The sequence below is a fragment of the Novosphingobium sp. SG720 genome (assembly GCF_012275365.1).
GTDB classification, from domain to species: Bacteria; Pseudomonadota; Alphaproteobacteria; order Sphingomonadales; family Sphingomonadaceae; genus Novosphingobium; species Novosphingobium rhizosphaerae.
The window spans coordinates 1-57,671 of record NZ_JAAZQN010000006.1 but is presented as its reverse complement, the minus strand read 5'-3'; the positions used below and the strand labels follow the sequence as shown (position 1 = coordinate 57,671).

Here is a 57,671-nt window from a genome sequence, read left to right as displayed (position 1 = left end):
CTCGGGTCCATGCCGATCCTGGCCTGGCCCGCGCGGCCTTCGACGAAGGCCTGCGCTATCGCGCGCCTAGTCCCTATATCGGCCGCACCACGACGCGCGCGGTCGAGATCGGCGGTGTGCCGATCGGCGCGGAGGAAAAGGTCATCCTGTTCATCGCTGCTGCCAATCGCGATCCACGCCAGTGGGCCGATCCGCACCGCTTCGATCTCGATCGCAAGACATCGGGCCACCTCGCGTTCGGCTTTGGCATCCACGCCTGCGTCGGGCAGATGATGGCGCGCATGGAAGCCGATATCCTGATCTCCACCCTCGCCCGCAAGGTCGCGCGGCTGAGCGTGGCGGGCGAGCCTGAATACCAGCGCATCAATTGGCTGCGCGGCCTCGCCAGCCTGCCTGTCACGCTGGAGCGCGCCTGATGCGTCGCTCCGCTGTGCCAGGCCTTGGCGCCGATGGCTATCCCGTGCCCTGGCGGGCCTGGCTGGTCATCGCGGTGCTGCTGCTCGCCTATACGGTGGCGTTCGTCGATCGCCAGATATTGAGCCTGATGGTGCAGCCGATCCGCGCCGACCTGGGCCTTTCCGACACTGCCGTCAGCTTGCTTCACGGTTTTGCCTTCGCCATCTTCTACACCTTCCTGGGCATGGCGCTGGGCCGCTGGGCCGATCGCGGTAGCCGCAAGGCACTGATGGTGGGCGGGATGGTGCTGTGGTGCCTGGCGACCGTTGCCTGCGGTTTCGCCACCAGCTTTGGCACGCTGTTCGCCGCGCGCATTCTGGTGGGCGTGGGCGAGGCGACGCTTTCGCCCGCGGCCTATTCGCTGATTTCCGATACGTTTGCCCCCGCCCGGCGTGGCCGCGCGATGAGCACCTATACCATGGGGATCTTCGTCGGTTCGGGCGTGGCACTGATCCTGGGCGGCATGGCGGTCACGGCCACGGCCAATCAGGCGGCGGTCGTGCTGCCCGTGGTCGGGTCGGTCCGCGCCTGGCAAGCGGCCTTCATGATCGTGGGCCTGCCCGGCCTGCTGGTGGCCGGGCTCATGCTAGCGTTGCGCGAACCGGCCCGCCAGGAACGGGGGGCGGCCAAGGATATGCCGGGCATGGCGGAGACTTTCGCCTTTTTCCGTGCTCGCGCGGGGACGCTGCTGGCGATCGTCATCGGCTTCGGGGTCAACGCGATCATCAGCTATGGCCTGTCGGCGTGGGTGCCCTCGCTGTTCATCCGCGTCCACCACTGGAGCGCGGGGGAAGTGGCCTTTGCCTATGGCGTGATCCTGCTGACGGCGGGCTGCGCGGGCATTCTCGCCGGCGGCTGGCTGGCAGATCGCTGGACCGCGGCGGGCCATGCCGACGGTGCCTTGCGCGCGTCGCTGGTGGGCATGGCGGCGGTGATCCCTGTCGTTCCTTTCATCGGCCTGGCGCCTACGCCGGCGCTCGCGCTGGCGGCGCTGGCTTGGACCAGCTTCTTCCTCGGCGTGCCGACCGGGATCGCCCCGGCGGCGCTCCACGCGATCACCCCCAATGAATTCCGGGGGCAGGTCACCGCGCTCTATCTCTTTGCCATCAACCTCATCGGGCTGGGCTTTGGCCCCACTCTCGTGGCGCTCGCCACCGACCATCTGTTCGGATCCGACCTTGCGGTGGGCCATGCCCTGGCGCTCGTCACCGCGCTGGCGGCGTTCGTCGCATTTGCTCTGATCGCGTGGGTTCGGCGCGGCTATGGTGCCGCGGTCACCGCCATGCGCGCGACGCCCGCACTCTGAAAGGATTTGTCATGAAGAAGCTGATCAACGATCCCGCGTGCGTCGTCGAAGAGATGGTGGAAGGGCTGGTTCTGGCTGACAGCCGCCTGGTGCGCCTGCCCGACGAGACCGTGGTGCTGCGCGCCGACCATGCCGCACTGCGCGGGCGTGGCCAGGTGGCGATCATCTCGGGCGGCGGGTCGGGCCACGAGCCGGCCCATGCCGGCTATGTCGGGCCAGGCATGCTCACGGCCGCCGTCGCGGGGCCGGTTTTCACCTCGCCCAGCGTCGACGCCGTGCTCAAGGCGATCCTTGCCGTGGGCGGCCCGGCCGGCGTGCTGCTGATCGTCAAGAACTACACCGGCGACAAGCTCAACTTCGGTCTCGCTGCGGAGATCGCGCGCAGCCACGGGGTGCCGGTGGCCGTGGTGCTGGTGGGTGACGACGTGGCGTTGGGGGACAGCAACGCCGCTGTTGGGCGACGCGGCATCGCCGGCACGATCCTGGTTCACAAGATCGCCGGCGCTGCCGCCGAGGCGGGGTTGTCGCTCGACCAGGTGCATGCCGAGGCGCAAGCCGCCGCTGACAACCTCGCCTCGATGGGCCTCGGGCTTTCGGCCTGCATCGTGCCGGCCGCCGGGCATCCCGGGTTCGAACTGGGTGACGACGAAGTGGAGTTCGGCCTTGGTATCCACGGCGAAAGCGGCGTGCGCCGTGCCAAGATCGGTGCTGCCGACGCCATGCTCGAAGACCTGGTGGAGCGCATTTTGCGTTATGGCGGGTTCGTTGCGGGTGATGAAGTGGCGCTGATGGTCAACGGCCTGGGCGGCACCCCCGCGCTGGAACTGGCAATTGCCACGCGCTTTGCACTCCAACGGCTGACCGGGGCTGGGCTGGTGGTTCGTGCGGTCCAGGCCGGCACGTTCCTCAGTGCGCTGGAAATGGCGGGCTGCTCGCTGTCGGTCATGCGGCTCGACGCGTTGCGCGCGCAACGCCTGCTGGCAGCGACGCAGGCGCCGGCCTGGAATGCGCCCACGATTCCCGCCACGCAGGTTGCCCTGGCCGATCCCGTGACCCTTGCCGAAGAAGACGCGGTGACCGGTCCGGCCTGGGCCAATGCGGCGCAGGCAGCGGGCCTCGCCGCTGCGATCCGTGCCGTGATCGCGCTGCTGCGCGAGGCCGAGCCCGAACTGACGCGGCTTGACAGTGCGGTGGGCGACGGCGACCTGGGCATCAGCCTGGCGCGTGGCGCCGATAGTCTCGACGCCGCCTTTGCCACGCTTGATTGCGCCCATCCCGCCCGCGCCTTGGCGCAAGTCTCCGCCCTGCTGCGCCGCTCGCTGGGCGGAACGTCAGGGCCGCTTTATGCCATGGCCGTGCTGCGCGCGGCCCGCGCGCTGGAACAGGAAGCCGATCCCGCCGATCCGGCTGCATGGGCGCGGGCGCTCGACGCGGGTTGCCAGGGCATGATGGCGCTCGGCGGCGCTGCCCCCGGAGATCGTACCATGCTCGACGCTCTGGTTCCCGCCACGGCGGCGCTGGCGCAGTCAGATGGGATCTGGACCCAGCGCGTGGCAGCGATGCATGCCGCTGCCCAGGCCGGGGCGGACGCAACAAGGGCCATGATCCCACGCAAGGGGCGATCCAGCTATATCGGGGACCGCGCCGCCGGCCATCCCGATCCCGGTGCTGTCGGTGTTGCCTTGTGGATGGGCGCGATCAACGATTGGGCGCAAGCCGAAGCGTCAAGGAAGGGCTGATCGCGGCGCCATCAAGGCAATCGCAACGCGCAGACTGCCAATCGGGTCCGTTCGCTTCTCGACGCCGAGTGGATGGCGCTAGCCGGTCAGCGCTGCACCCCAAATATGGGTTCGGTTGGCCCTGCCCGAAGGAGGATCAATCCACCCGCGTCAGGATCGCCCTTGCTTGTTTGAGGTGGGGGCGGTCGATCATGCGGCCGTCCAGTTGGACCACGCCCAGCGTGGGATCGGCTTCGAACAGCGCGACGATGCGGCGGGCATTGGCCACTTCGGCCGGGGTGGGGGTGAAGGCCTGGTTGATCACCGGCACTTGCGCGGGGTGCAGCGCCATCATGCCGGTGAACCCGTCGCGCCGCCCGCGGGCGGCGTAGGCAGCAAGGCCGGCCATGTCCGACAAGGCGGGATAGACCGTTTCGATCGCCGCAACGCCGGCCTTGTGCGCGGCAAACAGGGTGAGGCTGCGCACCAGTTCATAAGGTGGCGTATAGCGGCCATCGTCCTCGCGCGCGGTGGCAGCGCCGATGGCGGCGGGCAGGTCTTCCGCACCCCAGGTGAGGCCGCAGAGCGCGGCGCGCACATCGCCATAGCTGCCCAGTTCGAACACGGCGGCCGGCGTTTCGGTGGCGATGGGCAGGATCGGCACGGCTTGCGGCCCCATCATGGCCAGCAAAGTGCCCACGGTTTCAGCCCCTTCGGCCTTGGGCAGCACGATGGCATCGGGCCGGCCGGGCAGCACGGCGGCAAGATCGGCGGCGGCGAGATCGCCATCGACCGGGTTGATCCGCACGAAGACGGGGCAGGGCCGCTGGGTTGCCAGATAGTCTGCCACGGCGGCGCGGGCCGTTTCCTTGGCGGCAAGGGCAACCGAATCCTCAAGATCGAGAATGATCGCGTCTGCCCCGCTGGCGGCCGCCTTGGCAAAGCGATCGGGCCGGTCGCCCGGAACGAACAGGAGCGAGCGCAGCTTCATGCCGGGCTGCCCGCGATCAGCGCGCTGCGCCTGCATTTGCAAACCACCTGGCCGCGCTGGTTGATCAGCTCGTGCGCGAACGTGACGATGCCGGCGCCGGGGCGCGAGCGTGAGGGGCGCAGTTCCACCACTTCGCTGGTGGCGTGGAGCGTATCGCCGATAAACACCGGGCTGGGCATGGTGACGGCATCATAGCCCAGATTGGCCACCAGCGTGCCCAGCGTGGTTTCCCCCACCGAAAGGCCGACCATCAGCGCGAATGTATAAGTGCCGTTGACCAGGATCTGGCCAAATTCGCTGGCGCGCGCGGCTTCGGCATCGAGGTGCAGCGGCTGGGGATTGTGCGTCATGCACGAGAACAGCAGGTTGTCGGTCTCGGTCACGGTGCGGCGGATCGGGTGTTCGATCCGGTCGCCCACGTGCCAGGCATCGAAGAAACGTCCGCTCATGCCGTCAGTCTTCCTTTTGCACGATGCGCGCGAGCAGGGCATCCACCTGCACTTGCGCGCCGGCCTGCGTTTCCAGCGCCGCCACCACGCCATCGAACGGGGCCAGCAGGGTGTGTTCCATCTTCATCGCTTCCAGCGTCAAGAGCTTTTGCCCCTTGGCGACCACTTCCCCCTGCGCCACCGATACGGCGATGACGCGGCCGGGCATGGGCGCCAGAATGGCGCCGTCGCCCGCGCTGGCGGCATCGCTGGCCGTGTGGTGCCAGGGTTCGAGCAGCCAGGTCTGACCGCCTTCGCACACCAGGCTGGACTGTGCCGGGCCACTGGCCGGACGATCGAGCGCCACGTCTATCGCCGCGCCATCGAGCAGGAAGCGCGCGGTGCGCCGGGGCGGGCTGTTCAGGCGCAGGCCCGGCGCCAGGCTCGGTGCCACCAGCCGCGCGGCGGCGCGGGCGAGCGCGGCGGGCGAGGGGGCAACCGCCTGTGCCATCATCACGCCATCGCGGCCGATCACGCCGGTATCGACCGTGCCGGCCACGAATTGCGGATGGGCCAGCGCGCGGGTGAGGAACGCGGCATTGGTGCGCACCGGCCACACGGCGGTCTGGTCCAGCATCGCGGAGAGGCGGCGGCGCGCGTCATCGCGGGTGGGGCCGTGGGCGATGACCTTGGCGATCATCGGATCGTAGAACGGGGTGATCGTGTCTCCCTGCGTCACGCCGGTATCGATGCGGCCGCCTTCACCCATGCCGAAATGCAGATGGTCCAGCCGTCCGATCGAAGGGAGAAAGCCCTTGGCCGGGTCTTCGGCATAGAGGCGCGCTTCCATTGCCCAGCCCTGGATCGACAGGTCTTGCTGGGTGCGCGGCAGCGGCTCTCCGCTCGCCACGCGGATCTGCCACTCGACCAGATCGACGCCGGTGATCGCCTCGGTCACCGGGTGTTCCACCTGGAGCCGGGTGTTCATTTCCATGAACCAGATGCGGTCGGCGCGCAGCCCTTCCGAGCCATCGGCGATGAATTCCACCGTGCCCGCGCCCTGATAGCCCACCGCTTGCGCCGCGCGCACGGCGGCCTGGCAGACGGCGGCGCGGGTCGCTTCGTCCATGCCGGGGGCGGGAGCTTCCTCGATCACCTTTTGATGGCGGCGCTGCAGCGAGCAATCGCGCTCGAACAGGTGGACGACATTCCCGTGCGCGTCGCCGAACACCTGCACTTCGATATGGCGGGGCGAAAGGATATACTTCTCGATCAGCACATGGGCATTGCCGAACGCGGCCGCAGCCTCACGCTGGCACGAGGCGAGCGCATCGGCAAAGTCTGCCGCCTGCTCCACCAGCCGCATGCCCTTGCCGCCGCCACCGGCCACGGCCTTGATCAGCACGGGATAGCCGACTTTGGCGGCTTCCTGCGCCAGCCAATCGGCATCCTGGTTTTCACCCAGATAGCCCGGCGTGGTGGGCACGCCCGCCTGCTGCATCAGCGCCTTGGCCGCGTCTTTCAGGCCCATGGCGGAAATCGCCGAGGGCGGCGGGCCGATCCACACCAGCCCGGCATCGATCACCGCCTGGGCAAACTCAGCGTTTTCCGACAGGAAACCATAGCCGGGGTGGACGGCCTGCGCGCCGGTTTCCAGTGCGGCGGCGATGATCCGCTCTCCCACCAGATAGGATTCGCGCGGCGGCGCGGCGCCGATGGCCACGGCCTGGTCGGCTTGTGCCACGTGCATGGCTTGCGCGTCGGCTTCGGAATAGACGGCCACGGTGCGCAGGCCCAGGCGCTTGGCCGTGCGGATGATCCGGCAGGCGATTTCGCCGCGATTGGCGATGAGGATGGATTCAAGCATCGGCATCACATCCTGAACACGCCGAACGACGCACGCTCGGCAATCGGGGCCTGGAGGCAGGCTTCCAGCGCAAGGCCGACGACATCGCGGGTCTGCACCGGATCGATCACGCCATCGTCCCACAGGCGGGCGGTGGCGTAATAGGGATTGCCTTCATCCTCGTATTTCTGGCGGATCGGCGCCTTGAAGGCTTCTGCTTCCTCGCTCGTCCAGGTGGCGGCATCGCGGTGCACGGTGGCTAGCACGCTGGCCGCCTGTTCCCCGCCCATCACCGAAATGCGCGCATTGGGCCAGGTGAACAGGAAGCGCGGGGAATAGGCGCGCCCGCACATGCCATAGTTGCCCGCGCCGAAACTGCCGCCGATCAGCACGGTGATCTTGGGCACTTGCGCGGTGGCCACGGCCGTCACCAGCTTGGCCCCGTGCTTGGCGATCCCTTCGGCCTCATACTTGCCGCCGACCATGAAGCCCGAGATGTTCTGCAGGAACAGCAGCGGAATGCGGCGCTGGCAGGCGAGTTCGATGAAATGCGCGCCCTTTTGCGCGGATTGCGAGAACAGCACGCCGTTGTTGGCCAGGATCGCCACCGGCATTCCGTGGATATGGGCAAAGCCGCAGACCAGCGTGGTGCCGAACAAGGCCTTGAATTCGTGGAATTCGCTGCCATCCACGATCCGCGCGATCACTTCGCGCACATCGTAGGGCGCGCGCACGTCTTGCGGGATCACGCTATAGAGGTCTTGCGGATCGTGAAGCGGCGGGCGGCTTTCGCGCCGCTCCACCCCGGCATCGCCGGGCGCGCCCAGGTGCGAGACGATGTCGCGCACGATGGACAGGGCGTGTTCGTCGTTTTCGACCAGGTGATCGACCACGCCCGATTGGCGCGCGTGGAGATCGCCGCCGCCCAGGTCTTCGGCGGAGATTTCCTCGCCCGTGGCGGCCTTGACCAGCGGCGGACCGGCGAGGAAGATCGTGCCTTGCTCTTTCACGATCACCGTCTCGTCGCTCATCGCCGGAACATAGGCGCCGCCGGCGGTGCACGAACCCATCACGGCGGCGATCTGGGCGATGCCCGCGCCGCTCATCCGCGCCTGGTTGAAGAAGAAGCGGCCGAAGTGATCGCGATCGGGGAAAACCTCTGCCTGGTTGGGCAGGTTGGCGCCGCCCGAATCCACCAGATAGAGGCAGGGCAGGCGATTTTCCTGCGCGATTTCCTGGGCGCGCAGATGCTTCTTCACCGTCATCGGGAAATAGGTGCCGCCCTTGACGGTCGCATCGTTGGCAAAGACCATGCATTGCTGACCCGAAACCCGGCCCACCCCGGCGATGATCCCCGCGCCGGGCACCTCATCGTTGTAGAGGCCGTTGGCGGCCAGTTGGCCAATTTCCAGGAATGGCGATCCGGGATCGAGCAGGCGCTCCACCCGCTCGCGCGGCAAGAGCTTGCCCCGCGCGGTGTGGCGGGCGCGGGCGCGTTCGTCGCCACCCAGCGCGGCCTTGGCCACGCGGGCGTGCAGCTCTTCTGCCAGCGCACGGTTGTGCGCGGCGCGGGCCTTGGCTTCGGGGCTGGCCGGATCGAGCGCGGTGGGCAGGACTGGCGCGCTCATCCCTTGATGCCGATCAGTTCGCGGCCGATCAGCATGCGGCGGATTTCGTTGGTACCCGCGCCGATGTCGAGCAGCTTGGCATCGCGCAGATAGCGTTCCACCGGCCAATCCTTGGTATAGCCGGCGCCGCCCAGCGCCTGGATCGCCTCGCCCGCCACGCGGAACGCGCTTTCGCTGGCCAGCAGGATGGCGCCCGCCGCATCGAACCGGGTGGTCTGCCCCGCGTCGCAGGCGCGCGCCACGGTATAGACATAGGCGCGCGCCGATTGCAGCGACACGTACATGTCCGCCACTTTGGCCTGCATCAGCTGGAACGTGCCGATCGGCTTGCCGAATTGCTGGCGCTCGCGGACATAGGGGATCACGGTATCGAGACAGGCCTGCATAATGCCGATCTGCATACCCGCAAGCACCACGCGCTCGTAATCCAGCCCGCTCATCAGCACGCCCACGCCACCGTTGACCGGGCCCATCACGTTTTCGGACGGCACGAAGCAATCCTCGAACACCAGTTCGCAAGTCGGGCTGCCGCGCAGGCCCATCTTGTCGATCTTCTGCCCGATGGAAAAGCCCGCCATGCCGCGCTCGATCAGGAAGGCGGTGATGCCCTTTGGCCCGGCATCCGGCGCGGTCTTGGCATAGACCACCAGGGTATCGGCATAAGTGCCGTTGGTGATCCAGAACTTGGTGCCGTTGAGGCGCCAGCCGCCCTCTACTGCATCGGCACGCAGCTTCATCGCCACCACATCGGACCCGGCGCCAACTTCGGACATGGCCAGGCTGCCTAGATGCTCGCCCGAAACCAGCTTGGGCAGGTACTTGGCCTTTTGTTCGGCATTGCCCCAGCGGTGGATCTGGTTGACGCACAAGTTGGAATGCGCGCCATAAGACAGGCCAACCGCGCCCGAGGCCCGGCTCACTTCCTCCACCGCGATGACATGGTGGAGATAGCCCAGGCCAAGTCCGCCGAACTCCTCTGCCACGGTCACCCCGTGCAGGCCCAGCGCGCCCATCGGCTGCCACAATTCGCGCGGGAAGCGATCTTCGGCATCGATCGCAGCGGCGAGCGGGGCAATCTGTTCATCGGCAAAGCGGCCTGCAGCCTCGCGGATCATCAGGGCGTTTTCATCGAGGCCGAAATCGAGATCGGGTGTGGCACGCATGGCAATGTTCTCCTCTTCCCACCCGCATCATACCGCGCCTTGCATCAAGCAGAAAATTGATTTTCACAGCGGATTTCCATAGAAAACACCTATGTTGAAGCGGAACCACCTGCGCCAGTTCCTGGCCATAGTCGAAACCGGCGGGATCACCGCGGCGGCGCGGCGCCTGAACCTTTCCCAGCCGACGCTTTCGGCCGGCCTGGCCGAGCTGGAGCGGCTGGTGGGCGCGCCGCTGCTGATGCGCGATCGCAAGCAGATCCGGCTGACCGCAGCGGGCACGCGGCTCTTGGCCCATGCCCGCACGATCGAGCGCGAGTTCCGCCTGGCGGAAATGCCGGCAGACGGCCTGGCGCCGATGGCGGCGCCGCTGCGGCTGGGGGTGCTGTCCTCCTTGCCGGCGCAAGTGCTGGTCACTCTGGCGCGCGACGTGCAGGCGGTGCGGCCGCTGGTGCTGGTGGAGGGAAGCGATGCCGATCTGCGCCGCCGGCTGGGGGAGGGGCAGCTCGATGCGATCCTCACGCTGTTGCACGGGCCGGGGCCGCAGGGCGGGGCAGGCGAAGGCGCCGTGGTGGAGGAAGGCTATGCGATGCTGCTGCCGCGCGACCATCCCCTGGCCGGGCGGGGTATGTTGAGCGCGCTCGACCTGGCGGCCGAGGTCATGGTGGCACGGCGCAGTTGCGAGATTCTGGCCGAAACCAGCCGGTTCTTCACCGCCCAAGGCGTGCGCCCGCATTTTCTGCTGCGCAGCGCCAACGAAGAACGCTGCCTGGCGCTGGTGAGGGCCGGCCTGGCGGTGACGACCGGGCCAGTCTGCCTGGCGGGTGAGGCGGCGAATGGTGGCATCGTGGCGGTGCCATTGGCCGGCTATGACTTCCGCCGCCGCCTGGGCCTGATCGGCGGAGGGCAGGCACTGGACCTGGCGCTGGTGGCCAGTTGGGCGCGCCTGGCCCAGGGTTGGAATGCCACAGGATCAGGGGCACGGGAATAGCGGCGCAGCCCCGGTCGGGGGCTGGCGATTCACCCGATCGGGGATTGCCGCGCGCGCCGCGGTCTTGCGATGTTTGGCCGGCCCTTGCGCATCGCTGCCTGCCCCCCTCTTTCGATCGGAACGTGCCATGACAGACACTCCTGCTTTGCCCACCATTGTCCTTGTCCACGGCGCCTGGGCCGATGGATCGAGCTGGCAGCGCGTGATCCCCTTGCTGCTGGCGGAAGGGCTCGCGGTGGTTGCCGTGCCAAATCCCACCACCTCCCTTGCCGATGACGTGGCGGCCACCGCCCGCGCGCTGGCCGCGATCGAGGGGCCGGTCGTGCTCGTCGGGCACAGCTGGGGTGGGGCGGTGATCACCCAGGCTGGCAACGATCCCAAGGTCAAGGCGCTCGTCTATGTCGCCGCCTTTGCGCCCAAGGCCGGCGAAACCGTGGGGGAGCAAGTGGGACGCTATGAAGCGCCGCCCGCGCTGGGCAAGATCATCAATGACGGCGCCGGTTTCCTGACGCTGAGCGAAGCGGGCTGGATCGAGGACGTGGCGCAGGACCTGCCCGAGGCAGAGGCGCGCGTGCTGTGTGTGGTGCAGCCCCCCTTGGCGGCCAGCACCTTTGCCGACAAGGTGGACCAGGCCGCGTGGGAAACGCGCCCCTGCTGGTATATCGTTTCGGCGCAGGATCGCATCGTGAGCGTGGCGCTGGAGCGCGAACTGGCCGTCGCGATGGGCGCGCAAACCACCGAGTTGGATGCCGGGCATCTCAGCCTGCTGTCGCAACCCGCGGCCGTGGCCGGCGTGATCCTGGAGGCTGCGGCGGCCTGCGCGGCCGCTCCGACAGACTGAACCAAAGGACCCTGTTGTCACCATCGGCTTCGTGAGAGGATCGCCGCGATCCGGATCGCGGCCCCGATCGCAACGACTTGTGGCCGAGCAATGGAGAAGACGATGAACGCGGTGACGACGAAGTGCCCGATGGGTGGTGGTGCAGCCAAGACGCGGCCCCTCTTGGGGCGCACCAACAAGGACTGGTGGCCCGAAGCGCTGCCACTGGCGATCCTGGCCCAGCATGGTCAGTCCGCCAGCCCCTATCCACAAGGGCTCGACTATCGTGCCGCGTTCCGCACGCTCGATTACGCGGGCGTCAAGGCCGATCTGCACGTCCTGATGACCGACAGCCAACCGTGGTGGCCGGCCGACTATGGCCACTATGGCCCGTTCTTCATCCGCATGGCCTGGCATTCGGCCGGCAGCTATCGCAGTGGCGACGGGCGCGGCGGTTCGTCATCGGGATCGCAGCGGTTCGCCCCGCTCAATTCCTGGCCGGACAACGGCAATCTCGACAAGGCGCGCCGCCTGCTCTGGCCGATCAAGCGCAAGTATGGCGCAGCGCTCAGCTGGGCTGACCTGTTCATCATGGCCGGCAACGTCGCGATCGAATCGATGGGCGGCCCGATCTTCGGCTTTGGCGGCGGGCGCGAGGATATTCACGAGCCGTCGCTCGACGTGTTCTGGGGCAGCGAAACGACCTGGGTGGGCGATCCGGAAAACCCGACGCGCATCGACGAGGCGGCCGGGCGCGCGTTGGAAGGGCCGCTGGCCGCGATCCAGATGGGGCTGATCTATGTGAACCCCGAAGGGCCCGGCAGCGTGCCCGATCCGGTTGGTTCGGCGCGCGACATCCGCGAAACCTTTGCCCGCATGGGCATGGACGATGCCGAGACCGTGGCGCTGACCGCCGGCGGCCACACGTTTGGCAAGGCCCACGGCGGCGGCGATGCATCGCTCGTCGGCCTGGCGCCCGAAGGGGCGGACATTGCCCAGATGGGCCTGGGCTGGATTTCCACCCATGGCAGCGGCATGGGCGACGACACGATCACATCGGGCATCGAAGGCGCATGGACGCCCACCCCCACGCAGTGGGACATGACCTACTTCGACATGCTGCTGGACCATGAATACGAACTGGTGCGCAGCCCGGCCGGCGCGCACCAGTGGCAGCCAGTGGGCAATCCGGAAGAAACGCTGGCACCCAAGGCGCACACGCCGGGCGTGAAAGTGCCCACGATGATGACCACGGCCGACATGGCGCTCAAAGTCGATCCCGCCTATCGCGCCGTGCTGGAACGCTTTCGCGCCGATCCGGCCCTGTTTGCCGACAGTTTCGCCCGCGCCTGGTTCAAGCTGACCCACCGCGACATGGGGCCCAAGGCTCGCTATCTTGGGCCTGATGTGCCGCATGAAGACCTGATCTGGCAGGATCCGATCCCGGCGCGCGACTACCCCTTGATCGACGCGGCCGACATTGCCGCGCTCAAGGCCGACATTGCCGCCGCGGGCCTGTCGGTGGCCGAGCTGGTCGGCACGGCCTGGGCGTCGGCTTCGACCTATCGCGGGTCGGACCGGCGCGGCGGGGCCAACGGCGCGCGCATCGCGCTGGCGCCCCAACGCGGCTGGGCAGTGAACGAGCCGGCGCGGCTCGAACGCGTGCTGGCTGCGTACGAAGGCATCAAGGCGCGTTTCGATGCCGGCCGCGGCGATGGGCGCAAAGTCTCGCTGGCCGACCTGATCGTGCTGGGCGGCGGCGTCGGCATCGAACTGGCGGCCAAGGCGGCCGGTCGCACGGTGGACGTGCCGTTCGTGCCTGGCCGCACCGACGCCGCGCAGGACCAGACCGACGCGGATAGCTTTGCCTATCTGGAGCCACGGGCCGATGGCTTCCGCAACTATCTGGAACAGCCGATGGCGGTCAGCGCGGAAGAACTGCTGATCGACCGTGCGCAATTGCTGGGCCTGGGCGCGGCGGAAATGACGGTCCTCGTTGCCGGGCTGCGCGTGCTGGGGGCCAACCACGGCGGATCGCCCCACGGCGTGCTGACCGAGCGGCCGGGCCAGTTGACCAACGATTTCGTGGTCAACCTGCTGGATATGAACACCGCATGGGCAGCGGGGGAAGAGGCCGGCACATTCGTGGGCACCGATCGCGCCAGCGGGGAACGGCGCTGGACGGCCACCCGTGTGGACCTGGTGTTCGGGGCCAATGCCCAGCTGCGCGGGCTGTGCGAGGTCTATGCCGGGCTGGACGCGCAAGACAAGTTCGTGGCCGATTTCATCGCCACCTGGACCAAAGTGATGAACGCCGACCGCTTCGACTTGCTGGTCTAGGCGGCGTGGCGATTTAGCCCATGGGGCTGCGAACGGCCGCTTTTCGCGTTTCTTGTGCCCGCGTACTAAAATTGCGCTGCGCTCCGGGTCGCGACAATCAACCGTTCTCACGCTCCCTGACCTAAATCTCCGCACACCGGGGCCGCTCGGTTCCGTCAGGCGGGATGATCTGGCGGCGGCGCCAGAGAGTCCCGCTCGACCAGGTGAAAATCGAGCATGAGCTGGCGGTCGCCGGTTTCGCCCCGATCAAGCAGCAGGCTGGCTGCGGCATAGCCCATTTCCTCGATCGGCTGGTAGATCGTGGTCAGGTAGGGCCAGACCGACTTGGCAACCCAGCTATCGTCGAATCCGCACAGCGAGATGTCGTGCGGCACGCGCAAGCCGGCGCGCGCGCAGGCCACCATCACCCCGGCCGCCGAATCGTCGTTGGTGGCAAAGATCGCGCTTGGGCGTGGTTCGTGGGCAAGCAGCGCCGTACCCGCCGCAATGCCGCCTTCGAAGGCAAAGCTGCCATTGGCCTCCGCCACGGGCAGCGTGGCACCCAGTTCCTTGAGCGCATTGAGAAAGCCGGTGCGCCGCCGCTCGCCCGCGCGATGCAGGGGCGGGCCGGTGACCACGCCCAGCTGGCGATGGCCCAGCGCCCACAAGCGGCGTGCGACAAGGGCGCCGGCGGCGCTGTCGTCGATCGCCACGCACGCCGAACGGCCCAGTTCGCTGTTGGGGGCGATGCGGGCATAGCGGATGCCGCGCCGCTCCAGAAAGGCCAGAACCTGGATGTTGTCGGTCAGCGGCGGGGTGAGGATGAAGCCGTCGCAGCGGCTGTTGCGCACGATCGCGTCAAGCTGCGCTTCCACCTGGGCATGGGGGCGATCCGAATCAATGCTGTCGATGCGCAGGTGATATTGCTGCTCCATGCACGCGCGGTAGACGCCTGACTGGATCTTGATCGTGTAGTTCGGGCTGGGGTTGTCGAACAGCAGGCCTACGATGAATGTGCGCGATCCGGCCAGCGAGCGGGCCGCGGCATCGGGCACGAAGGCCAGCGTGGTGATGGCCGCCTCCACTTTCGCGCGCAACGCGTCGGACACGTGGGGTTCGCGATTAACCACGCGGGACACGCTTTTGAGGGACACCCCGGCAAGGCGGGCAACATCCTCCATCGTGGCGCGCGGCGCGGGTGCGGCCGCTGCTGGCGGTTGCACTTGGTCCCGTTCGGGTTGCCGGCTGTCTGCGAACGGTCGCCTCTCCATGTCAACCATTATGACTATTTCTTTCGCGAGGTCACGTTGAAATCTGACAACGCAGTCTTGACAGCGCTGACTGTTTGATTTCAAAGTATGGCCAAGCAAGAGATACTACTTGCCGCCGATGGAGAGGAAATCGATTGCCGCTGCGAAGCCATGCTTCGGGCGGGTGGGGCCTTGTTGCCCGATCACTTCTCTTCATCGTCGGTGCGGCCATTGCCAGGGCAGGGCTTGCCTGCGCCGCGTGCGCAGCAAGCAAGTGCATGGCCGCGCAAGCGAATGTCACCCGCGGCAAGAACGCACGCGGGGCATGAAAGGGAGGGAAAAATGAAGCTGATCAAAACAGCATGCCTGGTTTCTGCCGTGGCTCTGGCCGCACCGGCCTATGCCCAGACCGCGCCGGCCCCTGCACCTGCGCAGGAACCGGCCAAGGCCGCCAGCGACGAAGTGGCGATGCCCGACATCATCGTGACCGCCACGCGCGACAAGACGCTGCTGTCGAAAACACCGATCGCGCTGACCGCCATCACCGGCGACGGGCTGCGTTCCAAGGGCGTGACCAACCCCACCGCGCTGGGTGACCAGGTGCCCGGCCTCTCGATCGACCGCACCAACGGCTTGCAGATCACCATTCGCGGCGTGACCAGCACCGACGGTACCGAAAAGGGCAATCCTTCGGCCGCGTTCCTGGCCGATGGCGTCTATCTGGCGCGGCCCCAGCAGGCCGACGTGAGCTTCATGGACGTGGACCATGTCGAAGTGCTGAAAGGTCCGCAGGGCACGCTCTATGGCCGCAACACCACAGCGGGCGTGATCAACGTGATCACCAAGCGCCCCAGTTTCGACCGCGTGAGCGTGGAAGCCAATGTCGGCGCAGGCAATTACAATGCCTATAACGCCGATGCCGCGTTCAACCTGCCGGTCAACGACTGGGCCGCGTTCCGCCTTTCGCTCAACTATGACACGCGCGACAATTTCGTGAAAGGCGTGGCGGGCGATCCCAACTACAACAACAAGTTCCGCACCAATATCTCGGCCCGCCTGCAGGGCCTGTTCAAGCTGGGCGACCGGGGCGACCTGCTGCTGCGCGGCAGCTATTCGCGCCTGACCGGATCGCGCGACAGCTCGGTCCCGTTCAGCAATTTCTATCAGCTGGGCACCGACAGCAGCTCGGCCGGCAATACCGCGGCCGACAAGGCGCGCGTGGCCACCTGGGCGCCGATCGGCAACACGCGCCAGTCGCTCACCACCTCGCTGCTGAGCGCCAGCTTCAACACGCCGTTCAGCTATACCAGCGGCGGCACGACGTATACCAGCCTGACCACGCACCAGTATGGCGGCGGGGACCAATCCTCGTTCAAGCCCAACGTGCACGACATCGCCTATAACCTCGATGGCGAATTCAATTACGATTTCGGCGGCATCAAGGCCACTTACCTGGGGTCGATCCGGCAATACGAAGCCAAGGAAAACAGCAACGTCCTGAGCGGGGTAAACCTGCCCGGCACGTTCAACGGTGATTACACGCAGCAAAGCCACGAGTTGCGCCTGGCGTCGAGCGGGGACGGCCCGCTCAAGATCCAGGGCGGCCTCTATTACTTCCGCGAAGAATCGCGCATCGCGTTCTATATCTACAACCTGCTGCCCCAGGTGTTCGGCAACACGTTCATCTATGGCTTCCCGCAGCACACGATCTCGTCCACCAAGGGCGCATTCACGCAAGGCACCTACAAGATCACCGACGCGGTCCGGCTGACGGCCGGTATCCGCTACACCGCCGACGATCTTTCCCGCTATGGCCACACCGTGCACCTCAACACGCTGGGCGGGCAGCCCCTGGTGGGCGGGCAATATACGCTCGATCCGGCCGCCGGCGGCGGGCGCAGCTATGTCAACGACGCCACGGTCAAGGGCCGCAAGGTGACCTGGCGCGCCGGCTTCGATGCCGATGTGGCGGGCGGGCTGCTCTATGGCTCGATTGCCACCGGCTACAAGGTCGGCGGCTTTGGCGACGGGTGCTCCACCGGCGGGGCTGGCCAGTCGCTCGTCACGTCGCAGGGCGAGCGCTGCGATTATTCGACCGTGGTCACCGGCACCACCACGCTCAAGTATGGCGACCAGCACGCGATCTATTACGAGCCCGAAACCCTGACCGACTATGAACTGGGCTTCCGCGGCCGCGTGGCGCCGTGGATGAAGATCGACACCAACCTGTTCCTGTATGATTACAAGAACCTGCAGTTGAGCGCGATCATTCCGATCAATGGCGCCAACCAGACGGTGACGACCAACGCGGGCAAGGCGCGCGTGCTGGGCTGGGAATTCGAAACCCAGTTCTATCCCACGCGCGATCTGAACCTGACGCTGGGCGTGGATCTGACCGACGGGCACTACACCCAGTTCTGCCCGAGCGGCCTGGTCAACGGCAAGTGCACCGCCAACGATCGCGGCCAGGTGGCCAACTATGCCGGGCAGAAGCTGGATCGCACGCCGTCCACCGTGCTCTATGGCAGCATCAATTACACGGTGCCGGTGGGCGAGGGCAATGTCGTCGCCTCGGTCTATTCGCGCTATTCGTCGGCCTATTCGGTGACGGTGTTCGGCGATACCGGGTCCTACTGGCTCAAGCTGTGGACGCCTTCGCAAACCCGCACCCAGGCCAGCCTGACCTATAACGCGCCGAACAGCGCGTGGTACGCCACGGCGTTCGTCAAGAACATCGAGAACAAGGTGGCGCTGGTTACCGGCAGCGCGACCAGCCTGACCATGACCGATCCGCGCACTTTCGGCGTGCGCGCCGGCGTGAAGTTCTGATGCTGAAACGGCGGGCCGCCCGCTTGGGGCGGCCCGCATTTTTCCCTTTTCTCACAAGGATTGTCCGATGAACCGCCACCTGCCTTTCGTGCTCGGCTGCGCTGCCCTGGCGCTGGGTGCCAATGCCCATGCCCATGCCCAGCAGGCGCCCGCGATCGATCTGGCAGGGGCACAGGCCCGCGCCGATGCCACGGTCAAGCAGATGACCGGCGACGAGAAAGTGATCCTCACCCACGGGATGATGCCGCTGCCGTTCCTGCCGGGTACCAAGGTTCCCGAAGGCGCGGTGCCTGGCGCGGGCTATGTGCCGGGCATTGCGCGGCTGGGCGTGCCGGCGCTTACCGAAACCGACGCCAGCCTGGGCGTGGCCTGGGTGGGCGGGCTGCGCAAGGACGGTGCCACTGCGCTGCCATCGGGCCTGGCCCAGGCGGCCAGCTGGAATCCCGAGCTGCTCTATCGCGGCGGGGCGATGATCGGGGCAGAGGCCCGGGCCAAGGGTTTCAACGTGCTGCTGGCCGGCGGCGTCAACCTGATGCGCGATCCGCGCAATGGCCGCACGTTCGAATACCTGGCGGAAGATCCGCTGCTCTCGGGTGACCTGGTCGGCGCGGCGATCGCCGGCATCCAATCGAACCATATCATTTCCACGATCAAGCATTTCGCGCTCAACGGCCAGGAAACCGGGCGCAAATATGTCGACGTCAAGATTGCCGAGGGTGCCGCGCGCGAAAGCGACCTGCTGGCTTTCCAGATCGGCATCGAAAAGGGCCAGCCCGGCGCGGTGATGTGCGCCTATAACCGCATCGGCGGGGCGCAGGCCTGCGCCAGCGACTGGGCGCTCAACAAAGTGCTCAAGGGCGCGTGGGGCTACAAGGGCTTTGTCATGTCCGACTGGGGCGCGGTGCCCGGCGTGGAGGCCGCCATCAATGGCCTGGACCAGCAATCGGGCGAACAGCTCGACAAAGGCATCTATTTTGCCGACACGCTCAAGGCCAAGGCGGCCGGCGACAAGGCCTGGGCCGCGCGGCTTGATGACATGAACCGCCGCGTGCTGACCGCGATCTATGCTGCCGGGGTGGACAAGAACCCGGCGCGGCCGGGCGGGCAGATCGACTTTGCCGCCCATGCCCAGGTGGCCGAGGAAGTGGCCCGACAAGGCATCGTGCTGCTCAAGAACAACGGCGCGCTGCCTTTGGCCAAGACGGCCAAGACAATCGCGGTGATCGGCGGCTATGCCGACAGCGGGGTGTTGGCCGGATCGGGTTCCAGCCTGGTGATGGGCGAAGGCGGCCCGGCCGCCACGCGCTCGCTGGGTGGCGATGGGCCGTTTGCCGCGCTGATGCAGCAAAGTTATCACCGCTCCAGCCCGCTCAAGGCCATCCAGGCCAGCGCGCCCCAGGCCACGATCACGTTCCGCGATGGTCGCTACATCGCCGATGCCGTGGAAAAGGCCCGCCAGGCCCAAGTGGCGATCGTGTTTGCCACCGAATGGCGCACCGAAGGGGCCGATCAGCCCGACCTGTCGCTGCCCGATGGGCAGGATGCGCTGATTGCGGCCGTCGCGGCGGCCAATCCCAATACGATCGTGGTGCTGGAAACCGGCGGGCCGGTGCTGATGCCCTGGCTCGACAAGGTGGCCGGCGTGGTGGAGGCCTGGTATCCCGGCGCCCGCGGTGGCGAAGCGATTGCCTCGGTGCTGTTTGGCGATACCAATCCCGGCGGACGCCTGCCCGTTACCTTCCCCGCAAGCCTTGATCAGTTGCCCCGGCCCAAGCTGGACGGCAGCGATTGGGTGGAGCCCAATTTCGGCGGTGATCCCGCGCCGGGCAAGGACCAGTTGCACAGCGACTATGACATCGAAGGGTCGGACGTGGGCTATCGCTGGTTTGCCCGCAAGGGGCTCAAGCCGCTGTTTCCGTTCGGCTATGGCCTGAGCTACACCAGCTTTGCGGCGCGCGATCTCAAGGTTTCGGGGCTTTCCGCCAGCTTCACCCTGGCCAACACCGGCCAGCGCGCGGGTGACGACGTGGGGCAGGTCTACCTCGTTCGCCGCAACGGCGCCCCGCTGCAACGGCTGGTCGGCTTCAAGCGGTTGAGCCTGGCCGCCGGCGCCAGCCAGAGCGCCAGCGTCACGTTCGATCCGCGCCTGCTGGCCGATTGGAAGGATGGTCGCTGGACGATGCCGGCGGGCGAATACGGCTTTGCCTTGGGGCGCAACGCGGCCGAACTCGGCCCGGTGGTGACGATCAAGCTGCCTGCCCGCGCGTGGAAGGATTGAAGGCCATGGACTCTGCGGTCAACCGGCGGGGTGCCATGGCACTGATCGGCATGGGGGCGGCTGCGGCGGGGGTGCCTGGCATCACCGCCGCAGCTCGGGGCGCCCCGGCACCGGCAGCCCTGGCACGACCCGCCATCACCGGCGCGTCGTGGGTGGCGACGGTGGCTGGTCGGCCATGGCAGGCGCGCCCGTTGCCCGCGCTGGCGCCCGTTCCCGCCGATCTGTTTGCCGTGGGCGCGCAAGTGCGGCTGGATGCACCACGCCAGACCATTGCCGGCTTTGGCGGGGCGTTTTCGGAAAAAGGGTGGGATGCCTTGCAGGCCCTGCCGCCTGCCCGGCGCGCCCAGGCCCTGGCCGCCCTGTTCGGCGATGATGGCTGCGCGTTCAACCAGTGCCGCACCCCGATCGGCGCCAACGACATTTCGCGCGGGTGGTACAGCTATGACGAAACGCCCGACGATTATGACCTCGCGCACTTTTCCATCGCCAATGATCGGGAAACGCTGATCCCGTTCATCAAGGCGGCACAAGGCCTGCGGCCCGATCTGAAAGTCTGGGCCTCGCCCTGGTCGCCGCCCACCTGGATGAAGAAAGGCGGCCATTACGCACAGGCGCCGGCCTGGCCAGGGCAGCCATCGAATGGCATCACGCCCGCGCAACTGGGCCAGGAAGGCAGCGATTCCTTCCGCCTCGATGATCGCACCCTGGCCACCTATGCCCGCTATTTCCGTCGTTACGTGGAGGAATATGCCAAGGCCGGCATCCGCATCGACACGGTGATGCCGCAGAACGAATTCAATTCGGCCCAGCCCTTTCCCAGCTGCTGCTGGACACCCGAAGGCCTCGCGCGGTTCATTCCCTTCCTCGCCCAGGAAATGGACAAGGTGGGCACGCGCGTGTTCTTCGGCACGCTCGAGCGCGGCAATGTGGAGCTGTTCGCCCGCGTCATGGCCCATCCCCAGGCCGCCGCCGCGATCAAGGGCATCGGGGTGCAATGGGCCGGCAAGGATGCGCTTGGCCCCTTGCGCGAACGCTGGCCCACGCTGGAGCTGTGGGGATCGGAGCAGGAATGCGGCGTCGGCACCAACGACTGGCGCTATGCCCGCTATGGCTGGCAGACGATCCGGCGCTATTTCGAAAATGGCGCCAGCGCCTGGACGTATTGGAACCTCGTCATGCCCGAAGGCGGGATGAGCGGGTGGGGTTGGCCACAGAACAGCTTGCTGGTGGTCGATACCAAGGCCGGTACGTTCCGCATGGGCGAGGATTACTGGCTGGTGCGCCATCTTTCCGCCCACGTGCGCGCCGGCGCGCGGATGGTGCCGGTGGAAAGTTTCCTGGGCTATGTGGACCAGCTCGCCTTCCGCAACCCCGATGGATCGCTGGTGCTGGTCGCGAGCAATCCCATCGCCCAGCCTGCCACCGTGACGTATCGCATCGGCAGCAAGGCACTGGCCTTGCCGATGGAGGCGGATTCGCTCAACACGGTGGTCCTGCCAGCCGATGCGCTGGCATGATCGGGGCGTGAACGGGGCATGACAGCGACACGGGAAGCCGGTGCGATGGGCATCGCGCAGGGCAATGCAACCACCACCGGCAAGGCGCACTTTGCCGTGCTCGATGGCTTGCGCGGCACGGCGGCCTTGATGGTCGTGCTGTTTCACATCCAGGGCATCACCGTGCTGTGGCAAGGCGACAAGGTGATCCTGCACCACGCGCCGCTGGCGGTGGATTTCTTCTTTGCCCTGTCGGGCTTTGTCATCGGCTATGCCTATGATGATCGGTGGGGGAAGATGGGCGTGGACGATTTCTTCCGCCTGCGTCTGGTGCGGCTGCACCCCTTGGTGATCCTGGGCGTGCTACTGGGCTTTGCCAGCTATCTGCTCGATCCCTGGGGCGCGCCGGAGCAGGCGATCGCGCTGTCGCGCCTGCTGGTTGCGCTGGTCATGGGCCTGGCGCTAATCCCCACCTGGCCGCTACCCAGCCGCTGGACCGATACCCACCCGCTCAACGGCCCGTGCTGGAGCCTGCTGCAGGAATATCTCGGCAACATTGCCTATGCCCTGGTGCTGCGCCACTGGTCCACCCGCGCGCTGGGCGTGTTGGCGATGGTGAGCGGCGCTGGGCTGGCGGCGAGCGGCGTGGCGCTTGGTTCGCTGGACCAGGGTTCCTATTGGGAAACCCTGTGGATGGCGCCGGTGCGGCTGTGCTTCCCGTTCGTGACGGGGCTGTGGCTCTATCGCTTGCGCGCGCGGTTGCCCCAGGTGCGATTGGGCTGGCCCACGCTTTCGGTGATCATGGTGGTGGCGATGCTGCTGCCGATCTGGCCCGAGGTGGGCGGGATCAAGCTCAACGGCGTCTATGAAGCGGCCTGCGTGATCTTGCTGTTTCCCGCGATCATCGTTGCCGGGTGCCATTCGCAGGCAGGGCCCGTGGTTGGCTGGCTGGTGCGCGCCTGCGGGCGGCTGTCCTATCCGATCTACATCACCCACTTCCCGTTCCTCTACGTGTGGATGAACTATGTGGCCAAGGCGCACCCATCGCCCACGCGCATGGCGGTGATCGGGGTGGGCCTGGTGCCGCTGCTGATCGCAGTGGCCTGGCTGGCCGACGTGGCCTGGGATCGGCCGATCCGGGGTTGGCTTGGCCGGCGCCTGGGCGGGCGCCGCTGACCACGCAGCCGGCGTGGAGACCATTAAGCCCCGCATTTTTGCGCATGCCCGCCTTAGCCGATAGCCACCGTTTTTGCCCCATGCCCCCGGCGATCAGGCAGCAGGCAGGACCGGGCATTGCATCTTCAGGTATTTCACGATCCCAGCGGGCGGCGCGGGCGCTGGGTGCGCGGCGTGGTGGCAGCGATGGCGGTGGCGCTGGTGCTTGCGCTTGCGGGGCTCGGGCTGGCGGTGGGCTGGATGGAGCGGCGGCAGGCGCCCGCCTTGGCCGTGGTGCCCGGAACTGCACCCCTGCCACGCGCCGCCGCGCTCGATCCGGGGCGTGAAAGCGGGGCAGGGGCCTGGCTCCCCGTGGCTCCATCGAGCGCCGATGGCGCTGCGTCCGGTCCCTTGCCGGCTGAGCGCATCGGGTTCCTGATGGCCGGCGATGCGCAAGGGCGCCGCGCCCTGGCCGAGCATGGCGGCGCGTTGAGCGATGTGGCGGTGGGCCTGGTTTCGGTGCGCGGGCGCGAACATGCCTGGGTGGAGCAGGACGATCCCGACCTGGCCGCCGCGCTTCGCGCGCAGCCGCGCCTGGGGCTGTTGCTGATGATCCAGAATGACGGGCTCGGCGATGCCGGCTGGGATGGGGCCAACATGGCGCGCCTGCTGGCCGATGCTGCGCAACGCGCGCAGCTGCTCGACCGGATCGAGCGTGCCATGGCGCGCTGGCACGCGCGCGGGCTGGTGCTCGATCTGGAAAACCTGCCGCCCGATGCCCACGGCGATTATCGTGCCTTCCTGGGCGAAGCGCGGGCGCGCCTGGCGCCACGGGGCCAGCGACTGATGATCGCGGCACCGGTGCTCGATCCGGCGTGGGATCTGCGCGCCTATGCTCGCGCGGTCGATCGCGTGATCCTGATGGCCTATGACCAGCACTGGCTGACCGGCCGCGCCGGGCCGATCGCCGGCCAGCCGTGGTTCGCGCGCGCGGTGGCCGATGGCGTGGCGGCGGTGGGGCCAGGCAAGGCGGTGGTGGCGCTGGGCAGCTATGCCTATGACTGGCCCGATCGCGGGGTGGCCGAACCGATCGGCCTGGCCCAGGCCTGGCAGCGCGCGCAGGCCGCCGGCACCACGCCCCGTTTCGATTCCCGCAGTGGCAACAGCGGCTTTGCCTATCGCCAGGACGGCACGCGCCATCAGGTGTGGATGATCGACGCGCTGGCGAGTTGGAACCAGTTGCAGGTTCTGCGCGCGCTGGCGCGGACGGATGCCGCGCCGGTTGGCCTGGCCCTGTGGCGCCTGGGTGGGGAAGATCCCGGCTTCTGGGCGGCGCTGGCCGGGCAGGCGCGCGATCTGGCCCTGTTGCCGGCGCCCGACGGCGTGAGCCTGGTCGGCCAGGGCGAAGTGCTGCGGATCGGTGCGGCGGCAGCACCTGGCTGGCGCGAAGCCGGCGTGGGCGCTGATGGCCTGATCCGCCAGGCGGTCTATCGCCAGTTGCCCGCTGCCAACCAGGTGCAACGCGCCGGGCTTATGCGCAAGCAAGTGGCGCTGACCTTTGACGATGGCCCCGATCCACGCTGGACCCCGCAGATCCTGGCCATTCTCAAGGCGCACGGCGTGCCGGCCACGTTTTTCGTCACCGGCAGCAATGCGCTGGGCGAGGCCGGCCTGCTGCGCGCAATCCTGGGGCAGGGATCGGAACTGGGCAACCATTCGACCACGCATCCCGATCTCGATCGCATGGGCAACCGCGCCGTGGTCCTGGAAATCAATGCCACGCAGGCGCTGGTGGAAAGCTATACTGGCCGGTCCATGCGGCTGTTTCGCGCGCCCTACCTGGGCGATGCCGATCCCGGCACGGCGGCCGAATTGCGTGTGCCGCGCATTGCCGCGGGGCTGGGCTATCTGACCGTGGGCCTCAATGTCGATCCGCTGGACTGGACCGGGGCAGACGCGGCCACGCTGGTGGCGCGCACCGTGGCGCAAGTGGAAAGCGGCGATAGCCATGAAGCGCGCCAGATCGTGTTGCTGCACGATTCGGGCGGGGATCGCAGCGCCACGGTGCGCGCGCTGCCGCAGATCATCGCGCAGTTGCAGGCGCGCGGCTATCGCTTCGTCACCGTTTCGGCGCTGGCGGGCCTTTCGCGCGATCAGGCCATGCCGCCGCTGGCCGGGCCGCGGGCGCCGGCGGCGCAGGCCGCAGGAGGGCTGTTTGCAGCGCTCGGCACGGCGCGGCGCGTGCTGGGCTGGCTGTTTGTCGGTGCGATTGTGCTGGGCATGGCGCGCGCGCTGGCCATGACCGCGCTGGCCCTGTGGCAGGCCCGCCGCCCGGCGCGCGTGCCTGGCCCGGCGCATCTGGTGCCGGGGTTCGTTTCGGTGCTGATTCCCGCATTCAACGAAGCGCGGGTGATTGCCGCCTCGCTGCGCCGGGTGCTGGAATCGCGCGGGGTGCGGCTGGAAGTGATCGTGATCGACGATGGCTCGAGCGACGAGACCGCCGCCGTGGTCGCGCGCGAGTTCGGCCATGATCCGCGCGTTGCCCTGCTGCGGCTGGACAATGGCGGCAAGGCACGGGCGCTCAATCACGGTTTGCAGTTGGCGCGGGCAGACGTGGTGATCGCCCTGGATGCCGATACCCGGTTCGAACCCGATACGATCGCGCGGCTGGCCGCGTGGTTTGCCGATCCTGCCATCGGTGCGGTGGCGGGCAACGCGCGGATCGGCAACCGCATCAACCTGCTCACGCGGTGGCAGGCGGTGGAATATGTCACGGCCCAGGCGCTGGAGCGGCGCGCGCTCGATGCGCTGGGCGCGGTCACCGTGGTGCCTGGCGCCGTGGGGGCCTGGCGGCGCCAGGCGCTGGACGAAGTGGGCGGCTATCCCACCGATACCCTGGCCGAGGATCAGGACCTGACTATCGCCATCCAGCGCGCCGGTTGGCAGGTGGCGTGCGATCCTGCCGCCGTGGCCTGGACCGAGGCGCCCGAAACCATGCGGGCGCTGTGGCGCCAGCGCTATCGCTGGGCGTTCGGCACGCTGCAATGCCTGTGGAAGCATCGCGCCGTGCTGGCGCAGGGCGCCCCCCGCGGGCTCGCCCGGTTCGGCCTGCCGCAGGCCTGGTTGTTTCAGGTGATCCTGGGGCTGCTATCACCGATGATCGATCTGGCGCTGTTGCTGGCGCTGGTCGATCTGGCCTGGCGCACGGCCAACCACGGCTTTTCCGCCTTGGAGGGCGATGTCGGGCTGATGCTGGGCTTCTGGGCGCTGTTTCTGGCCACCGAGCTGGGCTGCGGCATGGTTGCCTATCGGCTGGACGGGCAGCAAGGACGGCTCCCGGTGCTGCATCTTCTGGGCATGCGGCTGGGGTATCGCCAGTTGCTTTATGCCGTGGTGGTGCGCGCGGTGTTCACCGCGCTGACCGGGCCACAGGTGGCGTGGGGCCGGCAACAGCGCAGCGGGCGGTTCACCGTGCCGCCGGCTGTCGCGCCCCTGGCCGAAGAAGCAAGCCCCGCTGCCGCCCCGCTCGACCGGGTGGCCTAGGCCAAGCGCTGGGCGCGCGCCATTACCAGCGCGGCCAGCAGTGTCGCCAGGCAGCCGGTGACGGCCATCGCGGGGCCAAGGCCCGCGCCGGGCCACGCATCTGACACAACGCCCATGATCCATGGCCCGGCCAGCGTGCCGCCCAGGTTGATCGCCACCATCAGCATCGCGGTGATGCGCGTGCGCTGGGCATCGGGCGCGGCTCCCTGCAGTGCAGCCATGCCGCCGCACAGGGCAAACGCCGACGCCATCTGATGGGCCCCAATCAGCGCCACGGCCACACCCGCGTCGGGGGCGAGGGGAAAGGCCAGGGCGATCGGTGCCACCACCAGCATGGCGCCTTGCGCCAGGGCAATCGGTCCGCGCAGCCCGCTGCGGCGCGCCATGGCATCGGCGGCCAGGCCCCCGCCAAGCGTGCCCAGGATGCCAAAGCCCAGGCTCAGCGTGCCAAGCACGAAGCCCGATTGCTGAACCGACCAACCGAACTGGCGTTGCAGCAATGTGGGTGTCCACACTTGTGCACCATTGCCGCCCAGCACCAGGCAGGCATAGGCCACGATCAACAGCGCCGGCAAAGCGCCGATGCGCCAACCCGCAGCCCCGCGCATGGCGACGGACGGCGCCGTGGCGCGCTCGCTTTCACCGCCACGTGGCGCCGGGCACAGGGCCAGGGCAACCGCGAGCGCCAGGCCCGGCAACACCAGGAGCAGGAACGCCACCTGCCAACCGGCCATGGGCCCGAGCAGCGGCACCATGTGGCGTCCCGCCGGATCGAAGCGCAGCGCGATCCACGCGCCCACCAGCAAGGCCAGCCCGTTGCCAAGGTATATGCCGGTCTGGAACACGCCGATTGCGGTGGCCGTGCGCTCGCGCGGGAACTGGCGACTGATCCAGGCCATTGCGGCCGGCGTCAGCCCGCCTTCGCCCAGGCCCACCGCCATGCGCGCGGCGATCAGCCCGCCCAGCGACCGGGCCAGCCCGCAAGCGCCGGTGGCCAGGCTCCAGGCCATGACCGCGCCAACGATCACCCGCCTTGGCCCGATGCGATCGGCCAGCCAGGCAAGCGGGAATGCGGCAAGCAGGTAGGTCAGCGTAAAGCCCAGGCCATACAGCATGCCAGCGGTGCCATCGCCCAGCCCGAGATCGCGGCGGATCGGTTCGATCAGCAAGGACAGGATCTGGCGATCGACGAACGACAGCGTGTTGGCGGCCATCAGCAGCAGCGGCAAGGCCCACCGGCGCCAGGCCGTCTCGGGGCGGAGCGCGGTGGCGGTCATGCTCCCGTCACGGCCTGGCCGGGCCTGCGCTGGTCGATGCGCGCTCCATCAGCGCGAAATCCAACACCAGGTCATCGTCCACCGATTGGCCCTTCATGCGGCGGATCAGCCGGGCCAGCGCCTGTTCGGCCATGGCCTGCACCGGCTGGTGCACGGTGGTAAGCGTGGGCCAGATGGTTTGCGCGATGGCATCATCGTTGAACCCGGTCACGGCCAGGCGCTCGGGCACGGACAAGCCGATCTGTGCCGCCACGGCGATCACGGCGGCGGCCATGTCATCGTTGCTGGCCATGATGGCCGTGGGCGGCGCGGCGCGTTCGAGCAAGGCGCGCGCGGCCCCCATGGCCGACTGGAAGCGGAAATCGCCGGGCATCACCAGGCTCTCGTCAGCTTGCACGCCAAAAGCCGCCAGCGCATCGCGATAACCGGCCAGCCGGGCCGCGCTCGAGGTGTGGCCCGCCGGGCCGGTGATGAAGCCGATGCGGCGATGGTCCTGTTCCAGCAGGCGCGTGGTCAATTGCCGCATCGCCAGCCGATCGTCCACGCGCACGGTCACCATGCCGGGGATTGCGGCGCCCGCCGCGACTACCGCCACCGGCACGGCGGCATCCAGGCCGATGCCGCCCGGATCGAGCATTTCGGCATAGGGCGGCGATAGGATCAGGCCCCGCGCGCCGTTGTCGCGCAGGCGGGCGATGGTGTCGGCCAGGCCCGCGCTATCGCCGTTGGTTACCCCGCGCACCAGCAGCTGCGCGCCATTGAGGGCGGCCGCCTGCAGCGCCCCGATCAGCATTGCGCCCAGGAAGCCGTTGGTGACCGTGGAGTGGACGAAGCCGATGCGCAGCGAATCCGCCCCGGCCAGGCTGCGCGCCGCCATGTTGGGGGCAAACCCCAGTTCGGCAACGGCATCGAGCACGGCCTGGCGCGTCGCCTCGGCCATCTTGCCGGTGCCGTTGATGGCGTTGGATACCGTCATCGAAGACACGCCCGCGCGCAGCGCCACGTCGCGGATCGTCACGCACTGGCTGCCGCGCCGCCGTGCCCGCCGTTCCTGGCCCGCGCTCTTTTCGTTGTCTCCCGTCGTGTTGTCCATCCTGGCCTGTCTTGGGGTGAGAGCGGTCCTGCCTGCCGTGGCATTTTGGCGCGGCTTTGCCGGCGGCGCCATCCATGGCCGCCGGGTTTTGCACATGAGCGCGCAAAATCAAGTTGACAGCGATGACATCTTCCGAGATTTAGCGCTAAATTAGATGGTCACCACAGTGGCCTTGTCAACAATGAACACAATGGGAGGATGTTTTGAAAGTTCGCACCCGAGTTCTGCTTGCCGCCGGTTCGCTCGTCGCGCTGTCGCATGCGGCGGCCCACGCCCAGGCCGCCCCGCAGGATGGCGCGGTCGTTGCCGATGCCGCCACGGCCCAGGCCAGTGCCGCCGCGCCCGACGCCGGTGAAATCATCGTGACCGCCACGCGCGAAAACACACTGCTGTCCAAGACCCCGGTGGCAATCACCGCGATCGGCGGTGACAGCCTGACCAAGACCGGCGTGACCAATGCCACGCAGCTCACCGAAGTGGCGCCCAACCTGTCGATCGACCGCGGCGGTTCGGCCGGCCTGCAGATCACCATTCGCGGCGTGAGCAGCACCGACAATTCGGAAAAGGGCGATCCTTCCGCCGGCTTCGTGGTCGATGGCGTGTTCCTTGCCCGCCCGCAGGCGCAGGAAGTCAGCTTCTTCGATCTCGATCGCGTGGAAGTGCTGCGCGGGCCGCAGGGCACGCTTTATGGCCGCAACACCACGGCCGGCCTGGTCAGCCTGATTTCGGCCGCGCCGCGCCTGGGCAAGTTCAGCGCCAGCTTCGATGGCACCTATGGCAATTTCAACACGATCCAGGCCACCGGCGTCGTCAACGTGCCGGTGGGCGAAAGCGTGGCCGTGCGCGCGGCGGTGAATTACGACCGGCGCAACAGCTATGTCTACCAGGGCGTTTCCCCCTATACGCTTGACCCTGCTAAGGAAAACCTGTCGGGCCGCCTCTCCGTGCTGATCGAGCCGAGCGACCGCGTGCGCCTGGTGGTGCGTGGCGACTACAGCTCGATCAAGGGCCACCCCGGTGCCGGCGTGCTGCTTTCCAACCTGTACCAGGCGCCGTTCAGCGTGCCTGCCGATGGCCAGCTGGGCACCGATCCGCTGGTGCGCTCGGGCCGCAGCGCGCGCGATGTCAGCACGCTGACTTATCCCGAACGCTGGCAATCGCTGCGCGACAACAACACCTGGGGCGTGCAGGGCGATCTCAAGCTGGATCTGGCCGATTGGCTGACGCTGAACTACATCGGTTCCTATCGCGAACTGACGCGTGACGAACAGTTCACCGGTTTGACCGGGGTGAACCGCACGACCGGCGCGATCGTCACGTCGCCGCAGACGTTTGACGGCAGCTACAACCAGAATTCGCAGGAACTGCGCTTTGCGATCAACACCGGCGGGCTCAAGCTCCAGACCGGCGCCTATTACTTCAAGGAAAAGTCGGACATTTCCTTCCTGCTCTATGGCACCCAGGGGTTCCAGCAGGGGCAGCGCGGCTATATCTTCGGCTTTCCGCAAAAGACCAATTCGGAATCCTTCGCCCTGTTCGGCCAGGGCACCTACAGCCTGGCCGATACCTTCCGCCTGACCGGCGGCGTGCGCTGGACCAAGGACAAGAAGCGCCGCGTGGGCGCCACGATCTACCACGCCAACGTCGACGATCCGCTTGATTTCACCACCGGCACCCAGGCCGGCACCACCAACCCGCGCGGCGTGCAGGATTCGCTCAACAACGCGGAAGTGAGCTACAGCAAGATCACCTGGCGCGGTGGCTTCGAATTCGATGCGGCGCCCACCACGCTGGTCTACGGCACGGTTGCCACGGGCTACAAGGCGGGCGGGTTCAACGATGGCTGCCTGGCCGGGACCGCCAATTGCAACGGCAGCGCGGTGACGACGCCCGATCTGCTCTATTACCAGCCCGAAACGCTCACCTCCTACGAAGCCGGCTTCAAGGCGCGCATCGGCGGCAATGCCCTGCGCCTCAACGGCAGCGTGTTCCATTACGACTACACCAACCTGCAGCTCTCGCAGTTGACCCTGGTTGCCGGATCGCCGGTGCAGCGCACGCTCAACGCCGGGCGCGCCAAGGTTGATGGGGTCGAACTGGAAAGCGTGATCAAGCCGGCGCGCAACCACCAGATCGATCTTTCGGTGAACTGGCTCAACGCCCGTTATACCGACTACCTGATCGATTCGGCCGGGCCGCTGACCGCGCAGTTCGCCGGCAAGAAGCTCGACCGGTCGCCCGAATGGACGGTGTTTGCCGGTTATACCTGGACGATTCCCCTCGGCGATGGCGATGTGCAGCTGGGTGCGCGCACGCGCATGTCGGCCAGCTATGTCATCACCGCGCCAGCCTTGCGCGCGCAGTTCCGCCAGCCGGCCTTCACCAAGACCGATCTGAGCGCAACCTACAATGCGCCGGGCGGGGCTTGGTATCTCCAGGGCTTTGTGCGCAACATCGAAAACCGGCTCACGCTGTCGAGCGCACAGATCGTTGCCAATTTCGGCGGCACGTTCGACGATGGCACGGCGCAGCTTTCCGATCCGCGTCTTTATGGCGTGCGCGCGGGCCTGCGTTTCTGATCCACCCTGTGGGGCCGTGCCGATCCACGCACGGCCCCGCTTTTTGCCTTTGGGAAAGTCCTTGCCGATGAAGCGTGCCGCTGCCTTGCTGATCGCCCCGTTGCTGGCCCAGGTTCCTTCCGGCATGCTGGCGGCCCGGCCCGCCTTGCCCCCGCAGCCGGCGATCGCGGCCGATACGGGGCCGGTGCTGACCGTTGCCGGCGCACGCTTCCGCGATCTTAATCGCAATGGCCGGCTCGATCCCTATGAGGATTGGCGCCTGCCGGTGGCGCGCCGCGTGGCCGATCTCGTCGCGCGGATGACGCTGGCGGAAAAGGCCGGGGCGATGATGCACGGCTCGCTTGCCGCGCGGGACAACGTGGTGGGCGCTTCCACCCTGGGTTACGATGTCGCAGCAGCGCAGGCCGCGATCGATGGGCAGCACATTACCAGCTTCATCACGCGCCTGGCCGTAACGCCCGAACGGATGGCAGAGGAAAACAATGCGCTGCAGCGTCTGGCCGCCAAGACGCGGCTGGGCATTCCCCTGACCATCAGCACCGATCCACGCCACCATTTCCAGGTGACGGTGGGCGCCAGCGCGGCCGCCAGCGGCTATTCGCAATGGCCTGAAACGCTGGGCTTTGCCGCATTGGCCGATGCCGGCCTGATGCATCGCTTTGCCGATCAGGCGCGCCGCGAATACCGGGCCAGCGGCATCCACATGGCGCTTTCGCCCCAGGCGGACTTGTTCACCGATCCGCGCTGGCCGCGCGGCACCGGCACGTTTGGCGCCAATGCCGATCTCGCCGCCAAGATGGTGCAGGCCTATGTCAGCGGGTTCCAGGGCAGCGCCACGACCCTGGCCCACGATGGCGTGGCCACCGTGGTCAAGCACTGGGTGGGCTATGGCGCCAATCCGCAAGGGTTTGATGGGCACAATTACTATGGCCGCATGGCGGTGCACGACGATGCCACGCTCAAGACGCATATCCGCCCGTTCCTGGGCGCGTTCGCGGCCGGCGTGGCAGGGGTCATGCCCACGTATGACATCGTCAGCGGGCCGAGCGTGGCGGGCAAGCCGCTGGAGCCGGTGGCCGCCGGCTACAACGCGCAGTTGCTGGGCCTGCTGCGCAAGGATTATGGCTACAAGGGGCTGATCCTGTCGGACTGGGGCATCACCCGCGATTGCACCCCGGCCTGCCGGGCGCCAACCGCGCCGCAGACGCCGAACGAGATCGCCATGCCGTGGGGGGTGGAAGACCTGACGCCGGCGCAACGCTATGCCAAGGCCACCAATGCCGGGATCGACCAGTTCGGTGGCGTTACCGAACCCGAGTGGATCATCAAGGATGTCCAGGCCGGAACGATTCCGCTCGCCCGCGTGAACGCGGCGGTGGCGCAGGTCATGACGCTCAAGTTCGAGCTGGGACTGTTCGACAATCCGCTGGTCGATCCGGCCGCCGCGCGCAATATCGCGCCGCCTGCGGTGATGGCGCAAGGGCGCCAGGCCCAGGCGCAGGCGCAAGTCCTGCTGCGCAACGAGGGCGGGCTGCTGCCACTTGCCGCCGGCACGCGCGTGTTCCTCAAGGGCATCGATCCGGCCCAGGCGAAGGCGCATGGGCTGGTCGTGGTCGATCGCGCGGCCGATGCGCAAGTGGCGCTGATGCGTGCCGATACCCCGTCGGAACGGCTGCACCCCAACTATTTCTTCGGTTCGCGCCAAAAGGAAGGGCGCCTCGATTTCCGCCCCGGCAACGCGGATTACGATGCCGTGGCGGCCATTCCCGCCAGCGTGCCGGTGGTGCTCGCCGTGTTCCTCGATCGCCCGGCGATCCTCACCGATATCCTGCCCAAGACCCGGGCCGTGCTGGGCAATTTCGGAGTGAGCGACGAAGGCCTGCTCGACGTCGTCACGGGGCGGGAAACCGCGCGCGGGCGCCTGCCGTTCGAACTGCCGCGCTCGATGGCGGCGGTGGAAGCGCAGAACCCGGCGGTGGGCGATGACACCGTCGATCCGCTGTTCCCGTTCGGCTTTAGCCTGGGGGCGGGGCCGCAATAGGCCACGCCGCCCAGGCCATTGCTCAAGCCTGTGCGGGCGCCAGCGCAGCCGCCAGGAACCCACGCCACGGCGCGGTGGGGCGGCCGATCAGGCGCGACAGGGTGTGGCTGTCGTCGAACAGGCTGCCTTGCCCGGCGCAGGCATCGGAATCGGCCAGGATCGTAGCCAGCGGTTCGGGCAGTCCAGCCTGGACCAGGCCGGCCTGCAGCGCTTCCTTGGGCAGATCGACATAGCTGACCGGCTTTCCGGAAATGTCGGCCAGCGCGGCGGCCAGGTCTGCCATGGTGAAGCTTTCGTCCCCAGCCAGTTCAAGCACCTGGCCATCGTGGCCACCGGCCAGGACGAGGGCGGCCGCCAGGGCATAGTCTTCACGCGCGGCGGGCGACACCCGGCCGGTTCCAGACGCGCCATAAAGCTGCCCGCTGGCCAGCGCGGGCCCGGCGCCCATCAGGTAGTTTTCCAGATACCAGCCGTTGCGCAGAACAGTGTGGACGATGCCGCTTTCCGCCAGCAGCCGTTCGGTGATCGCGTGTTCGCGTGCGATCAGCATCGGGCTTTTGGCGGCATCGAGCACCGACGTATAGGCGATGAAGCCAACCCCGGCTGCCTTGGCCGCGTCGATCACGGCGGTGTGTTGCGGCACGCGCGCGCCGATTTCCGAGCCGGAAATGAACAGCACGCGATCCACCCCGGCAAAGGCGTCTGCAAGCGATGCGGGATCGTTGTAATCGCCCCGCCGCACCTGGATGCCGCGCCCGGTAAAGCGCTGCGCCGCTTCATCCGAACGCACCAGCGCGATGATCGAAGCGGGGTCCACCAGCGTGGCGAGGGTATCGATGGCGAGCTGGCCAAGTTGGCCCGAAGCGCCGGTAACGAGGTGGGTGGTCATGGCACGATGATCCTTCTAAAGCGGAGTGCAAGTCTCAGATAGAGACTTGATCGCGGCCGTGAAGGAGGCAGTTTTTCGTGACGAGGTTACCTCCAGAGAACCTTGCCCGGGCCGTGGCGCCCGACAATCCGATGGCGGTGTGGCGCCAGGCCGGCTTCGATCCGCACGATTGCCCGGTGCGCAATATTCTCGATCATATCGCCGCCAAGTGGACCGTGCTGATCCTGCTGGAACTGCACCTGGGCCCGCAGCGATTCAATGGGCTGCTGCGGGCATTGCCCGATATCTCGCGCCGCATGCTGACCCAGGGGTTGCGCGATCTGGAACGCGACGGCCTGATCGATCGCACCGTGTTCGACACGCGCCCACCGGCGGTGGAATACCGCCTGACACCGCTCGGCCAGTCGCTGATGGGGCCGCTCCTGGCACTGGTCGGCTGGTCGACCGACCACGGGCAAGTCATCGCCAGCGCCCGCGCGCGCTTCGATAATGCCGCTGACGTTGCCTGAGCTTATTCCTGGGGCAGGATCAGGTATTTCGAACCGGTGGCGCGGCGGGTGAAATCGCGCACCACGTCTTCGTCCAGCACGCGCGACAGCGGCACTTGCGTCTTGTAGTTCGACGCGAAGATCGTGGTCAGGTCCTGGCCCACGCGGGCCTGCATGCGCGCGCGGACTTCGGGGCCCAGCTCTTCCATGCGCGGAAACAGCAGCCAGCCCGAAACGTCCCAGACAAAGCCGATGTCGCGCGGCAGCGTGATCGGCCCGGTATCGAGCATGCCATAGACATAGGCGCGCTTTTTGGCGGTGGAGCCATAGCGGGAATAGGCCCCCGCCGCCGCACGGCCCACTTGTTCCATGGTCGAAAGGATCGTGCCCAGCACCGGGCCGCCGCCAATGGCGTCGAACACGGTATCGGCGCCGGTCGCTTCCAGCGCCTGGCGCAGGTCTTCGCGGAACGTGGGGCTGGCACTGTCCAGCACATGGGCGGCGCCGATGCCTTTGAGCAAGTCGGCCTGCTCGGCCTTGCGCACCACGTTGACCAGGGGAATGCCTTCGGCCGCGCACAGGCGCACCAGCATCTGGCCCAGGTTCGATGCTGCGGCAGTGTGGATGATGCCCTTGCCGCCCACGCTGCGCAGTGTTTCGACAAAGCCCACCGCCGTCAGCGGGTTGACGAAAGCGGCCGCGCCATCGCGCGCGCTGGTGCCTTCGGGCAGGACCATGCAGCTTGCTGCCGGCACCACGCGGTGGCGGGCATACATGCCACCCGCCACGGTCGCCACGCGCTTGCCCACCAGCGCCTGTGCCGCCGCGCCCGATCCGGCCGCGATCACCGTGCCGGCGCCTTCGCTGCCCACGGGCATTACCTCGCTTATGCGTCCGGCCAGCGCGGCCATGCCGGCGGGCGAAACCGGCGCTTCCACCTGGCCGGGGGCGAACACGGCATCGTCGATCCGGGCGGAGCTGAACAGCAGGCCCAGGTCTGACGGATTGATCGGCGCGGCTTCCACCGCGATGACCACGTCGTTCTCGCCAGGCGCGGGCAGCGGCATGTCCGTGAGCGCCGCCACGATCTTGCCGCCTTCATGGACCTGGCTGGTGAGGACGAGGGTGGTTTGCGGCAGCATGGGCACTCCTTGGTATGGGGCGTGGAATTTCGTTCGAACGCACGTCACCCCGGACTTGATCCGGGGTCCGGCTTCTTCCGACATGGAGCGAAGACAAAGCGGGACCCCGGGTCAAGCCCGGGGCGACGAAAGACGGTCCGGATTTCCTTCCTACCCCAGCTTGCGCAGGGGATCGCTGCCGTCCCAGTCGCGCGCGGCCTCGCGCATCATGGCAAACAGGCCCGCGCCGCCTTCCATCAGCTTGACATATTCGATCACGCCGCCCGGCCCGGCGCCGGCATCGGCATAGATCACCCCGCCGGTTTCGCCCACTTTGCCTTCGATCAGGATCGTGGCGCCGGCTTCGGCCAGCGCGGCGCGCACCGGCTCCAGGTCGTCAACCTCGACGCACACGTGGTGCAGCCGGTCGGTGACGGCATAGGGCCCGGTATAGATCGACGGCGCATCGTTTTCCGGGCGGATCAGTTCGATCTGCATATCCCCCCAATAGCCCCAGGCCGCGGCAAAGCGCGCGTCGCTTGGCTGTCCCAGATAGGTCATGTCGGTCAGCGTGATGCCTTCCATCACGAAGAACGGCCCGGCGCCGACCACCCGCGTCCAGTAATCGATCGCCGCATCGAAATCGGCGGGCAGGTAGGCCATCTGGAAGATCGGGCCGAACTGCGTGAGGGGGCCGCGCTGGGACATGGGGATCTCCGTGTGAAAGTCAGGCAAACAGGCGCTCGGGGGTTTCGAGCAGGTCTTTGAGTGTGGCGAGGAACGCCGCGCCCGCTGCGCCGTCGATGGCTCGGTGATCAACCGAGAGCGTGAGCGCCAGCCGCGTTTCAAAGCCAACGCCGCCGCCGGGCAATTCGCAAGGGGTGCGCGCCGCCGCGCCCACCGCCAGAATCGCGGCCTGGGGTGGATTGATGATCGCGGCAAATTCCTCCACCCCGAACATGCCGAGGTTGGAGATGGAAAACGTGCCGCCATCCATGTCCTCGAACGCCAGCTTGCCGGCCTGCGCCTTGTCGATCAATGCGCGGGTGGCCGTGGCGATGGCGGCGATGGGCTGGCGATCGGCCTGGCGCACGATCGGCGTGACCAGGCCCTTGGGGCTCGCGACGGCGATGGCGATATCGGCATGGGCAAAGCGGTGCACGCTTTCACCGTGCACCTGCACGTTGACATCGGGATGCTGCGCCAGGGCCAGCGCGGTGGCGCGCACCAGATAGTCGTTGATCGTGGCCTTGCTGCCAAGAACGAGATTGGCTGTCTTGCGCAGGGCCAGCAGTTCATCCAGCCGCGCGCTGGAGCGCAGGTAGAAGTGGGGAATCTGCTGCTTGGCTTGCGTCAGGCGCTGGGCCACCACCTTGCGCACACGATCGAACGGCGCCACCACTGGCGGATTGGGCACCAGGGCAAAGGGCGCGGGCCCTGCGGGCGCAGCGGGCGCCGGGATCAGGGCGAGGACATCGGCCTTGGCAATGCGGCCGCGCGGGCCAGAGCCTTTTACGCCCACAAGACTGATGCCGTGCTGGGCGGCCAGCCGCCGGGCGAGGGGGGAGGCGAAGACCTTGGCGTCTTCCTCCGCCACGGTGAGCGTGCCGTGCAGCGCGGGGATGGCCGGCGCACGCAATGCCTGCTGCACGTCCTGCAAGGTGATGCGCCCATCGCGGCCCGATCCGGTGATCGGCTCGATGTCGAGCCCGGTTGCCTCGGCCAGCTTGCGCGCTTCCGGGCTGATGGCGCGGTTGGTGAGCAAGGGCTTGGTGACCGGGGGCTGGGGCGCCGGAGCTTGCGCTGCCGGGGCCGGCGCTGCGGCAGGCGCGGCGCCACCACGCGCGGCGGCGCTGGCTTCGGCCGGGCGGAAAGCAGCGATGAACGCATCGATCTCGGCCGCGCTCGTGCCCGGTTCGGCCAATACGGCGAGCAGCGCGCCAACGGGCTGCGCGTCCCCCCCGGCGGGCACCAGCACGCGGGCCAGCACGCCATCCCATTCGGCTTCGACTTCGTTGGTGATCTTGGCGGTTTCGATCAGGCACAGAAGCTGGCCACGGGAAAAGGCCGAGCCTTCCTCCAGCTTCCATTCGGCGAGGGTTCCCTCGGTCATCTCGATGCCCCACTTGGGCATACAGAAGGGGCGGATGTCAGGCATGCGGCCCTCCTCAGCGCCAGGCCAGAACGCGGCGCACGGCATCCTCGATCTTGTCGATCGAGGGCAAGTACGCGCTCTCCAGCTCGCGCGCGAACGGGATGGGGGTGTGCGGCGGGGTAACCTGCAGCGGCGGCGCCTTGAGGCTGGAAAACGCCTTTTCCGCCACCAGCGCGCGCAAGTCTGCGGCCAGGCCGCAGCGCGGCGGCGCTTCGTCCACCACGATCAGGCGGCCGGTCACTTCCACGCTGTCGAGAATGGCTTCCTCGTCCAGCGGGCTGGTGGTGCGCAAGTCGATCACGTCGCAGCCGATGCCCTCGGCAGCCAGGCGGTCGGCCGCCGCCTCGCACATGCCGAGCAGCAGGCCGGTCGAGACGATCGTCACGTCGCCACCCGCGCGGGTGAGGCGCGCGTGGCCGAACGGGATCATGAAGTCCGGGTCGTCGGGCACTTCGCCGCTGGTCGCGTAAAGCGCCTTGTGCTCCAGGAAGATCACCGGATCATCGTCGCGGATGGCGGTGCGCAGCAGGCCTTTCACATCGGCCGGGGTGGCTGGCATCACCACTTTGAGGCCGGGCATGCCGGTCAGGATCTGGTGGACCGACTGGCTGTGCTGGGCAGCGGCGTTGAAGCCCGCGCCATAGGCCATGCGGATCACCGCCGGGCAGCGCGTCTTGCCGCCGAACATATAGCGGAACTTGGCAATCTGGTTCCACAGCTGGTCGAGGCACACGCCGATGAAGTCGGCAAACATCAGTTCGGCCACCGGCCGCTTGCCCGATAGTGCCAGGCCCGCCGCCGCGCCGATGATCGCGCTTTCCGAAATCGGCGTGTCGATCACGCGGGTGGGGCCAAACCGGTCATAAAGGCCGGTAGAGGTTGACCAGATGCCGCCGATCGCTTCGGGTCCGCCGGCCGTCCCCATGCCGCCCACCACGTCTTCGCCCAGCACCACCACATCGGGGTCGCGCGCCATTTCCTCCATAATGGTGGAAAGCACGGCATCGCGGTACATCATCTTGGTCATCGTATCCGCTCCCCGCGATCAATAGCTGATGTAGACGTCGGCCAGCATGTCTTCGGCCGTGGGGCGCGCGGCGGCGCGCGCGGCGGCCACCGCTGCCTCGATCGCGTTCAGCACCTCGGTGTCGAGCGTGTCGATCTCGGCATGGTCAAGCAGGCCTGCTGCCGTAACCGCCGCGCGAAACCGCTTGAGGCAATCGCGCTCGGCACGAATGCGATCGAGTTCGCCCGGCCCGCGATAGCGCTGCGGATCGCCTTCGAAATGGCCGAAGAAGCGCTCGGTATCGAATTCCACCGCCACCGGCCCGCCGCCGGCGCGCACGTGGGCCAGCACCTCGCGCATGGTGTCGTGCACGGCAAAGAAATCGGTGCCGTCGGCACGCCAGGCTTTCATGCCAAAGGCTTGCGCCCGGCTGGCGATGTCCTGTGCCGTGCCCACGGCATAGGAAAAGCCGGTGTGTTCGGAATAGTGGTTGTTCTCGAACACGAAGATGCACGGCGCCTGGGTCACGACGGCGAGGTTCATCGCCTCGAACGTGGTGCCCTGGTTGCACGCGCCGTCGCCGGAAAAGGCGATGGCCACGTTGAGGCCATCGGGGCCAGGGCCATCGGCGCGGCTGGCAAGCGCCGCGCCCACCGCGATGGGCGCGCCGGCGCCGACGATGCCATTGGCGCCCAGCATGCCCTTGTCGGCGTCGGCAATGTGCATCGAGCCGCCCTTGCCCTTGCACAGGCCCTCGCGGCTCCCCCAGATTTCCTTCATCATTCCTTCCACGTCGCAGCCCTTGGCCAGGCAATGGCCATGGCCACGGTGGGTGGAAACGATGCGATCCTGCGTGCCCAGATGCGCGCAGACGCCCACCGCCACGGCTTCCTGCCCGCAATAGAGGTGGGTGAAGCCGGCGATCTCGCCGGTCTGGATTTCCACGTGCAGCCTTTCCTCGAACTCGCGGATGGTCTTCATCGCGCGATAGGCGTTCAGCAGGGCTTCCCGGCTCAGTTGCATTCCCGACTCCCGACGGTTCTGTTTTGCCTGTTCATGGCTTAAAGATGCAGCACGGTCTTGGCGATGATCCCGGCCTGCACCTCGTTGGTGCCGCCAAAGATCGTCCAGGCACGACTGTTGAGATAGCGCGCGGCAGCAACCTGGCTTTGCCCGCCATGCACCGGCACAGGGGCGCCGGCCCCATAGAGCGGGCGCTGGCGTTCCAGTTCCAGCCCGGCCAGGCCGAGCAAGTCCATCGCCAAGAGGTCGATATCCTGCCGCAGGTTCGAGGCCAGCAGCTTGACCAGCGAGGTTTGCGGCCCCGGCTTTTGCCCATGGGCGATTTCCGAAAGGATCTTTAGCTCGATCATTTCGAGCGATTCCACCCCCAGGCGGATGCGCGCCACGCGCCGGCGCCATTCGGCGTTGCCGGCCATCGTGCCGCCGTGGCCATCGCTCTGGCTGACAGCGTCGGCCTCGATCCGGCGCAAGTCATAGGCCAGCTTGGGCGCGTGGCACGAACCGCCGCGTTCGTTTTCCAGCAGGAACTTGGCCAGTTTCCAGCCATCGCCCTCGGCGCCCACGCGGTCGCTCACCGGCACTTCCACGTCTTCCAGGAACACCTGGTTGACTTCGTGATCGCCCGCCAGCGTCAGGATCGGGCGCACCGAGATGCCCGGCTGGTTCATGTCGATCAGCAGGAACGAAATGCCCGCGTTCTTGTGCGCGCTGGCATCGGTGCGCGCCAGGCAGAACATGCGGTTGGCCCAATGGGCATGGGTGGTCCAGATCTTCGATCCGTTGACGACATAGCGCTCGCCGCGTTCGTCGCTGATCCGCACGGCGCGGCATTGCAGGCTGGCAAGGTCCGATCCGCTCGCCGGCTCGGAAAAGCCCTGGCACCAGTAATCCTCGCCCGAGAGGATGCGCGGCAGATAATGCGCCTTCTGTTCGGGCGTGCCAAAGGTGTAGATCACCGGGGCCACGAGCTTGAGGCCCAGCACCGTCAGGTTGGGCGCACCGGCTTCGGCGCATTCCTTTTCGAAGATGTAGCGCTGCACCGGGCTCCACCCCGTGCCGCCGTATTCCTTTGGCCATTGATAGGCGAGCCAGCCCTGCTTGTGCAGCACGGCGTTCCACGCCTGGCCGATGTCGGGCTCCACGAAGACCGATGGCGTGGCGGCGGCGCCATCGCGGATCTGCGCTGTCAGGTTTTCGGCCAGGAACGCGCGCACTTCGTCGCGGAACGTCAGGTCTTGGGGAGAGAGATCAAGGTCCATCGGGGCTATTTCTGAAGAATGGTGACTGCTGAGACGCCGGGGGCGCCATAGACGTGGCTGTAGGCCGTGCGTGGGCTGCCCGGCACTTGCCGCCCACCGCCCGCGCCACGCAATTGCACAACGTTTTCATAAACCTGGCGCAGGCCAGAAGCGCCGATCGGCTCCCCGCAGGCAAGGCATCCGCCATCGGTGTTGACCGGCAGGGTGCCATCGATGCGCGTCCGTCCTTGCGCCAGCCATTCCTCCTGCGCGCCATCGGGGCAAAAGCCGTTCTCGGCCATGTGCATGATCTCTGCCCCCGCTTCGGTGTCCTGCAACTGCGCCACGGCGATCTCGCCGGGGCCGATGCCGGCCGCCTCGAACGCAGCCGCCGATGCCAGGCGCGTGGCCGTTGCGGTGCCGCCGCCGATATCGATGCAGGGGGCAAAGACTTCGAAACTGCCGGGCGGGCGGGTGCGCATGGTGGCGGCGGCCAGGCGGATGGGTGCGGCGCCCAATTGGCGTGCCTTGCGCTCGCTCGCCAGCACCAGCGCCACGGCGCCTTCGCCGGGCGAGCAGAACATGAACTTGGTGAAGGGATCGGACACCATCGGCGCATCGAGAATGGTGTCGAGCGCCACCGGCTCCCGCCGCCAGGCGTGGGGTGCATGGACGCCGTTGGCAAAGGCCTTTTCCGCCACCAGCCCCAGCGTGCGGCGCGAAATGCCGTGCAGGTGCATGTAGCGCATGATCTTGGCGGCAAAGAACTGGGTGGTGACCATGTAGCCGGCTTCGCCATACCATTCGGGCAGGTTGTATTCGGCCGGCAGGGCATTGAACGCGCCGCGCGGATGCTTGTCGAAGCCGAGCGCAAGGCCCAGCTCGAACTCGCCCGAACGGATCGCCATCTGCGCCGAAAACAGCGCCGAGCCGCCGGTGGCACAGCCGTTGCGCACATTGATGAACTGCACGCCGGTCAGCCCCAGGTGCGAGACCATGGAGTCGGGATTGCCGGCCGCATCCGATCCGCCATAAGCAAACTGGATATCGCGCCACTCTACCCCGGCATCGGCCAACGCCGCGCGCACGGCGAGCACGCCCTGTTCGAGGCCGGATCGCCCTTCGGTGCGGCCAAACGGATGGATCCCGATCCCCACGATCTGGACGGCCGCGCTCATGCTGCTGCCTCCGCCGGGCGGAACGCGGGCAGCCACAACGGCGTTGCGGCCTGCGCATCAAGCGCCACGCGGGTCAGCACCAGGTCCATGCCGATGCGGATGGCGTCGAACGCCACATCCACCAGGCGCGCCTGCACGATTACTTCGCCGGGTAGCTCGACATAGGCGAGCGCCCAGGGGGTGAAGTCTTCCGGCCCGGCATAAGGCGGGCTTTTCGGGCGAAAGCGCTGGATGGTGTAAGACCACAGCGTGCCGCGCGGCGAAAGCGCGACCGGTTCGAACGCCGGTGCTGCGGGATGGGGAAACACGATGCGCCCGCTATCCCGCTCGCGCCCACCCATCAGCCGCAAGGGCGCTTCGGGCATGAACAGGGCGGCGGGCTGGGGCAAAGTTTTCCTCTCCTGACAATGCGGGCGCTGTTGCGATTCCGCTTTCCCGATAAAGCCCGCCGGTGCCCCTGCTGGCGACTCTTCAAAACGCTAGGGCCAATCAAAAGGGCAGGGGAAACGGCGCAATTGCGCCGGGCACGGCGCCACGCCGCGCCGAAACGACGCGAGCTATGCTGCGGAAATGCTGCACGCCTACTTGTTGAGCGAAATGTAGCCGAGCTGGGCCGCCTTGAAGACGGTCTGGCTGCGGTTGACCGCGTCCAGCTTGATCGAGGCGTTGTGGATGTGGAAGCGCACCGTGGCGCGGCTGCGGCCGATGATCATGCTGATTTCCAGGTCGGTCTTGCCGATTGCCGCCCAGCGCAGGCACTCCACCTCGCGCTTCGACAGGCGCGAGCCCGGCGGCAAGGCCTGAAGCGAACCCATCGTGTTGACATAGCTGGTGATGAACGTGCGCCCGACCAGGCCAAAGATATCGCCATAGCGGCGGAACAACGGGCCAAGATCGGTAAGCGACTGGTCCAGCGGATTGAACGAGACCGCGCCGATCTGGCCAAAGGGCAGGTGTACCGGCACGACGATTGCCGCGCGGGTCATCGCCCGGGTTTCGAAGTTGGTGAGGTCGATCGCGGCGAGATAGCGGTTGGGTGCACGGGTGTGGCAGCCCTTCTCGTTCATCCAGAACGGCTCGCTTTCAAAGCGGCAGGCCGTGGTGATCGGCGAATCCAGCGCGATGCGTGGGTTCTGCCACCAGGCCTTCTCGTTGGTCCAGCCGAACACGTCGCGCGCCAGCACGCTGCCATCGGCGTCCATCGGCGTGCGCTTGTCGGCAATGTTGTGCGCGGGCGCGGCTTGCAATCCGCAACTGCGGGCGAGCGCATCGAGCGCTTGCGCCGCGCGGCGGATCTGATCTGGCGCCGTGATACGCACGGCATCAACCCATTCCAGGCTTGGGGCATCCATCTCCAGGACCATCTCTTTTGCCTTCTTTTGATCGGGCGTTGTGAGCCTTCCTAGCCTTTTTCGCAGCGTGGTTGGCCTGTCGGTAGTGCTAGATCGCTTGGCGAGGGAGCAAAACCCATGAATTTCGAGCGCAGCGAAGAAGAAACCATGCTGGCCGACCTGGCCGATCGCTTTGTGGCCGACCGCTATGATATCGAGCGGCGCTGTGCCTATCAGGCGCATCCGCAGGGTTTTTCCCAGGAAAACTGGGACTTGCTCGCTGAATTCGGGCTGATGGCGGCGCCGCTGGACGAGCGCGACGGGGGCATGAACCTGGACGCGGGAGCGATCGTGGCGCTGTTTGGCGCGCTGGGGCGAGGGTTGGTGACCGAGCCGCTGACCGAAAGCGTGCTCGTGGGCGCACGGCTTTTGCTGGCCGGTGCGGGCGAAGACCTGGCTGCGGCCTGGCGCGAGGGGCTTTCGACCGGCACCCGTCGCGTGGCGCTGGCCCATGCCGAACCATCGAGTCGCGGCAATGCAGCATGGGTGGAAACGCACAGCGAAGCCGGGCCGGGAACCGTGCGCCTTTCCGGCATCAAGCATTGCGTGCCAGCGGGCGTGGGCGCCGACGCCTTTGTCGTCAGCGCACGAACTGCCACAAGCGGTGGCAGCGATGGCGTGGGTTTCTACCTGGTACCCGCCGATGCCCCCGGCCTGACGCTCACGCCGTGGCGGATGATCGATGGCAGCGTGGCCGCGCATCTTGCGCTTGATGGCGTCACCGTCCCCGCCGATCACGCGCTCAGCGACGGGCTTGCCCTGCTCGACCAGGTCATGCCGCTGGCTGATCTGGCCCGCGCCGCAGAGGCAGTGGGCGTCATGCAGCGCATTTTTGACGAGACGCTGGAATATCTGCGCACGCGCAGCCAGTTCAACACGCCCCTGGGCCGTTTCCAGGCGATCCAGCATCGCATGGTGGCGCACTATTGCGCGCTGGAGCAATCCAAGGCGTTGCTCAACCTGGCCCTGGTGGGAAGCGGTGATGGCGGTGACCCAGCGTCGCACGCGCACGATTTTGCCCATGCCGTGGCCGGGGCTCGGGCCTTCATCAGCGAAGTCTCGCTGGCGCTGGGCCACGACATGATCCAGTTCCACGGCGGCATGGGCGTGACCGATGAACTGGCGATCGGCCATGGCCACAAGCGCCTGGTGCTGCTGTCGCGCTGGCCCGAAGAACCGCTGGCCAAGCTCGATCGCTATGCAGGCCTGGCGGCCTGAGGCACCGCGGCATCCCCGCAAGGCTTGGCGACATATCGAAAAATCGGCAAGGGGGGATACCCGGCGCGATCGAGGCGCGATAAGAGCATGCGCGCGGGAACAGGGGATTCCCCCATCGCGCGGTTGTTCTTGGTCGGGATCCCATCATGTTGAAGTCCTCGGTGCGTGTTTTCCTGGCGGGCACGGCCTGCGTTGCGGCCCTCGCGCTGCAAGGCTGCGGGCCGGCGCTGTTCCACCACGAAGCCGCCGCGCGCCGCGCGATGCCGGCCAGGGCCCGGGCAGAACCTGCCGCGCTGGCCCCGCAGGCTGAACCGGAACAGGACCAAGCCCAAACCCAAACCCAGACCCAAACCGCACCACTGCCACCGCCGGCCGCCGATGCCGAACCCACGCCTCCCGCGTCGGCCCCGGTCAGCCCGCCGCTGGCCGCTCCGGCACCCGAACCGGCGCCTTCTCCCGCACCCGCTCCAGTACCGGCGCCTGCGCCTTCTCCCGCTCCCGCTCCCGCCTATACACCGCCTGCGGCACCCGCACCGGTTGCGCCGCCGCCTCCTGCGCCCGAGCCCGTCCCGGAAGCCGCGCCCATCGTCGTGAACCGCTCGCCCGATCCCCCGCCACCGCCGCCACCCCCACCGCCGCCGCCCCCGCCGGTTGCTGTCTCCACGGTCGTGGTGACGGTGTCGCCGCCGTCGGAATGCAAGGATTGCGAGACGGTCAGGCTTTCGGTCTCGCCCACGGGCGAAGTGCTGATCGAGCGCGGCAACTGGGACATGATCCACCAGAAGTGGGTCTATCGCCGCACGCCGACCAAGACCCGGCCACGGAACGCCAATGCCTTCATCGCCGCGCTGGATGGCGATCGGCCGCTGGGGATCAAGGCGGTTTCGGGCAACGCGGGCTGCACCGCCCCAGAAAGCGATGCGGGCGGCAGCGTGGCGCTACGCTGGGTCGATGGTCTGCGCGATGACCGGCTGAACGTGAGCTTTGCCTGCGCGCCCTATGCCGGCAGCACCTGGGAACGCCACGTGCGCGAAGCCGCGGCGCTGCTGTCGTTGAGCCGGCCCATTTTCTAAAGCGCGATGACAAAAACCTAAAGCGTCACGCCGCGTTTCCAGATGCCGATGGCGCGTTCGTCGTTGGCTTCGTTGCGCGCCGGTTCGCCGCTGGCCACGGCGATAATGCGAGCGAGCAGGGCTTGCGCCGCAGCGTCCATGCCGATGTCGAGCGCCTGGCCCGCGTCGAAATCGATCCAGCCGGGTTTGTGCCGGGCCAACGCGGTGTTCGAGGCGATCTTCATCGTCGGCACCGGGCTGCCCAGCGGGGTGCCACGTCCGGTGGAAAACAGCGTGAGCGTGGCGCCGGCCGCGGCCAGCGCGGTGGTGGAAACCGCGTCGTTGCCCGGCGCTTCCAGCACGGTGAGGCCGCGGTGGCTGAGTGTCTGGCCATAGTCGATCACGTCGGTCACCGGGGCCTGGCCGCCCTTTTGCACCGCGCCCAGTGACTTTTCCTCCAGCGTGGTGATGCCCCCGGCAATGTTGCCGGGGCTGGGGTTTTCCGAAACCGGCTCTCCATGATCGAGGAAATAGCGCTTGAAGCGGTTGACCAGGGTGGAGAGCCGATCGAACACCTCGGCGCTGGTCGCGCGTTCGAGCAGCAGGGTTTCTGCGCCGAACACTTCGGGAATTTCGGTCAGGATCGCCGCGCCGCCGGCCTGGGTGACGGCATCGGTCATCCGTCCGATCAAGGGATTGGCGGTCAACCCGCTCATCGCGTCAGACCCGCCGCATTTCACCCCCAGGCGCAGCGCGGAAAGCGGTACCGGCGTGCGCCGATCCTGCGCCATCACCGCCAGCAGATCCTCGATATGGCCAAGCCCGGCGGCAAATTCGTCGGCCTCGCTCTGCGCGCGCAGCACGCGCAGGCGCGTCCGCCGTTCGGGCAGAATGCGCGTGAGCAGCGCATCGAGCTGGTTGGATTCGCAGCCGAGACCGAGCAGCAGCACGCCGCCGGCATTGGGATTCATCGCCAGGGCGGCCAGGATCGCGGCCGTGCCATCCAGGTCAGCGCCCAGTTGCGAACAGCCAAATGGGTGGTTGAACGCATGGACGCCATCGATAGCGGCGCCGGGCAGGGCCGCCGTCATGCCCTGGCCGCGCTGCGCCAGGCGCTCGCCCAGCCGGCCTACGCAGCCCACGGTGGGCAGGATCCACAGCTCGTTGCGCGTGCCCACGCTGCCATCGGCGCGGGCAAAGCCCAGGAACGTGGGCGCATCCCCCGGCGCAACGGGCGCGGTATCCGCATGCGGGGCAAAGGCATAGGCCAGTTCCCCGCCCAGCGCCGTCTTCAGGTTGTGGCTGTGCACATGCTCGCCCGCCGCGATCGCCTGGGTCGCGAGGCCGATGCGCGCGCCATAACGGTGCACCGGGGCGCCTGCCGATAGGGAGTGCAGCGCGAACTTGTGCCCCGCCGGAACGGCATCGCGCAACACCACGCGGCTGGTCCCCACGGCAATGGTCTCGCCCGCGTCGAGTGGACGCAGCGCCACGGCAACATCATCGCGCGGGGCGATCTGCAGGGCATCGGGAAGGGTGGTGAGGGCCTCGGTCATGCGGCTGGGATACACTGTTGCCAGCGCTGGCACAACCGGCTAGAGCCCCTTTCGCCGCATGCAAGAGGCTTTTTCGATGCCCAGACTCGACCTTCATCCCGATCGCCTGTTTCCCGCCGATCCCGCCACGCGGGCGATTGCGCGCGAACTCTATGGCCTGGTGGCCAAGGCGCCGATCATCAGCCCGCACGGCCATACCGACCCGGAATGGTTTGCCAGCGATGCGCCCTGGGCCAATGCCACCGAACTGCTGCTCGCGCCCGACCATTACCTGTTCCGCATGCTTTATTCGCAAGGCGTGTCGCTCGATGCGCTGGGCGTGCCGCGCCAGGGTGGCGTGCTGCCCGATATCGATCCGCGTGCGGCCTGGCGCACCTTTGCCAGCCACTGGCACCTGTTTCGCGGCACGCCTTCGGCGATGTGGCTGGGCCATGTCTTTGCCGAAGTCTTCGGGATTACCGAAACGCTCAATGAAACGAGTGCGGACCATTATTACGACGCGATCGGTGCGGCGCTGGCCAGCCCGGCGTTTCGCCCGCGCGCGCTGTTCGAGCGGTTCAATATCGAACTGCTCGCCACCACCGAAGGCGCGGCAGACGATCTGGCGCACCACAAGGCCATCCGGGCATCTGGCTGGCAGGGCAATGTGGTCACCACCTATCGCCCGGATTCGGTGATCGATCCCGAACACGATGCCTTTGCCCGCGATATGGCGCGTTTTGCCGAATTGAGCGGAGAGGACGTGACGAGTTGGACCGGCTATCTCGCCGCGCACCGCCAGCGCCGTGCCGATTTCCGCGCGATGGGTGCAACCGCCACCGACCATGGCTTTCTCACCCCGCGCACGGCCAATCTTTCGCGCGCGCAATGCGAGGCGCTGTTTGCCAAAGTCATGGCTGGCCGGGCCGATGCGGCAGAGGCGGAGCTGTTCCGCGCCCAGATGCTGACCGAAATGGCGCGGATGAGCCTGGAGGATGGCATGACCATGCAGATCCACCCCGGCGCCACGCGCAACCACAATGCGCAGCTTTTTGCCAGCCACGGGCGTGACAAGGGCGCCGACATCCCCCGCGCCACCGAATATGTCGAGGCGCTGCGCCCGATGCTCGATCTGTTCGGCAACGAACCGGCGCTCAAGGTCATCCTCTTCACCCTGGACGAAACGACCTATGCCCGCGAACTGGCGCCGCTGGCCGGGCACTATCCGTGCCTCAAGCTGGGGCCGGCCTGGTGGTTCCACGATAGTCCCGAAGGCATGCGCCGGTTCCGCGAAATGACCACGGAAACCGCCGGGTTCTATAACACCGTCGGTTTCAACGACGATACGCGCGCGTTCCTTTCCATCCCGGCGCGGCATGACGTGGCGCGGCGGATCGATTGCGGCTTCCTCGCGCGGCTGGTGGCCGAACACCGCCTGGCCGATTGGGAAGCGGCCGAACTGATCGTGGAATTGACCACGGGGCTGGTGCGGCGCGCCTATGGCCTGCCTACGCCGGAAGGGCAGGGCTGATGCGGCTCTCCCCCGAAACGCTGCAGCTTGTGCCTGCCGAGGTGGCGCGCCCGGCCTATGACCGCACCACGGTGCGCCAGGGCGTGGTTCATTTCGGCCCCGGCGCTTTCCACCGCGCGCACCAGGCCGCCGCGTTCGACACCTTGCTGGCCCGCGATCCGCGCTGGGGCATCACCGGGGTCAGCCTGCATTCGCAGGGTGTGGCCCAGGCGCTGAACCCACAGGGCGGGCTCTACACGCTGGCCTTGCTCGATGCACAGACCGATTACCGCGTGATCGGCAGCATCGGTCAGGTGCTTACCGGTGCGGCGCCCGCCGCGATCCTGGCCGCGCTGGCCAATGCCGATACCCGCGTGATCAGCGCGACGGTGACGGAAAAGGGCTATTGCCTGGGCGGCGATGGCGCGCTGGATTTTGCCCATCCGGCCATTGCCGCTGACCTGGCGGCGGCTGGCGGGCCGGGCTGGGTACCGGCCAGCTTCATCGGCTGGCTGGTGCAGGGCCTGGCCGCGCGGCGCGCCGCCGGCCTGCCGGGTGTGACCGTGCTGTCGTGTGACAACGTGACCGACAATGGGCGCAAGCTGGAAGCCGCCACCCTGGCGCTGGCGCAGGCGGTGGATGGCGAAACGGCGCGCTGGATCGGCGATCACGTGCGCTTTCCCAATGCCATGGTGGATTCGATCACGCCGGCCACCGATGATGCGCTGCGCGCGCAGGTGGCCGCGGCAACCGGCCTGCAAGACGCCTGGCCGATCCAGCGTGAACGCTTCACGCAATGGGTGATCGAGGATCGCTTTGCCGGGGAGCGCCCCGCGCTCGACCTGGCGGGCGCGACCTTCGCGGCAGACGTGCGCCCGTTCGAGGCGGCCAAGCTGCGCCTGCTCAATGGCGCGCATTCCACGCTGGCCTATCTCGGGCTGGGGCTGGGCCATGAAACGGTGGCCCAGGCGATGCAGGATGCGGCGCTCGCCACGTTCGTGGAACGGCTGATGCGCGAGGATATCGCCCCGTCGGTCAAGGCGCCGCCGGGCCTGAACCTGGCGGGGTACATCGGCGATGTGCTGGCGCGCTTTGCCAATCCGGCGATCCGGCACCTGTTGGCGCAGATTGCCTGGGATGGCTCGCAGAAGCTGCCCTATCGCCTGCTCGGCACAGTGCAGGACGCGCTCGACGCGGGCCGCCCGATCGACCGGCTGGCCGTGCCGATCGCGGCCTGGCTGCGCTTTCTGGCGGCTGCGGCGCGCGATGGCCGCCCGATCACCGATCCCCTGGCGGGCGAACTCCTGGCCCGTGCGCCCGATTGGCGCGCGGTGCTGGCTATGCCGGCCGTGTTCGGCGCGCTGGGCCACGACGAAGACTTCGTCGATGCCGTGGCGCACGCGCATGCGGCGCTGGAGGAGGGGCGGCTGCCCTGATCAGCTTTTCGGCGCCGGACCAGTCGTTTCGGCCGGCACGATCGCCAGCGTGGGGTGGAACGGCGCTGGCAGGGCCGTGCCTTCGATCCGCGCGATAAGGTGACGGGTCGCGGCGGCCGCGATGGCATCGAACGGGCGCAGCACCGAGGTGAGCGCCGGGGTGAGCATCTGCGCCAGCATGCTGCCGTCAAAGCCGACGACGGAAAGTTGGCCCGGCACGCCCAGGCCCATCCGCGCTGCCACTTTGAGCACGCCGGCCGCCATGATGTCGTTGGCGGCAAAGATCGCGGTGGGGCGATCCGGCCCCGCCAGCAAGGCTTGCGCGGCCGCCATGCCAGAGGCAAAGCCATAGTCGCCCGCCGTTTCGGCCACGCTGGCATCGGCCGTGCCGGCCGCTTCGCCAATGAAGCCGGCGCGGCGCTCACGGGCGGAAGCCATGGTGGTGGGGCCGTTGACCAGGCCCAGGCGGCGATGGCCCAGCTCTAGCAAGTGGCGTGCCACTTGCGCGCCGGCCCCACGCTCGTCACTCAGGATCACGCCGGCAAACCCATCGAGCGGCACCGATGAGACCGCCACGGCCGGCACTTGCGCGCCATCGAGCGCGCCCGCTAGGCCCGCCACCCCCGAAATCGGCGGCAGCACGATCAACCCGTCCACCCGCGATCGGCCGGCAAAACCAATCACGTCCGCGATCGCCGCGTCTCCTGCCAGCGGCGTGGAGTGCACGATCAGTTCATAGCCTTGCTCGGCGGTGACCGAAACGATCCCGCGCTGGATGGAATCGAGCACCAGGGCGTTGCGATCGTTGTGGATCAGCCCGATCAGGAACGAGCGCCGCATGGCGAGCGCGCGGGCGCGCAGGCTGGGGCGGAAGTGCAGTGCGGCAATTGCCGCCTCGATCCGTTCGCGTGTCTGCGCGTTGACCTTGGGAGACTTGTTGAGCACGCGCGAGACCGTGCGGATCGACACCCCGGCTGCCGCCGCGACATCCTCGATCGTGGGTTCGGCGTGGCGCGCGTGGTCCGCGCCGGGCTGGGGGTTGGGATCGGTCATCCCTGTTCTATGCGCACAAAGGCGGTGTCAGGCCAGCCCCACCGTTGCCGCCCAGGCGCGCCACAGGTCGGGCCAGGCCTCCACCGGCTTGCCGATCGCGCGGCGCAGGCCAAAGCCGTGGCCGCCGTTGGCAAAGAGATGCATTTCCAGCGGAATGCCACGGGCCTTGAGCGCGGCGCGCAGGCGCACGGTGTTTTCCACCGGCACCACGTCGTCATCCTCGGCATGGCAGAGGAAATGCGGGGGCGCATCGGCCGGCACGCAAGCGTCGGGCGAATGCGCGGCCTGGAGCGCCGGCGTGGGCTTGGCGCCCAGCAGCAGGGTGCGGGAGCCGGCATGGGCAATGGCCTGGTCCATGCTGACCACCGGATAGATCGGCGCGGCGCTGTGCGGCCGGGCCGATAGTGCATCGGCCGCATCCTGCTGCGGATAGACGCGTTGGGCAAAGCGCGCCGCCAGATCGGCGCAGACATGGCCGCCGGCCGAAAACCCCATCGCGGCCACGCGTTCGGGATCGATCGCATAGTCGCGCGCGCGGTGGCGGATCAAGCGCATGGCACGCTGCGCATCGGCCAAGGCGGTATCGGGCCCCGAAGACCAGCCTTCACCCGGCAGGCGATAGAACAGCACGAAGGCCGTGAAGCCGCGCGCGGCCAGCCAGCGGCCGATTTCATAGCCTTCCTTGTCCACCACAACCCAGCGATAGCCGCCACCCGGCGTGATCATGACACCCGCGCCATTGGGCCGATCCGGCCGGAACACGGCCAGGCGCGGGCGCGTGATGCCCAGCACCGCGCGGTCGTTGACCAGGGTATCGCTCGATCGCTCGTTGACGGTTTCGATCAAGGGAGCGGCCAGATGGCCGGGGGCGCCATCTGGCCACAGGTCGATCGTTTCCACCGGCTGGGGGAGGCCCGGCGGAACACCACGTGGCCCGGCCGGCGGTGGGGTTTGCCCCATCGCCGGCCGGGCTGTTGCCCATGCTGCCCCCGCAAGCGTCCGGGCCACCAGAGCGCGACGGGAAAGCGTCATGGGCAGTGTCTCCCTGGCGTTACCTCACAACTTGGCACGAGCGCCGAACAGGATGGTGCGGCCATAGTGGTTGTTTTCATAGTTCCGCTGGGCGGTCTGGTCGGTGAAGCGATAGCGATAGGCATCGGTCAGGTTGTTGCCGTCGATCGACAGTTCCAGCCATGGACGGATCTTGTAACGCACGGCCGCATCGACGCTGGTGTACGAACCATAGCCTTCGAACACGTTGCCCGTGGCGCTGGTGCCATCGACGAACGGGCCGCGATAGCTGACCGAACCGCGCAGGCTGAACTTGCCGTCGTCATAATAGAGCGTGGCGTTCCACGCCTTCTTCGACACGTTGAGCAGGGTCTGGTTGTAGATTGCCGAAACCCCGGCCAGCGTGCAGGCGCCCGCCGTATTGCGGGTGCAGGCACTCACCGCCGGACCGGTGATGGTGTAATCGGCATCGCTCTTGATCAGCGTGGCATTGCCCTGGAACCCGGTGTGGCTGAGGAAGCCGGGCAGGAACGGGAAGGGCAGTTGCAGCGCGATTTCCAGGCCCTTGAGTGTCGCCCCGGTGCCGTTGACTTGCGAGGAAACGATGTATTCCTGGGCCGGGTCATAGTTGATGTAGGCCGGCGAACTGGGCGTGAGAACCGAACGATCGAGGCCCAGTTGCGGCAGCGTGGCAACATACGTGCCCGCCACCGGGAAGCTTTCGATCTGCTTGATGAACCCGGCCACCGAGATCAGCGCCTGCGGCGCGAAATACCATTCGGCCGAAACGTCGAAATTGGTGGCGCGATAGGGGTTGAGGAACGGATTGCCGAAGGTGACGCGATAGTTGAACCCGTCGACCGAACCACCGGGGTTGAGATTGCCCAGCGAAGGCCGGGTGATGACCTTGGCGATGGCGCCGCGCAGGATCACGTCGCGATGCGGATAGAGTGCGATGTTGAACGAAGGCAGCCAGTCGTCATAGGTCCGGCCCACCGTGGCCGCGACCCCTGCGGTATAGCCGGTGGAGCGCTGGTCGGTGTGGGCATAGCGGATCCCCGCGTTGCCGGCATATTCCAGCCCGAGCAGATCGCCCTTCACGTCGAACTGCAGGTATCCGCCCGAGGTGGTTTCCTGCACCTGGCGGTTGGAGCCCAGGTCTTCCACCGCGGTGCGGCCATAAAGCTTGGTATAGGCCGAGGCCGCATCGATATTGGCCGCGAGGAATTGCGAGGTGGTGCCACCCGGTTGCCCGGAATCGCCCAGGCTGACGAGGTCGGAAATGCTCGAGGTGACGGGCAGGCCATAGACGCTGGACGAGCAGGTGGTGGTGCCCAGGATCAGGTCGGGCTTGCCATTGCCCGAACAGGCAACGGTGTCGCGCGTCCACAACTGGGTCTGGAAGTTATAGCGGCGCCACATTCCGCCAAGCTTGACGGTAAAGCCCTTGGTCACATCCCATTCGGTGCGCAGTTGCACGGTCTTGAACTTGTTGGTGACGTAAGACGGGCGATCGCGGATTTCGGCCAGCTGGAAATTCGCCGGGTTGGTCACGTCGATGCCATAGCTCAGCACGGGCGATTTCATGTTGCTGTAATCGAACGTGAAACCGTTGGCACCCTTGCTGTCGTAGGCAATCGTGCTTTCCACCGGGATATCGGCATCGGATTGCGAGAACCCGCCCAGCAAAGTGAAGCGCAAACTGTCCGAAACGTCCTGGTCCCACGTGGCGCCCACCTGGTAGAACTTGGTCTGCGACTGGCGCAAATAGCTTTCGGTGCGGACATAGGCATTGTTGAACGTGCCGCTGACCATGTTGCCATTGCTGTCATACGTGGGGTTGACCACGTTGAAGCTGCGCTCGTTGGAACGGGCCAGCACTTCCAGCCACTTTTCCTTGCGGTCTTCCTTGAACGAGGAATAGAGCGCGTCGATCGAGATCTTGGTATGGGTGCTGGGCTCGAACTGGATCGAGCCGGTCAGGCCCAGGCGGCGGCGATCGTGCTCCACCACGCCATAGCGCGGAATGCGCGGGTGGAACGACAGGGCGGCGGCATCGCACGCCGTCGACGGGCGATAGAAACCGCCGCTGTTGACCGCCGTGCCGCCGGTGTCGCCCGCCACCGAATAGAAGCACGGCGTGCCATTGACCGAATTGAAATAGGCTTGCGACCAGCGCACCGTGTTGTTGCCGCTTTCCAGCGTATCGGTGTGCGAATAGGCGGCCGAGACATTCACGCCCAGCGTGCCGGCGTCGTTCTTCCACGACAGCAGCCCGGCCACGCGAGGGCCGACGTTCTTCGACAGGCTGTTGTACGAACCCTGCACGTTGAGCACCGCGGTCAGGCCGGTCTTGCCCGCCAGCGGATTGCCGGTGTTGAGATCGACCACCGCGCCCAGCGAGCCTTCGTCAAGGCTCGCCTCGGCCGTCTTGTGCACCACCAGGCTGCTGAACAGTTCCGAAGCGAAGACGTTGAAATCGAACGAGCGATCGCGGTTGGCCGAGGCGCCGTCGGACGAAGTGGTGATCGTTTCCAACCCGTTGACGCGCACGCGGGTGAACTGGGCGCCCAACCCGCGCACGGTGATCGCGCGGCCTTCGCCGCCATCCTTCTGGATCGAGATGCCGGGAATGCGCTGGAGGGATTCGGCGATGTTCTGGTCGGGGAACTTGGCGATGTCTTCGGCCACCACGGCATCCACCGCCGAGACCGAATTGCGCTTTACATTCAGCGCGGCCTGAAGCGATTGGCGAAAGCCGGTGACGATGATCGCCGGGGTCTGGTCTTCGCCGGTGCCGGGCGCGGCTGCCTCTGCAGCGGGTGGCGCGGCGTCCTGCGGCGCCGCTTGGGCCTGGGCGCCGTGCGGCAGGGCGAGCGCGCTGCCGGCGAACAGCGCGATCTTCAGCGTCGAAACTCGGGAAACATTCTTGCGCATCGTAACATCCCCTCTCAGCCCGTGAGGCTGGATGATACCGGTGTCAACAATGCACGCAATGGCTTGCATCGATCCGGCAACACTACTCCCATCCGCGCACGGCGGACCGCCCGGAAGTTGGACCGGGCTCATTGTTTTCGGCGACGTTTCCCCGCCAGCAAGCGAAGAAAGGTAACCGGTGTCATTACAATATGTTTTGCAGCACGATCATGCCCCTGTCAAGAACCCCGTTGCAAACCGTTAGATGAAGAAAATAGTCTATAAAGCAATAATTTAATCTGAATTCACATCGCCGGGAAAGCGGTTTTTGCGCGCCGTCTCGGCGCTTTGGCCGGGCTGCGTGCGAGTGATTCGCACATCAGCTCCCCGGCTGCACATAAGGCGCCGTGGCCCAGATCCGGCGCTGCCAGCCGCGCGGGTCGTCGGCCATGTGCGGGGCGTCGTCGAACACCATCGTGGCGCGCTGCGGCAGGCGATAGGGCGCCCACTCGGGCAAGCCCCGCCCGACCCCGCCGGGCCGCCCGCCGCGTGCAAGCCCGGCAAAGGCCGCCATCATCATCGCGCTCAGCTTGCGGGCTGCCGCATCGGTGCCGGAATAGCTGCCCGGCGCATCGAGCGTGCCGAAGACATAGGGAATATCGTCGGTATGCGCCGCGCCGCGCAAGGGATCGCGTGGGGAAGGGCGGTCAAGCTGATAGACCCAGGTGTGTTCTGCCCCGGCAGCGGCGCGGGCATCGGCCTCGATCACCTGGCCCGGCCAGGAACGCCCCGCCGTGGTGGCGGCGTAATAGACCTGCTCTGCGCTCCACGCCGGCGCTTGGGCGCGGTATTGCGCCACCACCCATTGCGGATCGAGGTCGATCTTCACTTCGGCCGCGATGCGCGCAGGCAAATTGTCCCACGAAAGTCCGGCCAGCTTGGGGCCACGCGGATCGAGGAACGCGCGCGTTTCATCGCGCACATTGCCCAGGATCATCGGCACGCCCAGCGATTGCGGAGCCGCATCGGGCCAGAACGGGTGGCGTGGCAGGTTCGTCATGTCCAGCACCGGGCCGAAATAGACACTGCCATCCACGATCGGATCGGTGGCATCGAGCGCTTCGACCAGCCGTGCGATCGGCAGCATGCGCAAGGACTCCACGTCGCTGACGTCCAGCCGCTGCATCAGCGCGCGGGTACGCGCCAGGGCATGGATCGGGCCGCTGGCCTGGACTTGCTGCCCGCTCATCGTGGCGGCGGCGTGGAACAGGCCCTTGGCCGCTGGCATGGCCATCAGCGTGGCGATCTTGGCCCCGCCGCCCGATTGGCCGAAGACCATGACCCGCGCGGGATCACCGCCGAACGCGGCGATATGATCGCGCACCCATTGCAGCGCCAAAATCAGATCGAGTTGTCCCAGATTGCCGCTATCGGCAAAGCGCGGATCGAGCGGCTTGAGCCAGGCATAGCCCAATGGTCCCAGGCGGTGGTTGACGCTCACCACCACCACGTCGCCATTGGCCGCGAGCCGCCCGCCGTGGGTCAACGGATCGGTGACGGAGCCGTTGGCATAAGCACCGCCATGAAAATAGACCATGACCGCGCGGCTAGCGCGCGGGTGCGCCTCGGGCGTCCACACGTTGAGGAACAGGCAATCCTCGCTTTGCGGCGCGTCGGCCATGCCGCGCTGCGGGCAGACCGGTCCGAACCGCGTGGCATCCACGGTCTCTCCGGTGAAGGGCTCTGCCACGGCGCGGGCAAAGCGGCTGGCGCGGCCATAGCGGATGCCCTTGAACGCCATGACGCCTTCCTCGCGCATGCCGCGATAGCGCCCCACCTGAGGTCGCGTTGGGGAAGCCGCGCGCAAGGGCAGCGGCGCCAGCGCGGCCATGGCGGTGGCGCTCGTGACCAAACTTCGCCGGGTAATCGGACCCATCCTGCCCACTCCCGTTTGTTGTTCTTCCGGTGGCCTCAGCGCCGCACATCACCACCGCTGGCGGAGAATGCATCGAGTTCGGCGCGCGGGATCGTGCACATGTCGCCGGGCTGGCTGTGCTTGAGCGCGGTATAGGCCAGGCCCGCCTGGGCCATGGCGGCCACATCGCCGCGTTCGAGCCAGGCGTGCAGCACGCCGGCGGCAAAGGCGTCGCCGGTGCCGATGCGGTCGACGATGCCGGTCACGTCCACTTCGGCGGTCTGGTGCGCGGCGTCGTGCGCATCGACGCGGGCGGCGATGCGGTGGTGGTC

The 57,671-nt window shown here is 67.4% G+C and carries 42 protein-coding genes (1 of these 42 running past the window's edge); 18 read left to right on the top strand and 24 right to left on the bottom strand.

The window, feature by feature from the left end; translation table 11 throughout:
• The 3 genes in view from FHW94_RS18715 to dhaL are tightly spaced (at most 11 nt apart) and all read left to right on the top strand, a layout consistent with a single transcriptional unit that may run on beyond the window.
• Positions 1-416 carry the 3' end of a cytochrome P450 gene (locus FHW94_RS18715; RefSeq protein ID WP_168557361.1) on the top strand. The gene continues 793 nt to the left of window position 1, outside the view, so the window shows 416 of its 1,209 coding nt (coding positions 794-1,209); its start codon lies beyond the left edge, outside the window; it ends in the stop codon at positions 414-416.
• Positions 416-1,762, top strand: coding sequence for an MFS transporter (locus tag FHW94_RS18710; RefSeq protein WP_168557360.1), 1,347 nt, complete (start codon positions 416-418; stop codon positions 1,760-1,762). Before FHW94_RS18715 ends, FHW94_RS18710 begins: the two co-directional genes overlap by 1 nt.
• An 11-nt stretch (positions 1,763-1,773) precedes the next feature.
• Positions 1,774-3,501 carry a dihydroxyacetone kinase subunit DhaL gene (gene dhaL, locus FHW94_RS18705; protein WP_168557359.1) on the top strand — a complete coding sequence of 576 codons (1,728 nt, stop codon included), beginning with the start codon at positions 1,774-1,776 and terminating at the stop codon, positions 3,499-3,501.
• A gap of 136 nt (positions 3,502-3,637) precedes the next feature.
• Here dhaL and FHW94_RS18700 read toward each other — a convergent pair whose 3' ends face one another.
• Genes FHW94_RS18700 through FHW94_RS18680 form a run of 5 tightly spaced genes read right to left on the bottom strand, consistent with a single transcriptional unit; the run spans position 3,638 to position 9,536 of the window.
• Positions 3,638-4,471 carry a CoA ester lyase gene (locus FHW94_RS18700; protein WP_168557358.1) on the bottom strand — a complete coding sequence of 278 codons (834 nt, stop codon included), beginning with the start codon at positions 4,469-4,471 and terminating at the stop codon, positions 3,638-3,640.
• Positions 4,468-4,920, bottom strand: a complete 453-nt coding sequence (locus FHW94_RS18695) for a MaoC family dehydratase (protein ID WP_168557357.1) — start codon at positions 4,918-4,920, stop codon at positions 4,468-4,470. Before FHW94_RS18695 ends, FHW94_RS18700 begins: the two co-directional genes overlap by 4 nt.
• Positions 4,921-4,924: 4 nt before the next feature.
• On the bottom strand, positions 4,925-6,766 hold the full coding sequence (locus FHW94_RS18690; RefSeq protein WP_168557356.1) for an acetyl/propionyl/methylcrotonyl-CoA carboxylase subunit alpha: 1,842 nt from the start codon (positions 6,764-6,766) through the stop codon (positions 4,925-4,927).
• Between the two features lie 5 nt (positions 6,767-6,771).
• Positions 6,772-8,373 carry a carboxyl transferase domain-containing protein gene (locus tag FHW94_RS18685; protein ID WP_168557355.1) on the bottom strand — a complete coding sequence of 534 codons (1,602 nt, stop codon included), beginning with the start codon at positions 8,371-8,373 and terminating at the stop codon, positions 6,772-6,774.
• On the bottom strand, positions 8,370-9,536 hold the full coding sequence (locus FHW94_RS18680) for an isovaleryl-CoA dehydrogenase (protein WP_168557354.1): 1,167 nt from the start codon (positions 9,534-9,536) through the stop codon (positions 8,370-8,372). The genes FHW94_RS18685 and FHW94_RS18680 overlap by 4 nt, the downstream gene beginning before the upstream one ends.
• Positions 9,537-9,627: 91 nt before the next feature.
• Between FHW94_RS18680 and FHW94_RS18675 the strand changes: the two genes are divergently transcribed.
• The 3 genes from FHW94_RS18675 (at position 9,628) to katG (ending at position 13,684) form a co-directional block, all read left to right on the top strand.
• A complete protein-coding gene (locus FHW94_RS18675; RefSeq protein WP_168557353.1) occupies positions 9,628-10,524 on the top strand; it encodes a LysR family transcriptional regulator in 897 nt (298 codons plus the stop codon).
• A 127-nt stretch (positions 10,525-10,651) separates the two neighbouring features.
• Positions 10,652-11,365 (top strand): alpha/beta hydrolase, encoded by a 714-nt coding sequence (locus FHW94_RS18670; RefSeq protein ID WP_210425754.1) that lies wholly within the window; start codon positions 10,652-10,654, stop codon positions 11,363-11,365.
• Positions 11,366-11,467: 102 nt separating this feature from the next.
• Positions 11,468-13,684, top strand: coding sequence for a catalase/peroxidase HPI (gene katG / locus FHW94_RS18665; RefSeq protein WP_168557351.1), 2,217 nt, complete (start codon positions 11,468-11,470; stop codon positions 13,682-13,684).
• A gap of 155 nt (positions 13,685-13,839) precedes the next feature.
• Here katG and FHW94_RS18660 read toward each other — a convergent pair whose 3' ends face one another.
• Positions 13,840-14,886 (bottom strand): LacI family DNA-binding transcriptional regulator, encoded by a 1,047-nt coding sequence (locus FHW94_RS18660; protein ID WP_168557350.1) that lies wholly within the window; start codon positions 14,884-14,886, stop codon positions 13,840-13,842.
• 369 nt (positions 14,887-15,255) lie between these two features.
• Between FHW94_RS18660 and FHW94_RS18655 the strand changes: the two genes are divergently transcribed.
• From FHW94_RS18655 to FHW94_RS18635, 5 genes are all read left to right on the top strand, one after another.
• Positions 15,256-17,742, top strand: a complete 2,487-nt coding sequence (locus FHW94_RS18655; protein WP_168557349.1) for a TonB-dependent receptor — start codon at positions 15,256-15,258, stop codon at positions 17,740-17,742.
• Positions 17,743-17,809: 67 nt separating this feature from the next.
• Entirely contained in the window at positions 17,810-20,020 is a 2,211-nt protein-coding gene (locus tag FHW94_RS18650) for a glycoside hydrolase family 3 protein (protein WP_168557348.1), read from the top strand.
• A 5-nt stretch (positions 20,021-20,025) separates the two neighbouring features.
• A complete protein-coding gene (locus tag FHW94_RS18645; RefSeq protein WP_168557347.1) occupies positions 20,026-21,537 on the top strand; it encodes a glycoside hydrolase family 30 protein in 1,512 nt (503 codons plus the stop codon).
• Positions 21,538-21,555: 18 nt separating this feature from the next.
• The gene (locus tag FHW94_RS18640; RefSeq protein ID WP_168557346.1) at positions 21,556-22,692 is read left to right on the top strand and encodes an acyltransferase; all 1,137 of its coding nucleotides are present in this window, start codon (positions 21,556-21,558) and stop codon (positions 22,690-22,692) included.
• 117 nt (positions 22,693-22,809) lie between these two features.
• On the top strand, positions 22,810-26,214 hold the full coding sequence (locus FHW94_RS18635; RefSeq protein WP_168557345.1) for a glycosyltransferase: 3,405 nt from the start codon (positions 22,810-22,812) through the stop codon (positions 26,212-26,214).
• Here FHW94_RS18635 and FHW94_RS18630 read toward each other — a convergent pair.
• Together FHW94_RS18630 and FHW94_RS18625 are read right to left on the bottom strand one after the other, a co-directional pair.
• Entirely contained in the window at positions 26,211-27,491 is a 1,281-nt protein-coding gene (locus FHW94_RS18630) for an MFS transporter (RefSeq protein ID WP_168557344.1), read from the bottom strand. The genes FHW94_RS18635 and FHW94_RS18630 overlap by 4 nt on opposite strands.
• Positions 27,492-27,498: 7 nt before the next feature.
• Positions 27,499-28,584, bottom strand: a complete 1,086-nt coding sequence (locus FHW94_RS18625; RefSeq protein WP_168557343.1) for a LacI family DNA-binding transcriptional regulator — start codon at positions 28,582-28,584, stop codon at positions 27,499-27,501.
• Between the two features lie 203 nt (positions 28,585-28,787).
• On the opposite strand from FHW94_RS18625, the gene FHW94_RS18620 reads away from it, so the two are divergent.
• Entirely contained in the window at positions 28,788-31,163 is a 2,376-nt protein-coding gene (locus FHW94_RS18620) for a TonB-dependent receptor (RefSeq protein WP_246866262.1), read from the top strand.
• 67 nt (positions 31,164-31,230) lie between these two features.
• Positions 31,231-33,204: a glycoside hydrolase family 3 protein gene (locus tag FHW94_RS18615; protein ID WP_168557342.1), complete on the top strand. Its 1,974-nt coding sequence runs from the start codon at positions 31,231-31,233 to the stop codon at positions 33,202-33,204.
• Between the two features lie 22 nt (positions 33,205-33,226).
• Here the strand turns inward: FHW94_RS18615 and FHW94_RS18610 are convergent, their stop codons facing one another.
• On the bottom strand, positions 33,227-34,093 hold the full coding sequence (locus FHW94_RS18610; protein ID WP_168557341.1) for an SDR family oxidoreductase: 867 nt from the start codon (positions 34,091-34,093) through the stop codon (positions 33,227-33,229).
• 77 nt (positions 34,094-34,170) lie between these two features.
• Between FHW94_RS18610 and FHW94_RS18605 the strand changes: the two genes are divergently transcribed.
• Positions 34,171-34,602: a helix-turn-helix domain-containing protein gene (locus FHW94_RS18605; RefSeq protein WP_349237558.1), complete on the top strand. Its 432-nt coding sequence runs from the start codon at positions 34,171-34,173 to the stop codon at positions 34,600-34,602.
• 2 nt (positions 34,603-34,604) lie between these two features.
• On the opposite strand, the gene FHW94_RS18600 is transcribed toward FHW94_RS18605, so the two are convergent.
• The 9 genes from FHW94_RS18600 to FHW94_RS18560 form a co-directional block, all read right to left on the bottom strand.
• Positions 34,605-35,723 (bottom strand): zinc-binding dehydrogenase, encoded by a 1,119-nt coding sequence (locus tag FHW94_RS18600; RefSeq protein WP_168557340.1) that lies wholly within the window; start codon positions 35,721-35,723, stop codon positions 34,605-34,607.
• Between the two features lie 150 nt (positions 35,724-35,873).
• On the bottom strand, positions 35,874-36,410 hold the full coding sequence (locus tag FHW94_RS18595) for a VOC family protein (protein WP_168557339.1): 537 nt from the start codon (positions 36,408-36,410) through the stop codon (positions 35,874-35,876).
• Between the two features lie 19 nt (positions 36,411-36,429).
• Positions 36,430-37,860: a 2-oxo acid dehydrogenase subunit E2 gene (locus tag FHW94_RS18590; RefSeq protein WP_168557338.1), complete on the bottom strand. Its 1,431-nt coding sequence runs from the start codon at positions 37,858-37,860 to the stop codon at positions 36,430-36,432.
• A gap of 10 nt (positions 37,861-37,870) precedes the next feature.
• Positions 37,871-38,884 (bottom strand): alpha-ketoacid dehydrogenase subunit beta, encoded by a 1,014-nt coding sequence (locus FHW94_RS18585; RefSeq protein ID WP_168557337.1) that lies wholly within the window; start codon positions 38,882-38,884, stop codon positions 37,871-37,873.
• Between the two features lie 18 nt (positions 38,885-38,902).
• Positions 38,903-39,886, bottom strand: coding sequence for a thiamine pyrophosphate-dependent dehydrogenase E1 component subunit alpha (locus FHW94_RS18580; RefSeq protein WP_168557336.1), 984 nt, complete (start codon positions 39,884-39,886; stop codon positions 38,903-38,905).
• A 38-nt stretch (positions 39,887-39,924) separates the two neighbouring features.
• Positions 39,925-41,145, bottom strand: a complete 1,221-nt coding sequence (locus FHW94_RS18575; protein ID WP_168557335.1) for an acyl-CoA dehydrogenase family protein — start codon at positions 41,143-41,145, stop codon at positions 39,925-39,927.
• A 5-nt stretch (positions 41,146-41,150) separates the two neighbouring features.
• Positions 41,151-42,302: a thiolase family protein gene (locus FHW94_RS18570; RefSeq protein ID WP_168557334.1), complete on the bottom strand. Its 1,152-nt coding sequence runs from the start codon at positions 42,300-42,302 to the stop codon at positions 41,151-41,153.
• A complete protein-coding gene (locus FHW94_RS18565) occupies positions 42,299-42,691 on the bottom strand; it encodes an OB-fold domain-containing protein (RefSeq protein WP_349237557.1) in 393 nt (130 codons plus the stop codon). Before FHW94_RS18565 ends, FHW94_RS18570 begins: the two co-directional genes overlap by 4 nt.
• Positions 42,692-42,883: 192 nt before the next feature.
• A complete protein-coding gene (locus FHW94_RS18560) occupies positions 42,884-43,654 on the bottom strand; it encodes a LuxR C-terminal-related transcriptional regulator (RefSeq protein ID WP_168557561.1) in 771 nt (256 codons plus the stop codon).
• Between the two features lie 117 nt (positions 43,655-43,771).
• Here FHW94_RS18560 and FHW94_RS18555 point away from each other — a divergent pair, with 117 nt between their 5' ends.
• A complete protein-coding gene (locus tag FHW94_RS18555; protein WP_168557333.1) occupies positions 43,772-44,911 on the top strand; it encodes an acyl-CoA dehydrogenase in 1,140 nt (379 codons plus the stop codon).
• 146 nt (positions 44,912-45,057) lie between these two features.
• A complete protein-coding gene (locus tag FHW94_RS18550; protein ID WP_168557324.1) occupies positions 45,058-45,984 on the top strand; it encodes a hypothetical protein in 927 nt (308 codons plus the stop codon).
• 17 nt (positions 45,985-46,001) lie between these two features.
• On the opposite strand, the gene FHW94_RS18545 is transcribed toward FHW94_RS18550, so the two are convergent.
• On the bottom strand, positions 46,002-47,519 hold the full coding sequence (locus FHW94_RS18545; protein WP_168557332.1) for an altronate dehydratase family protein: 1,518 nt from the start codon (positions 47,517-47,519) through the stop codon (positions 46,002-46,004).
• Between the two features lie 76 nt (positions 47,520-47,595).
• Here FHW94_RS18545 and uxaC point away from each other — a divergent pair, with 76 nt between their 5' ends.
• Positions 47,596-49,029 (top strand): glucuronate isomerase, encoded by a 1,434-nt coding sequence (gene uxaC / locus FHW94_RS18540; RefSeq protein WP_168557331.1) that lies wholly within the window; start codon positions 47,596-47,598, stop codon positions 49,027-49,029.
• Positions 49,029-50,444 carry a mannitol dehydrogenase family protein gene (locus FHW94_RS18535; RefSeq protein WP_168557330.1) on the top strand — a complete coding sequence of 472 codons (1,416 nt, stop codon included), beginning with the start codon at positions 49,029-49,031 and terminating at the stop codon, positions 50,442-50,444. Before uxaC ends, FHW94_RS18535 begins: the two co-directional genes overlap by 1 nt.
• Here FHW94_RS18535 and FHW94_RS18530 read toward each other — a convergent pair whose 3' ends face one another.
• The 5 genes from FHW94_RS18530 to FHW94_RS18510 form a co-directional block, all read right to left on the bottom strand.
• Positions 50,445-51,497, bottom strand: coding sequence for a LacI family DNA-binding transcriptional regulator (locus FHW94_RS18530; RefSeq protein ID WP_168557329.1), 1,053 nt, complete (start codon positions 51,495-51,497; stop codon positions 50,445-50,447). It abuts the gene before it with no gap.
• Between the two features lie 27 nt (positions 51,498-51,524).
• Positions 51,525-52,529, bottom strand: a complete 1,005-nt coding sequence (locus tag FHW94_RS18525; RefSeq protein WP_168557328.1) for an alpha/beta hydrolase — start codon at positions 52,527-52,529, stop codon at positions 51,525-51,527.
• A gap of 24 nt (positions 52,530-52,553) precedes the next feature.
• Positions 52,554-55,445 (bottom strand): TonB-dependent receptor, encoded by a 2,892-nt coding sequence (locus FHW94_RS18520; protein WP_168557327.1) that lies wholly within the window; start codon positions 55,443-55,445, stop codon positions 52,554-52,556.
• Between the two features lie 358 nt (positions 55,446-55,803).
• The gene (locus FHW94_RS18515) at positions 55,804-57,360 is read right to left on the bottom strand and encodes a carboxylesterase family protein (protein WP_168557326.1); all 1,557 of its coding nucleotides are present in this window, start codon (positions 57,358-57,360) and stop codon (positions 55,804-55,806) included.
• Positions 57,361-57,395: 35 nt separating this feature from the next.
• A partial coding sequence (locus tag FHW94_RS18510; protein WP_246866261.1) for a PfkB family carbohydrate kinase occupies positions 57,396-57,671 on the bottom strand: 276 nt, incomplete at its 5' end.

Bases quoted from the DNA above. Each gene is read 5' to 3' on its own strand.
- FHW94_RS18710 (WP_168557360.1), top strand. From the start codon at position 416: ATGCGTCGCTCCGCTGTGCCAGGCCTTGGCGCCGATGGCTATCCCGTG.
- dhaL (WP_168557359.1), top strand. From the start codon at position 1,774: ATGAAGAAGCTGATCAACGATCCCGCGTGCGTCGTCGAAGAGATGGTG.
- FHW94_RS18700 (WP_168557358.1), bottom strand. From the start codon at position 4,471: ATGAAGCTGCGCTCGCTCCTGTTCGTTCCGGGCGACCGGCCCGATCGC.
- FHW94_RS18695 (WP_168557357.1), bottom strand. From the start codon at position 4,920: ATGAGCGGACGTTTCTTCGATGCCTGGCACGTGGGCGACCGGATCGAA.
- FHW94_RS18690 (WP_168557356.1), bottom strand. From the start codon at position 6,766: ATGCTTGAATCCATCCTCATCGCCAATCGCGGCGAAATCGCCTGCCGG.
- FHW94_RS18685 (WP_168557355.1), bottom strand. From the start codon at position 8,373: ATGAGCGCGCCAGTCCTGCCCACCGCGCTCGATCCGGCCAGCCCCGAA.
- FHW94_RS18680 (WP_168557354.1), bottom strand. From the start codon at position 9,536: ATGCGTGCCACACCCGATCTCGATTTCGGCCTCGATGAAAACGCCCTG.
- FHW94_RS18675 (WP_168557353.1), top strand. From the start codon at position 9,628: ATGTTGAAGCGGAACCACCTGCGCCAGTTCCTGGCCATAGTCGAAACC.
- FHW94_RS18670 (WP_210425754.1), top strand. From the start codon at position 10,652: ATGACAGACACTCCTGCTTTGCCCACCATTGTCCTTGTCCACGGCGCC.
- katG (WP_168557351.1), top strand. From the start codon at position 11,468: ATGAACGCGGTGACGACGAAGTGCCCGATGGGTGGTGGTGCAGCCAAG.
- FHW94_RS18655 (WP_168557349.1), top strand. From the start codon at position 15,256: ATGAAGCTGATCAAAACAGCATGCCTGGTTTCTGCCGTGGCTCTGGCC.
- FHW94_RS18650 (WP_168557348.1), top strand. From the start codon at position 17,810: ATGAACCGCCACCTGCCTTTCGTGCTCGGCTGCGCTGCCCTGGCGCTG.
- FHW94_RS18645 (WP_168557347.1), top strand. From the start codon at position 20,026: ATGGACTCTGCGGTCAACCGGCGGGGTGCCATGGCACTGATCGGCATG.
- FHW94_RS18640 (WP_168557346.1), top strand. From the start codon at position 21,556: ATGACAGCGACACGGGAAGCCGGTGCGATGGGCATCGCGCAGGGCAAT.
- FHW94_RS18630 (WP_168557344.1), bottom strand. From the start codon at position 27,491: ATGACCGCCACCGCGCTCCGCCCCGAGACGGCCTGGCGCCGGTGGGCC.
- FHW94_RS18625 (WP_168557343.1), bottom strand. From the start codon at position 28,584: ATGGACAACACGACGGGAGACAACGAAAAGAGCGCGGGCCAGGAACGG.
- FHW94_RS18615 (WP_168557342.1), top strand. From the start codon at position 31,231: ATGAAGCGTGCCGCTGCCTTGCTGATCGCCCCGTTGCTGGCCCAGGTT.
- FHW94_RS18610 (WP_168557341.1), bottom strand. From the start codon at position 34,093: ATGACCACCCACCTCGTTACCGGCGCTTCGGGCCAACTTGGCCAGCTC.
- FHW94_RS18600 (WP_168557340.1), bottom strand. From the start codon at position 35,723: ATGCTGCCGCAAACCACCCTCGTCCTCACCAGCCAGGTCCATGAAGGC.
- FHW94_RS18595 (WP_168557339.1), bottom strand. From the start codon at position 36,410: ATGTCCCAGCGCGGCCCCCTCACGCAGTTCGGCCCGATCTTCCAGATG.
- FHW94_RS18590 (WP_168557338.1), bottom strand. From the start codon at position 37,860: ATGCCTGACATCCGCCCCTTCTGTATGCCCAAGTGGGGCATCGAGATG.
- FHW94_RS18585 (WP_168557337.1), bottom strand. From the start codon at position 38,884: ATGACCAAGATGATGTACCGCGATGCCGTGCTTTCCACCATTATGGAG.
- FHW94_RS18580 (WP_168557336.1), bottom strand. From the start codon at position 39,886: ATGCAACTGAGCCGGGAAGCCCTGCTGAACGCCTATCGCGCGATGAAG.
- FHW94_RS18575 (WP_168557335.1), bottom strand. From the start codon at position 41,145: ATGGACCTTGATCTCTCTCCCCAAGACCTGACGTTCCGCGACGAAGTG.
- FHW94_RS18570 (WP_168557334.1), bottom strand. From the start codon at position 42,302: ATGAGCGCGGCCGTCCAGATCGTGGGGATCGGGATCCATCCGTTTGGC.
- FHW94_RS18560 (WP_168557561.1), bottom strand. From the start codon at position 43,654: ATGGATGCCCCAAGCCTGGAATGGGTTGATGCCGTGCGTATCACGGCG.
- FHW94_RS18555 (WP_168557333.1), top strand. From the start codon at position 43,772: ATGAATTTCGAGCGCAGCGAAGAAGAAACCATGCTGGCCGACCTGGCC.
- FHW94_RS18550 (WP_168557324.1), top strand. From the start codon at position 45,058: ATGTTGAAGTCCTCGGTGCGTGTTTTCCTGGCGGGCACGGCCTGCGTT.
- FHW94_RS18545 (WP_168557332.1), bottom strand. From the start codon at position 47,519: ATGACCGAGGCCCTCACCACCCTTCCCGATGCCCTGCAGATCGCCCCG.
- uxaC (WP_168557331.1), top strand. From the start codon at position 47,596: ATGCCCAGACTCGACCTTCATCCCGATCGCCTGTTTCCCGCCGATCCC.
- FHW94_RS18535 (WP_168557330.1), top strand. From the start codon at position 49,029: ATGCGGCTCTCCCCCGAAACGCTGCAGCTTGTGCCTGCCGAGGTGGCG.
- FHW94_RS18530 (WP_168557329.1), bottom strand. From the start codon at position 51,497: ATGACCGATCCCAACCCCCAGCCCGGCGCGGACCACGCGCGCCACGCC.
- FHW94_RS18525 (WP_168557328.1), bottom strand. From the start codon at position 52,529: ATGACGCTTTCCCGTCGCGCTCTGGTGGCCCGGACGCTTGCGGGGGCA.
- FHW94_RS18520 (WP_168557327.1), bottom strand. From the start codon at position 55,445: ATGCGCAAGAATGTTTCCCGAGTTTCGACGCTGAAGATCGCGCTGTTC.
- FHW94_RS18515 (WP_168557326.1), bottom strand. From the start codon at position 57,360: ATGGGTCCGATTACCCGGCGAAGTTTGGTCACGAGCGCCACCGCCATG.